Genomic DNA, 57671 nt, shown 5'->3' on the forward strand with positions numbered 1-57671 from the left:
GAGCTGCTTCGGTTGCCAACTTCCATCCTTCGACCTGCGCATCACTATAAATACCCGGAATGCGCGCATAGCCAAGTCCATTGGCCGAAGGAGCCGTACCTTCTGTGATCAGGAGTCCTGCTCCTGCCCTTTGACCATAATACTGTGCCATGAGCGCATTGGGGATATTGTTGATAGCGCGGGAACGAGTCATGGGAGCCATGACTACCCTGTTTTTCAACTCAAGCTTTCCGAGCGTGTATTGACTGAATAATTTCATTGAAATAGCTTAATTATTAATTGTTGTTGAAAGATTGTCTTAGGTTTTGTTTGTACATACAAATAAGTATGCAAAAAAATTTATGCGTTCAGTTTCAATTGCGCCTGATGAATAGCAGCCGTTAACTTTCTTGCCTCTTCTTTGCCCAAAATCTCCTCGTATTTCTCATAAAGATCATCCCAGGCTTTCTGAATCAGGGGAACCAATTTTTGACTTTGTTTGGTAGGAAATACTTCTGTATTTCTCCCACATTGCCTTCTTTCCAAAAAACCTCTGTACTCCATTTTCTCAATCAAGCGGGTGATCGTCGAAGGAGTCAACTTCATCCGACAGCTGATATCCTTGGGATTGATGCCCGGACTTTCATTTACCGTCATGAGTAAAAAGGCATAGGAAGAAGACAAAGCTGTAGGGGCAAAGGCCTCATCTGCCATTTTTGTCATGATGCGAGACAAAGCATTGGCCGAGTAATACAGACAGGTGGGATATGAAGTATATCGTTCTTCCATGAGGTCTCAAAAATAAGACTAATGTTTGTACATACAAATATAAATGAAAAAGGTTTCAAAAATGCGGGAAAATTTTCTGGGACCCTTGCGCTATAAGCCCGTTTTCCTCAAGCTTAAATGGGCAGATGATCATCTGCCCCTACAGTGCATCACTTATTGATAAATGGCCTGCGCGCACTCCTTTATTCCATGCGAATAAGGGAGTGTGGGCCTGAGGTGGTGGGTTCTCTAAATCCCCAAAACCTCTTTGGACATATGCATAGTCACCAACATATTGGGAACATCCACTACTTCAGCAATCTTAAGATCACCTGCTAATGAACATAGAGCATAGGCTTCATTTCGATTGAGACCATGCTCCGCCACCAGGTAATCGATCATATAGCGAACGGCTTTTTTACTGGCTTCATCTATAGTTGGAGCGAAAGCAGTTACGGCATAATAATCATCCGTTTCATATTGAGGCTCTTTTATCGATTTGCCCTTGAGGACTTCGATCTCATATACAATTCGTAATGGTGCTTCTATGGCAGTTCCGCAAACCTCACCCAGGCCTTGTGCAGCATGACCATCTCCGATAGAAAAAAGGCCTCCTTCCACAAATACAGGAAAGTAAACGGTGGTTCCTTCTACCATATTGGGATCGTCCATATTGCCTCCATTGGCGCGAGGGGGAATTGTACTGAGCATTTCTTCTGTAGCTGGGGCTACCCCCATTACACCAGGAAATGGGGCAAGCGGAATATTTATCTTGTCATTGAAAGCGACATGTGTACTGTTTTTCTCAAACTTGTAGGTTTTGATATAGGGCTCTGTAAACTCCTCTGCCAGAAAGCCAAAACCGGGGGTGATAGCATTCCATCCATAATCTCCTACTTCTATCTCGTGCAGGGTAACAGCTAGCACATCGCCGACTTCTGCTCCATTCACATATACAGGACCCGTAATGGGATGTATCGGCTCAAAACTCAGTTTTGCCAGGCTTTCTAAATCAGCCTCTGCCAATAATTGTTCATCACTCGCATCTTCTGTAAAAGCTTCTATAACCGCACCCGAGGAAACCCGTAAAACAGGTTCTATGGTACTACTGAATTTATTGTGGGTTTGATCTCTGCTGAGTCTATGCTGAATCTCAGGAATCTCTTTTTCAACTTTGACATCAGCTTCCATCGCCTCTTTTTGCTGGGCTGGCTGACATGCTACTAGAAGCATCGAAAGGGAAAAAACGGATAATAGGTAGTAGATAGATTTCATAAGTGAAATGAGCTTTATAAAAAGCAAGATAAGAAATAATGTATTGATGCATTTTGTTTAGTTTTACACACAGAAAATAAACTTATGGCCGGAGGATTTTTAAATATATTCAAGTTAGGATGCCCAAGATGCAGGCAAGGAAAGTTGTATAAAAACCCCAATCCTTATGCATTCAAAGAAATGGGTACCATGAACAAAAATTGCCCTGCTTGTGGGCAGGATTTTGTGATTGAACCGGGTTTTTATTTTGGAGCTACTTATGTGAGCTATGCCCTCAATTTCGCCTGGATAATTCCCCTTTTTGTTCTGATTTATGTAGTACTCGATTGGCCCTTTGAGACTTTCGTGATTACTATGTTTATCCTGCTTCCTTTGCTGATGCCCCTTATCTTGAGAGCTTCGCGTAGTGCTTTCCTGGCTATCTACGTCAAATATGATAAGGAGCTTTCACAAAAATTGCGGGCACAATCCTGATCGAAGATGCTGGACTTTCAGGCAGGCCAAACCCTCCTTTTTAATAAGCCAAAGGGATGGACCTCATTTGATGTGGTCAAAAAGGTGCGTAATACCATACGGATCAAAAAGGTCGGACATGCTGGTACCCTTGATCCCCTGGCTACGGGCCTTTTGATTCTGTGCACCGGTAAGCATACCAAGACCATCAATGAAATTCAGGGCCAGGAGAAAGAGTATATCGTTCGCATGAAATTTGGTGCGACGACTCCTTCCTATGATGCCGAGCTACCGGAAGGAGAGATACAAGACGCCTCTCATATTTCCAGAGAGGAGGTAGCAAAGGCAATAGAAGAATCCTTTATGGGAGAAATCGTTCAAATTCCTCCTATGTATTCTGCGGTAAAGATTGATGGACAAAGGGCTTACAAGGCTGCCCGTCAGGGAAAAAGGCTAGAATTAAGACCGCGAGACGTTCACATTTATGCCTTTGGCTTGTTAGATACCGATACAGAAGCGCCTGAATTTGATGCTCGGATTGTATGTAGCAAAGGCACCTATATCCGATCTCTGGTGCATGATTTGGGTCAAAAGCTAGGAGTAGGAGCCTATATGAGAGAATTGGAACGTACGAGAATAGGTCCACATCTCCTGAAAGATGCATGGGAAATAAAGGACTTTGTGGAGCAAGTCAAGGCTTCCGATTAATGCTCAAATAACCTACCTTTGTCCTCGATTAAGACGAGCAATGAAAGTATATCGTTCCCTGGAGGAATTTGAAAAAGGTGAACATACGGTAGCTACCATCGGAACCTTCGATGGACTGCACTTGGGACACAAAACCATCCTCAACAGAATTCAAACACTTGCCAAAGAAAAAGGCGGGGAGAGCTTATTGATTAGCTTTCATCCCCATCCTCGTTTGGTGATTTTTCCTGAAAATAATCCCCTTCGACTTCTTCATACCCTGGATGAGAAGATCAGGATGCTGGAGGAAATGGGATTGGATAAACTATTGCTCATTCCTTTCACCAAAGAATTTTCCCGCACCAGTTCCAAATCCTTTATCCGAGACATTCTCTCTGCGCAGGTAGGTATTTCTCATATCGTGATTGGTTATGACCACCATTTTGGAAAAAATCGAACCGGAGGAATCGAGGAATTGAGGCAGTATTCCCGAGCCCTCAATTATGAGGTGGAGGAAATACCAGCACAGGCAATAGACGATGCCAATATCTCCAGTACCAAGATCCGCAATGCATTGCTCGAAGGAGATGTCACAACTGCGCGTACCTATTTGGGCTATGACTATGGTTTCTCTGGAACAGTCATTCATGGAGAAAAAATGGGACGAAAGCTGGGATATCCAACTGCCAATATGGATCCCCTGGACAAATTGAAGCTAATCCCTTCTGATGGGATATATTTTGTGCGGACTTTTGTAGGGAATGAAAGCTTCTATGGGATGATGAGTATAGGAGTAAAGCCTACGGTAGGAGAATTTGATCGCTCGTATGAAGTCAATATCCTGGATTTCGATCGGGATATTTATGGAGAAGTAATTCGAGTAGAATTTTTAGAATACATCCGGGGCGAGAAGAAATTTGATTCCCTGCAAGATTTGATCAAAGGCATGCAAGAAGATGAAGCTTTTTGCCGGGCGAGGATGTAGCTTTTGTCAAAAGACTTCTTTTAAGTCAGACTGATCGCTGATAAAAATCATAATAAGCCTACTCTTACCCTCTTACCTTAGGCTATTCGTAATTGAATAGCTATGAAAGTTTTGCTATCTATCCTTCTTTTCGGTTTGATTTATGTCCCAAACCTTTCTGCTGCCCAGCAGGAGCCTAAATATATGTATGAAAACTTCCAGGAAGTTGATTACAAGCAGAATGAAAAATTACGGAAGGTTAAGAAAAAAAGCAGGATAAAAAAAAATAAGCGAGCAAGAACCTATGATCCGCAATCAGAATTTCGGCGAGCTTCCTTATTTAGCTGGCTAAGTGTGGTCGCTGCTTCTATTACAATTTTTATGGCGAGTTCAGGTGGCTTTGCTATACTTGCTTTGCTCGCTATTGGCTTTTATGTGGCGTCCTTAGGAATCTCCATAAAAGTCTTGAGGTATGTCAAAAAGCACGAGCCAAAACTTCTGCGAAAAGCTCGTTTGCGATTCATTTGGGTATTGATCGCTCCCTGGATAATCTGGTCTTTGGTGGGAACTATTTATTTGTTGAGCTGGTTTTAGGAAATAAAAAAGGACTGTGGGAAGATGAGGGTTTTTGCGTGGCAAGGATCTAAATTCTGACAGAACTTTCTTTTAATAGCCGGATCTTCTCATATGTTCCCTTTTTCCTAAGAAAAGTCTGTAGATTTTATAAGAATTTGTGGATTGAGAAATTTTTTACGATCCTTAAATAAAACCTCAATCACATACTTATGAAAACACAATTCATTCTTCCATTAATTCTATTTTCATTTTTGTTGTTTTCCTGTAAAGGAAGCAAAAATCTCCAAAGTTCAAGTTCCAAGGTCAAGTCAGGGAAGCTTGTTAAACCAACTCTTCAAAATTCCAATGCTTTTAAGCTTTTCGGCATTTCTGAAGATGGGACCTATGGCTATTCCGAAAAGAATCCAATAAAGGTAGGCGGAGCAACAAATAGCGAAGGGCCTAAAAACGAGCAGAGATATCTCAATGCCCTGGCTGGTCCAAATGGAGAAGAGATTTCTTATAAACGCTTAGGTAGCTGTTGCGCCTTTAAAACTGAAAACGGTTTCATGGGCGGCGGCCTCCTGGATCGCTATGAGGTGAAATGGAAAGGAGGCAAAAAACCTGTGATTATCTTTATCAATATGTATGACATGGATGATAAAGAATTGAAGGCCCCGAAAGGATTGACACTTAATGAACTCTAGATGAAAAAGCCCTGATAGTAATTTACTATCAGGGCTTTTTAACAAGTAATCTCTTATTGTCTGATCAATTTGATGCTATGCGTCAATTGACCCACTTGAACTTGCATGAAATAAATTCCTTTGGGATACTTTCGGAGATCAACTTTCCGCTGCAATTCGCCTTTCCAGGGAGCCATTTCGAACTCTACCAATCTTTGTCCCTGTAGATTCATCACCGTGAAGTCCATTTGTTCGATCCTTTCTGCTCCTTCCAACTTCAATCCAAATAAGCCATCACCCGGATTTTGCTGAATCTGTATATCCAAACCTGGGTATAGGTCAGCAAGACCTACATTTGAGATGTCCAATTGCTGTACACTCGTATCATTTCCACAGCTATTTGTTGCAATCATCTGAATGCTGTAGTTGCCGTTGACGGTATAGGTATGGGTAACGGGGCTACCTGTGGCAGTAGTTCCATCTCCAAAGTCCCAGCTGACCTGATCCGCATTCTGAGCCTGGCTGGTGAAGGTGAAGGCCTGATAGCTGGTGTCAGGTTCCAGGGCAAACTGGAAGGCAGAAACAACCTCTGGCAAGACCTCTACTTCCAGGGTGTCAATGCTCGTTCCGCTGCTGTTGCTAATACTCAGGATTATCTGTTTGATGCCGGGAGTATTGAACTGAACCTGATGAGGTCCGGGGAGAATCGCAGCATTGGGTGTCGCATCGGCCCCGAAATTCCAGGAATAATCCAGGTTGTTTCCTGCAGAAGTATCCGAGAAGGTAAAGGATTCACCAGGACAAATCATAGGCACATCAGAGGTGAGAGCTGCAACGGGATTGACTTCTTGCAAATCCTGGATCAGAATGTTGTCGAGGAACATACTGTTTCCATTCCCATTAATATTTACAAACTGAATGGCAATGACATCTCCTATGAAAGCGCTCAGATCAAGATTCACCTGATCCCATTGAGTCGAGGAGGGCGTCCAGAAGCTTAGTTGGTTGCCACCAGTTAGAAGGGCGGATTCAGATCGGTTGAATATTACCTGGCTAAAGCTTTCCCCACAATTATTAGAAATCAAAATCTCCAATTCTTCTGACTGTGTTGTGGTCTGGCGAGCATAGGCATACTCAAAGATGAGATATGGTTCTATGGCAGTAGAGAGATCAACTACCCAACTATTCAATCCGTCGCGGCTACCGGATGCATTGTAGTTGAAGTTGTCTACGAATGCGGCTCTGCTAGGCTGTCCATTACTTCCTGTTACTACCCGACTTTCCCAGGTATCGCGTAGGTCTGGATTAAAGAGTGACCATTGGTCCGGAGGGAAATTGATACTTTCAAAATCTTCTGAGAGGGGCAATTGCTCTCCATCTCTTACACGGATAAATTGTTGCTTCACAATGCTATCTGAACCATAAGGATTGCTGATGCTCAGACTGACAGTATAGAATCCATAATCCTGGAAGATTACTGCAGGATTCTGCGATCCACTATTCGTGGCATTTGTGAAGCTAAAGCTTGCAGGGCTGATGGACCAGTTCCAGCTATTGGGATCAAGATCACTTGCATCAGTGAAGTTGACCAAGCCTCCCGGGCAAACTGTGCTAAAATCAGAAACAAACTCAGCAGTCGGTGTGGCTGCTGCTTCAAAGATACTAAAGTCATCTATCGCCATATCGCCCTTGAAATCAATATCCGTAATCCCTCTTATCTGTATACTGACCGTACTATCTGCATAGGTATCCAGAGGAATTTGTATCTCTCTCCATGCATTGCCCTGATTTCCGGAAACGAAGGCTATACTTTCCGTCCAGTCAGATCCATTGAATACATCAACATGGAGTTCTCCCATATCCTCTCCATACATGTGGTACCAGAGACTCATAGTAGGTTTTGTCATACCGCTGATGTCGATACAGGGACTGAGCAATTTTGCTTCACGGAAGTTACAGCCACCTGAGGATTCCAGATATAGATAGCTGCCTCCGGGATTTCCAGGGGCATGGTCTTCTGAGGGTCCTGTAAAGACACTGGGGGTTGACCCTGAATTAACCCTCCAGTCAATGCTATCAGCAAGTCCGTTTTCTGCATTGGTCCAGCCGTTACCAAGTGGGCAAACGGTACCCCCACAATCTATAGTTGTTGCACAGAGTGTATAGGATTCAAAGTCCTCAGTATAAGGACCGGCAAAGGAGCTATTACCGTTGATAGTTAGGGTATGATCGACAAAGTTGTTAGCGGTATTCTGGTCCCCAAATACACTCAGACTGGAGCGGAATACATAGGTGCCTGCTGCCTGTGGAGGTGAAAAGGGAGTAGTAAATCGGTAGGTTTTTATTTCTCCCGGATCCAGGGTATCGGTAAAGGTTTCATTTGTATTGTTGGTGCCAATGATGCGGTAGCGAACCGTGAAATTTGTTTGGGTGAAAATACCCGCATTGAAAAGGGTGATTTCTACCGGAACATCATTAGAACAAGCCGGATATCCTGCCTGTAAGGGAGTATTTATGGATAGAACCTGAAGATCATTTCCATTGGGGCAATTGAAAACACCTCCTATCTGCTCAATAGCTACGGTTCTCCTTCCGATGATATCATTAGACCTTGCACGTACAGCAATCCAATAGTCAGCAAATGCATTGCTAATCGGAATATCAAATACCGTGGAGCTGGTTGTTCCTATGGAATCCATAGTCACCGCTCCCAATAAGAAGACATCATAATCGGTAGCACCTGCAACGCTATCCCACTGGATTTTGATATTGGTATTACAAGTCTGAATGATATTCAAATCCTGCGGTATGCTCAAAACATGGAAAGGGAATTCACTTTGACCTGCTTGACTTCCGCGACTCACCCGAATCAACCCTTTAGCGGTAATATTAGCGGGTACTTGCCAATCATATACGCGTAAATAGCCTGCCACTTGATTGTCAACCAGATTCCAGCTTGCCCCTTCATCCTCAGAATATTCGATAATGAAATTGCCCTGATCGCCAGCGGCTCCCCAATGAATACGAACATCCTCTCCCGGTACGAGATTTTCACCCCCAATCGGATGGGTAACAGTAATATCATCCAGCACATACATATACACCACATAGTATTCCTGAGGTCCTTGAGCGAGGCTGTGTCCATGAACTTCCAGGACATAATTTCCAGCGGCGGGATTTTCAATCGTTACCTGCTCGACATTATTGAGCGAATCTACTCCCCGTATAGCCGGATTATTCAGATTAGATGGATTAGGATTTGAGTCCAAAATCCAGGGATCAAGACTACTTCCGGATGGCAGATTCAATTTTGTATTCAAATCATTTACCAGGGCTGTACTAGCAAGGGTACTTGCTGCAGGATCCATCCAATAGGTCATGACCCGCATTTCTTTTACCCCCGCAGGCACTTTCAATAAATGTGTATTGCTACTATCCTGCTCAATGCTGGAAGAGAGCCAGGTCCTGTTTTCCAGGATTCGTACAGCTCTGAAAGCATTGATTCTTCCCCAACCAAATCTAAAGTCAGGTCCTTTATTTCCAAGATCATCTGCTGAGTTGAGCATGACGGCCTTTATCAAACCAGATTTGGGTAAGGTGTCAGCATTCAATTCTCTGTAGGCATGGTAAAGCTGGGTAGCTACTCCTGCTACACCCGGAGCTGCTCCTGAAGTTCCCCCAAAGGGAGAATAAGCATTTCCGGGAGAAGTTGAGAGGTGATTGTTGCCATTTGCAGCCAGGTCAGGTTTGATGCGGCCATCTGAAGCTGGGCCACGGCTACTGCTAGCCATGAGCGAACCATCTGTATCCAGGTTGGCCGTAGCAATCACATTCTTGGCGATCTTATGACCCCCGGTTATATTTCCCCATCTGGCCCCTGCTCCATATCCACAATCAGAGTTGCCGGAATTACCTGCTGAAAAGACATGTAAAAGAGATTGCCCGGTACTGCTGAGGGTTTGAAATTCTACTGTTTCGGTTGTGGAGGTATATCCATCATTACAGCCATCGCTATAAGAAGAGTTTGTGATAACTACTCCCTGATTGAAATGGAGATTATTCATTTCAATGAAGCTCGGAGAATATCGAGAAACGTAGAGATCGGAACCAGACGCCATACCTTGTGCCTGAGGATCGAGGTTTCCTGAGCCAGCCATAATTCCTGCTACCCCATCTCCATGTGTTCCATCAGCTCCACCAGTAAGAAATTGACTGTTTAATCTGCCCTGAAAATCGATATGAGGACCTAGTGCACCATCATCTCTGACCAGAATGCTGATCCCTTCGCCATCATATTTTCTGCCCATAGGCGCGAGACTATTAATAGCATTGGCTTTATGAAGGGCTCTTCCTCGAAAATCTTCTGCCACAGGAGGAGAAGGAATGGGTTCTATAAAGGTGATATAAGGAAGCGCTTCCAATTGAGGATAAGCTTGAATATCAACTTCAACCTCAATGTATTTGCGCCCCCTTTCCTGACTGGATACAGCAATGCCTGCTTGCCTTAACTCATTCTTGGCCCAACTTAGAGAAAGGTCTGAAGGAATATGCAGGATTAAAGCAATCTTATTCCCATTCAAGGCATAAGAAGGAAGGTCTCCGGCCCTTAGCCTTGAAGATATTTTTTCTCCAAATCCGGGTTTCAAAACACTCCTGATACCAAGTCCATTCAACAAAAAGGAAGGATTTGCATTGGAAGGGAGAGATGCGAGGTAAACTTTGTTCGGGATATAATCCAGGAGTTTTATGCCCCGACTTTGCATTTGGTTTCTCTGTTGACTGTTCGGGATTTTATAGAATTGCAGATAGCGATATGTCCTGCTACCAACCTGATCCTGGTCCAAATCTCCTGTCTGAAGATAGGTCTGGATGTTTTCAGGGAAATTTACCTGGGTAGACTGAAAGTTAACTGTGAAATTGTCTTGGGGAAAAGCTAGTAAAAAGTGGCACATTGCCAGCACTAGCAAGGGTAGAAGTTTGCGCATAGCCTAAAGTAATAGTTGTAGATCGAATGACGACTTGAGCGACGACGTTAAAAAATAAGCTACAAGCTAAGGAATAATCTTTGTATTAGCATAAACCTATATCCTCCTTATTTAGAAATAATATTCAAAAAATCGAATATCCTCAGCTTTGTCAGGGAAAGAAGAAGCTTTGACTAAGAAATCATCAATTTTAATCGCATTTTTACAGCATTATGAATCATCTGGCCAAGGTCATAATCATAGGAGCCGGTAAAGGCGGAACTGCTTTGTTGGAACTCTTTCATGAAGATCCCAGCATTGAAGTCCTGGGGATGGTAGATAGAGATACCAAAGCTCTGGGAATGCTGAGGGCACAGGAAATGGGCTATCCGGCTGCCCGGGATCTATCTGTTTTTCTTTACGATCCCCAATTTGATCCCAATATGATCGTAAATGCCAGTGGGAGTCAGGAGATTTGGGAAGAACTGGAAAAGATCGATGATCCAAGCATTCGTGTGATTGGAGGTGTGGCGGCAAAGTTTATCTGGGCTCTGCTGGAGGCAAGACAGGAAAAGAAATTTCTCGAGAAGAAATACCAACAACTCAAATCCAGCATAAACCTCTCCGGAGGCAATCAACTGATTTTTGGCTCCAATCCGATCATGAAACAGGTGGACCAAATGATCAAACAAGTAGCACCTACTGATTCTACGGTTCTGATTGTAGGTGAGACAGGAACGGGGAAAGAGGTGATTGCCCAGGCTCTTCAATCTTTGAGTGCCTATCGGGATCAGGCTTTTTTAAAAATCAATTGTACTGCCTTTTCTCCGCAATTACTGGAAAGTGAACTCTTCGGCTATAAAAAAGGCGCATTTACGGGAGCCGTACAGGATAAAATTGGCCTGCTGGAAGCTGCAGATGGGGGTACTATTTTTCTAGATGAAATTGGAGACATAAGCCTGGAAATGCAGGTGAAACTTTTACGGTATCTTCAATTTGGAGAAGTCAGGCCAGTGGGTTCGACGGAAACCAAGATCGTGAAAACACGAATCATTGCTGCCACCAACCGGAATCTGGAAGAGCAGATTCAGGAGAAGACCTTCCGCGAGGATTTATTCTACAGACTCAATACGTTTACCATAGAACTTCCTCCTCTCAGACAAAGGAAGGAAGATATACCTCTACTCACCCATCACTTTCTCAAAAAAGCTGTAATCAAACTCAACAAAAAGGTGAGCGGAATCGAATCCTATGCTGTCGAACTCCTGAGTGCGTATCATTTTCCCGGAAACCTGCGTGAGCTTCAAAGTGTGATCGAAAGGGCGGTGATCATGTGTGAGTCGGATATGATTATGGCCATCCATTTGCCTGCTTTCGTCCAAAATGTAAAGACTCCTTTCCAATTGCGAGATGGCTTGATTCAGAGTAGGGAAAAGATGGTGGCGAACTTCGAAAGAAAAGCTTTACTCCAATACCTGGCTGAAGCAAATGGGAATGTGAGCCAGGCTGCTATGAAAGCCAAAATTTCACGAAAAACTTTTTATCGGCTCATGGAAAAATACTCCATTTCCAAAGAAAGCCTTCCCTCTCAACTCCTGGATAAGCAGGAAAAATAAGCACTGTGTCATGTATGACACACTCTCCGCTGTATTTCTCCTATTTTGCTGCCTTTAAATTCAATATGTGTCATGTGTGATACACTTATCTTGTTGGTTTACAGGGATTAATATTCTTTTTGATCATAATTTCTTTGTTTTTATTGCAATTGTGTGTCATGGATGACACATTTTCGGACTTTCTTCAAATTACCTAAAGGAATATTTCGGGCATAAGTACTTGTTTTATAGGGGTTTATGTGGAGGTATAGGATTGCCTCCAAATAATTGGCACAAAACTAGGATAGCAAATTCAGGCACTAATAAAGATTACATCTATCCAATTTAGGACCGTGCTAAAAACACTTTCTAAATATTAAACAATGATCAAGCGTATTTCTTATCCAGAATTCACAAACCTGTACAATAGCGATAAAGCTATTTTGGTACATTTTTATGAAGAGGGGAATCATGATTCTCTCAGATTAAAGAGGCATTTGGACAGGTATATGAAATCAGGAAAAGCTGGAATTTCTGTGCTTCATCTACAAGTAGGCGAGCACCGTTCTATTGCTGATTTTCTGGGAAAAGAAAGAGAAGCTGGACTCTATCTAATCAAGGAACAAAAATGTGTTCGTGAGTTCAAATTAGCTCCTATCTCTTATCATTTGTTCGAATACCTGATCGAAGAATATGCAAAAGCCAGTCAGGAAATTCCTTATGCTGTATAAATAATTCAATCGGATCAGCCCTGCTCTAGGCAAATCCAAACATTTCTACAAAACAAAAGGCTCATCTACTCGCGTGTTACCCTTCTATATAGATGGGCCAAATTTTATTTACATAGGTTCTTCATGGGTTGAAGCCTCTATCTTTCTATCAAAAATTGTTAAGTATCCATTAGCAAGATGCATCTTTAAAGCAGATTCACTTTATTGAACTCTCTTTGAAGACGATTGATTTATGCTAATGGATACTCCCTTCTCTTTACCTTCCCATCCAAATGTCAGGCGGATTGGCCTGGGGCTCGCAGCTCTGGGAAGACCTGGATATATTAACCTGGGTCATGCTGAAGACCTCCAGAACAATTATGATCAGGCATTTATGGAACATCATGCCCATGAGGTGTTGGATCTCGCCTGGAAAGAAGGCATTCGACATTTTGATACTGCCCGTTCCTATGGCTTGGGAGAATTGTTTTTGGGGAATTGGTTGAAGAATAAAGGCTTACCAAAGGATCAGGTATTGATCAGCTCTAAATGGGGATATACCTATACGGCAGATTGGCAGATTCAGGCGGAGCATCATGAAGTCAAAGAGCATAGTCTGGGGGTTCTGGATAGGCAGTGGAAAGAGAGTCAGGAGATTCTGGGGGAATACCTGGATTTATACCAGATACATTCAGCTACCCTCGAAAGTGGAGTATTGGAAAATACGGAGGTGTTGAATCGACTGGCAGAATTGAAAGCTCAGGGAACTTCTATTGGGCTTTCGACAAGTGGGGCAAATCAATCAGAAGTACTGCGGAAGGCGATGGAAATTGAAGTAGATGGAAAACCGCTTTTCGATAGCTTTCAATCCACCTTTAATCTTCTGGAAAGATCGGCAGGCCCATTATTGCAAGAAGCCTCCGAAGCTGGCAAGGCCATTATCATCAAAGAAGCCCTGGCCAATGGAAGATTAACTGCCCGAAATCAGCAGCCGGAATTCAAAGAAAAATTTCAACTATTAGCGAAGATATCTCAAAACATCAATACAAGCATTGATGCCCTTTCTCTGGCTTTTATTCTCAAGCATAGCTGGGTGGATCAGGTGCTAAGCGGAGCGGCAAATACAGAACACCTCCTGTCAAATATGGAAGCTGCCAAACTGGAACTTTCCGAAGAAATTTTGAATGAGCTAGAAGGTCTGAAAGAAGATCCACAGAAATACTGGGCAAAACGTAAGAGCCTGGCCTGGAATTAGGATGCGCGCTTTCTCTACCTCCTTTAGCATTGCCTATCAGAGAGAAATGCCTAAATTCAGTTAAATTTTAAATGACATGCTAGCTTTCAAAAACTACTACCCTATAACTTTCCTATTGATTGTTTCCCTTCTCTCTGCTTGTGGGGAAAAAACCACTCAACAAGAAGAAAAAGAAGATCCTGCAATAGCCGCTTTAAAGTCTTCCCTGACCCTCGCCGCTAATTTTGATCAGGGGTATGATGCAAACTTTGCCGCTGGAGATCCTAAAATCTATACAGGCATTAAGTACGATAGCCTGGATGCGCCTACTGCCGGAATGACAAGTGCAGAAGTTGGACTACTTGAAGGCAAAGGAAAGTCCGGCAATGCCTTGCAATTCAAAAGCAAAACCGAGCCGGTGATTTTCTATAAATCAGAAAAAAATATCGACTATAGTTCGGAGAACTGGAGTGGAACCGTATCTCTATGGCTCAGTCTCAATCCGGAAGAGGATTTGGCACCTGGATACACTGATCCCATTCAAATAACAGATCAGGGCTATGATGATGCTGCTATTTGGGTAGATTTCTCGAATAAGAATCCCCGTTCTTTCAGGATGGGTGTGTATGGAGACGTAGATGTATGGAACCCGGATAATATAGGACCGGATGAAAATCCTGCTTTCAACAGCCGACTCCTTCCTGCAACTGACAGGCCTTTTACACGAGAAAGCTGGACCCATGTAGCGGTAAGTTTTTCGGGCCTGAATACCCAAAATGGCAAAGCCGAATTTTTCATCAATGGAAAATCTCAGGGAAGTCGGGATATCAGCGAGCCTTATACCTGGGAATTGGAGAAATCCAGAATCTTTTTGGGACTCAATTTCGTCGGTCTGATGGATGAGGTAAGTATCTACAAGAAAGCCTTGACCGCAGATGAAATAAAAGTCCTTTACGAATTACCAGCTGGACTGATTGATCTCCTGTAAAGACATGAAAAATTTTGGAATCATAGGAGGTGGGTCCATTGCCAATCTTCATGCTGATGCTATCCGGGACATGAGGGGTGGGCAGTTAATTGCTGCTTTTGTCCGAAATCCTGAACGAGCCCGGATATTTGCTGAAAAGCATAAGTGCGAAGTTTATACAAAAGAAGAGGAACTCCTGAAGGATGACCGCATTGATATTGTGGTGATTGCTACGGCTTCGGGCGTACATCTGGAGTCCACCATTTTGGCAGCTAAAGCAGGAAAGCATATCATTTGTGAGAAACCCCTGGAAGTGACTCCTGCTCGCGTCCAGCAAATGATAGAGGTCTGTGATGAGCAGGGAGTAATGTTAGCGGGAATTTTTAATCGGCGTTTTACTCCTGCAGTAGATTATCTGAAAAGTGCCATTGAAAGTGGGCGCTTTGGACGATTGACGCTCTGTGATGCCTATGTGAAATGGTATCGAGATCAGGCCTATTATGATTCCGGAGCCTGGAGAGGGACCTGGGAATTGGATGGGGGAGGAGCCCTCATGAATCAATCCATCCACAGCATAGATCTACTCAATTACCTGGCAGGGGACATCAAAAGGTTAAGTGCATCTACGACCACTTTAACCCATAAAAACATAGAAGTAGAAGATACAGCTGTAGCCATTCTCGAATTTGAGCATGGAGGTCGAGGCGTAATTGAAGGTTCAACTTCTTGTTGGTCCTCGGAAGGCTTACCAGCAGAGATTCATATTTCCGGGGAAAAAGGGTCAGTCTTTCTGAGAGATGAGGTCTTTCGGGTCTGGGATTTTGCAGAGGAAAGGGAAGAGGATGCCTATATCAAGGAAAATCTTATGTACAGCGGGCAAGCAGCTCAGGGCGCCAATGATCCCAAAGCGATCAACTATATGGGGCATTTGCGAAATTTTGAAGATGTGGTGGAGGCATTGGAAAGTGGTCGCCCGCCCAAAGTAACGGGAGCCGAAGGAATCAAAGCCATCAAAATCATAGATGCCATTTACCAAAGTTCCCGAAAAAAGGGAGAATGGATAGAACTTAGCTAAGCAAAAAATATATTATGAAGAAATTCCTGATCTCATGTTTGGGATATTTAATTCTCTTATCCCCCAACTCCTTTGCCCAGGAAGGAATGCCCTCCAAACTCATCGAGAAAGGGGCGACAGTAAAACAGCTGTCCTCCGAGTATAGCTTCACCGAAGGGCCTGCGGTCGATAAGGAAGGAAATGTCTTTTTTACCGATCAACCCAATAATCGTATCCTCAAATGGTCTACTAATGGTAAACTTAGTGTTTTCATGGAAGATGCCGGAAGATCCAATGGCCTGTACTTCGATCATCAAGGGAATCTGCTTTCCTGTGCAGATGAGAAAAACCAATTGTGGAAGATCGGTCCGGACAAACAGGTAGAGGTCTTGATCAATGATTTCGAAGGAAAGAAATTCAACGGTCCCAATGACCTTTGGGTGGACCCACAAGGAGGTATATACTTTACCGACCCCTTTTACAAAAGGCCCTGGTGGGATCATGAAGAAGCGGAACTGGAGCATCAGAATGTCTATTACCTTTCTCCCGATAAAAAAGACCTGCGAATGGTCGCAGATGGATTTACCAGACCCAACGGGATCATCGGTTCCAAAGATGGAAAAAAACTTTTCGTAGCCGATATCGGAGCCAATAAAACCTATGTCTATGATGTGGCCGCAGATGCCAGTTTATCTAATAAAAGTCTTTTCGCAGAACTGGGCTCTGACGGAATGACCCTTGACCATAAAGGGAATCTATATTTGACCGGAAAAGGAGTAACGATTTTCAATAAAAAAGGACAACAGATTGGACATATAGCTATACCCGAGGATTGGACTGCCAATGTTACCTTCGGCGGGGAAGATCAGGATATTCTCTTTATTACTGCAAAAAAATCTCTCTTTAGCCTGAAGATGAAGGTGCATGGGATTCGCTGATATTTTTGTCTATCTATAGGGATAATTGGCAGCAAGGGCCCGTATTTCATCTGGACTGGCTGAACCCGTTTCTCTCAATTTCTGAACCGATACCGCTGCTGCAAGATTGGCAATATCCATAGCTTCCGGGATGGCGATTTTTATTCCCATACAAGCGGAAAAAGCTGCCAGACAGGCATCTCCTGCACCCGTAATATCGAGAGGACCTTTTAGCGGAATGCCCGCTACTTTGTGGCTTTGATGTTGATCGATATAGACCAGCCCTTTTTCTCCGGCTGTCATCAGGATAGGGGATTGGCTATGTAAATGGGCTTTCTTTGCAATTTCCATTAGGCTATGTGCCTTAAGATCATCAAAGGCTTTTCCAATACGGTTGATTTCTGAAATATTTCCCTTTAATACACCATAATGAAAGGCCCCGCTACTATCCCGTAAGTCAGAAATAACAAAACATAGTGGGAAGGCCTCAAGGATGTTTTTCAGACTAGTCAGGTTTTCGACTGAAGTAAGCCCATTTTCGAATTGCTGGTTCAGGATCAATACATCTAGCCTAGGTAAAGTTTCTGATAAGAAGCCCTGAATTTGTTGAAAGTCATGGGGACTGTGAGGATTCTTGCTCCCAAAATCTATGCGATTACTCTCAATTCCATTTACATGGGGTTTGCTATACACATATGTTTCCCATCCTTTCCCGGCCTGGAGAATACCCTGGGTGTTTGCTCCTTTTTGTTCCAACAAATAGCACAATTCCCGCCCGAACAGATCATTCCCAACCATGCCAAAGCAGCGTACATCACCTACTCCCAATGCGATAAGGTTATTAACTATGGTTCCTGCTCCTCCCGGTACAGGGCGAGGCTCAGAAGCATGAAATACGCTTTTATTAGTTTCCAGAGATTCTTCTCCCGTTTCCGTATTTAGCTGGTAATAAAAATCCAATGCGAAGTCTCCGAGGACTCCAATGCTTAAATTTTTCAGATCGGAAAAAATCTCATGAAGTCTTTCTCTGTTCATATTCTCCAAAGGCAGAAATTTAGGGATGCTTTTACAGGATCATTTCAAAAATGAAGGTAAAATAAAGTTTTCATCCATTCATTTTGTAATTTCTCATTTGTCTAGCTTAAGATGCTGATCTAACCTTAATTTATGAGAAAGCTACTTTTATTTATCCCTTTTATCTTCCTGATCACTATGAGTTCAGCTCAAGACCGATTGACAGGCAAAGCCTTCACAAGCCGCTCAGAGGTGTTGGCAAGAAATGGTATGGCTGCCACAAGCCAACCTTTGGCCACTCAGACAGCGATTGACATTTTGAGAAATGGCGGAACAGCCATGGATGCCGCGATAGGCGCCAATGCAGTTTTGGGCTTGGTGGAACCAGCCAGTTGCGGAATTGGAGGCGATATCTTTGCCATTGTTTGGGATGCCAAGGAACAAAAGCTCTACGGCTTCAATGGAAGTGGAAGAGCCCCAAAATCTCTAACTAGAGAATATTTTATTGAAAATGATAAGGAATATGTTCCTTATCTGGGAGCCTTACCGGTTTCTGTGCCGGGTTGTGTGGATGGGTGGTTTGAATTGCATAAGAAATTTGGCGAAATGCCGATGGCAGATATTCTACAACCAGCGATCAATTACGCTCGCGAAGGCTTTCCGGTATCAGAAGTGATTGCTTTCGAAATGTCCGGGAGCTTTGAGGCCCGACAAGAGCTTCCGGGTTTCCGTGAGACCTATATGCCCAATGGAAAAAGGACACCTGCCAAGGGGGAAGTATTCAAAAATCCGGGATTGAGCAATACCTATGAAGCCCTTGCCAAAGGTGGCAGAGATGCTTTTTACAAAGGGGAAATTGCCCGAACGATAGATCGATATATGAAAGCGAATGGAGGCTTTCTGTCCTATGAAGACTTGGCCAGCCATAGCTCTGAATGGGTAGAACCCATCAGTACCAACTATAGAGGCTATGATGTCTGGGAGCTTCCCCCCAATGGGCAGGGAACCGCAGCTCTACAAATCCTCAATATCCTGGAGGGATATGATATTCGATCTATGGGCTTTGGCTCAACAGCATATCTCCATGCTCTGACAGAAGCCAAGAAGCTGGCATTCGAAGATCGAGCTAAATTTTATGCTGATCCTGCCTTCAATAAATTGCCCATCGATGAACTGATTTCTAAAGAATATGCCGCTAGAAGGAGAGCGTTGATTGATCCAACTGAAGCTGCCAGAAGCTATCCAGCAGGAGATGCCGAGATCGAAATGGGAAATACCACTTATTTGACCGTAGCTGATAAGGATGGGAATATGGTGTCCCTGATTCAGAGCATCTATACAGAATTTGCTTCGGGTATGGTTCCGGATGGATTGGGTTTCGTCCTCCAAAATCGCGCCCAACTTTTCAATGTCAAAGATCCGGATCACTTCAATGTATGGGAAGCCGGCAAACGACCTTTCCACACCATCATTCCTGCCTTTATCACCAAAGATGGCAAACCCTGGGTGAGCTTTGGCTTGATGGGAGGCTCTATTCAACCTCAGGGGCATGCCCAGATCGTGGTAAACCTCATTGATTTTGATATGAACCTTCAGGAAGCCGGGGACGCCCCTCGTATGCGTCATGCCGGTTCCTCTCAACCGACGGGCTCTGTCATGACCAATGGAGGCACCCTCAATCTCGAATCCGGCTTTGATCCCGAACAAGTCCGCGAACTCCGAAAACTCGGACATAGAATCGCTACTTCGATCGGGATATATGGCGGATATCAGGCCATCATGTTCGATGCAGAGAATCGAGTTTATTATGGAGCTTCCGAATCCCGCAAAGACGGACAGGCGGCGGGATATTAAATGTTTTGAGAGCTGTTGTTGTATGTAGTGCGGCAGTGTCCAATATTTAAAACCAACAACACTAAAACAAAAAAACACATCAAAACTATTCCTATGAAAAAACTACTGATCCTACTAACAAGCATTTCCTTTTTCCTTCCTCTTTCGGCCCAGATGTCTCAAAAGAAGATCGACAAACTGAAAGCAGAAGTTGCAGAAAAAGTGGAATCCAAAAAGAAACTTGCCCAGGTAATGGTGGATAAGGTATTTAGCTTTGCCGAACTGGGATTTCAGGAAGTTGAAACCTCCAAATACATTACAGGCATTCTGGAGAAAAATGGTTTCAAAATAGAATATGGAATTTCCGGAGTACCAACGGCCTGGATGGCAAGCTGGGGTTCGGGTAAACCAGTCATTGCCATTGGCTCAGACCTGGACTGCATACCCAAGGCTTCTCAAAAACCGGGCGTTGCTTATCACGATCCCTTAGTTGAGGGGGCACCTGGACATGGCGAAGGGCATAATTCCGGGGTTCCGCTGAACGTGGTTTCAGTTTTAGCAGTGAAAGAAATAATGGAAAGAGAAGGCATACAAGGGACCTTGGTCATGTGGCCGGGAGTAGCTGAAGAACAATTAGGAACCAAAGCCTATTATACCCGAGATGGCTATTTTGATGAAATAGATATGTGCATTTTTACCCATGTTTCCAGCAATATGGGCGTTTCCTATGGAGCGGCAAGGGGGACAGGCATGATTTCAGTCGAATACACCTTTGAAGGAGAGTCTGCACATTCTGCAGGAGCTCCCTGGAGAGCGAGAAGCGCTGCAGATGCAGTAGAACTGATGAATATTGGTTGGCAATATGCCCGCGAACACATACATCCCCTGGGGCGCTCTCACTCGGTTATCAATAATGGCGGCGATCAGCCCAATGTTGTCCCAAGCAAAGCTTCTATTTGGTACTACTTCAGAGAAATCACCTATCCCGGGATCATGGAAGTTTATGAGCGTGCCAATGAAATCGCAGAAGGAGCCGCAAAGATGACCCGTACCAAAATGACAAAGAGAATTCTCGGAACCGCCTGGCCCCGTCATTTCAATAAAGTGATAGCCGAAACTATGTATGAGAATATCAAAGTTGTGGGTTTGCCCGAATGGAGCGAAGAAGATCAAATGCTGGCAAAGGCCGTTCAGATGGAAGTGAATTCGCCGAGAGGAGCCAGAGGCTTAGCTACAGAACTCAATAAATTGGGACTGCCAGTAGTGAATCCAGTGAGTGGAGGATCGGATGATATTGGTGATATTTCCTGGAAAGTTCCCACAGTTACCCTGCGCTTCCCATCAAATGTACCCGGCCTTCAAGGACACCACTGGTCAAATGCTATTGCCATGGCTACACCTATTGCACATAAAGGAGTTGTAGCCGGGGCTAAAGTGGAAGCAATGACTTTACTGGACTTCCTATTGAAACCCCAATTGGTAGATGAGGCATGGGAGTATTACAGAAAAGAGCAAGTCGCCAACCAACAGTACATTCCTATGGTGGGAGAAAATGACGAACCCGCGACTTACCTCAACAAAGGGATCATGGAGCGATACCGTCCCCAATTAGAAAAGTTCTATTATGATGAGACCAAATACGATTCTTATCTCGAACAATTGGGTATCAGCTATCCGACCTTAAGGATAGATCAGAAGAAAAAAATCGAAACATCATCGGATGGAGAGAATTAATTCTCCAAACGACATAAACCCTATATTTGTAGCTGGTGATTCTTATTGCCAGCTATTTTTTTATCCCACAAAAAATGAATGTAGATCTCCCCATATCTTTCAGAGAACTCCGGTATGAAGATCTTCCTTTCCTTAGGGAAATGTTTTATGTATCTCTTTTTTCGGTCAAAGGAGAAAACGCTTTTCCGAGGGATATTATCGATAAACCACATTTAGCCAGATATCATCAGGATTGGGGAAAGGCAGGGGACTATGGAATAGTCGTTCATAATGAAAGAGAAAATATCGGCGCTATTTGGGTCCGCTTTTTTAGCAAAGAAAATCCGGGCTATGGATTCGTGGAGGCAGCTGCACCTGAAATGGGAATTGCTTTGAAAAAGGAGTTTAGGGGAAAAGGATTGGGGCGAAAGTTGATCGGGCAACTATGCGTTGATTTGAAGGCAAAAGGAACAAGCGCACTTTCTCTGAGTACCGATAGTCGAAATCCGGCAATGCATTTATATAAATCTTGTGGTTTTGAAGAAGTAGAACGGGAAGAGTATTCGGTGAAGATGTACAAAAAACTTGAATAGCTGCCTGAAAATTCCCTACCTTTAAGTTATTCCAATTGTCCTCACATAAACGCGGGATCGACCGATCCTTTTGAAGTCTTTCTCAGAAAGACCAACCATTTTTATATCCAATTTTAAAACAAGCATTATGAAATGCTACATCCTTATTGGGGGATTACTTATAGCTATACTTTCCCCTGCCTATTCTCAAAATCAATCAGAGATGCAAGAACAACATAAATCCCTGGTACAGACTTTTTACAAGGAAGTGCTGGGAAATAGAAATACAGATATCATCGACGAACTTATCAGCGAGAACTATATCCAGCATAGTCCGATGGTGAAAGATGGGCGTGAAGGTTTACGTGAAGCCATCAATTTCCTCAAACAAATGCCCGAACCTGAAGAGAAAAAATCTCCTATCCTCTTTATGATGTCGGAAGGAGAATTTGTCTGGGTTTTTCTGGAAGTAGACTTGATGGGGAAAAAGCTTGGCATCATGGAAATTTTCCGCATAGAAGGAGGAAAACTGACTGAACATTGGGATGCTACAGAAGAAATTCAGCAAGGCTTTAGCAAAGAGGAATTTCGCTCCGATCCAGGTATCGAAATAGCAAAGCTTGATGCAGAAAGTCTTTTCCCTGATAGAAAAATCCATCGCTTGCTCAAGGAAGGAAATTTTATCGGAATCCAATCATCCGGAGAGATTGAGGGACAAAAGGCTGTCTTTTATGATTTGATCATGAAAGCTGCTGAGGGCATAGAAAATCGATGGACCATCAAGCAAATCATCCCCGAACAGATGATGCACAATAATGGGATGTTGTAATTAAATAAGGCGTGTTGCGCATGGAAAGGAGGTGGCTAGGTTTTTTCGTTTCGATTCTTTAGTCCTGAGATAGGCAAAGGATCTGCGACTTTCCTAAAATGTCGCGAATAAAAACTAAGCCAATATTTCCTCTATAATTCCTATAAAAGTCTCCAGCCCTGTTTCAATGATTTCATCCGGAAAATCATAGTCATCATTGTGCAGGGCAGGGGTCTTTTCTCCTGATCCCAGGCCAAACATCGCTCCTGGAACTACTTGGGTAAACCAGCCAAAGTCTTCCCCAAATTTACAGCCCTGATCCACTTTTTTGAGTTTGCCGCCAATGCGATTTGTAGCTTTTTCAAGCACCTCATTGCAATAAGGATCATTGATTACGGCTGGAAAAAAATCAAACCATTCCAGTTCCTGCTTGAGCCGGTACTTATTGCTGATTTTGCGTACGCGAACTTTGAGCTTTTCTGTCAGGGCTTTCATATGGACCGGATACCAGCAACGTATGGTAAAATGTACTTCCCCAAATCCGGCAGAAATACCATATTCCTTTTGGCCCAAATTCATATAGACAGGTGTCAATAAACCAAATTGCTTATGGCGAGGATCATTGAGTTCCAGTTCCGCAGCAGCTTGCAGAATTTCCGCCAAAGCCAGTGCAGGGTTCCGCCCATTTTCCGGCTCAGCAGCATGGGATTGTTTGCCACTAAGTTTTATGGCCACACTTTGTACAGTAGTACAAAATTGCCCATTGATTAGCCGTATTTCATGCATCGGACGACCCGGGAGATTGTGTAAAGCAAAAACATAGTCTGGTGCCAATTCTTTGAAAACCTCACTTTCCACAACCTGTTTCGCCCCCTTTCCCGTTTCCTCTGCGGATTGAAAAAGTAATACAACACTACCACGCTTGATTGACTTTTCTGATAGCCATTGAGCAAGGCCTGCCACTATGCACATATGTCCATCATGTCCACATTTATGTGAAATGCCTTTACGGGTCGATCGATGAGCAAAGGTGTTCTTTTCTTCTATGGGCAAAGCATCTAACTCACATCGAATAAGGACTCTCGGTCCCTTTTCTTCAAAATTATAAACGGCAGCCAATGAAGTACCCTTGATATTTTCTATCAGTTGATCTGGCTTGTAGGGGCGTATAAATTGGGCAATCCGTTTGGAGGTTTCAAATTCCTGTCCGGACACTTCCGGGAATTGATGAAGTTGATAACGGAGTTGGATGAGGTCAAGCATAAATGCAAAAGCTTCTGGCTCTTAAAGATAAAAGCTTTTCTTTTAGAAATGCCTATCTGCGGACTGAGGGCAAGACAAATCCCATAGAAATTCCATATTGAACCCCATCTTCCAGCATGATGCTGGGGCCAAATCTAAAATCACCCGAATGGCAGTCAAGCCTGACTCCCAAACCCAGAAAACCATAACCACTTCTGGTAAAAGAATACCTCATGATCAATCCCGGATTCAGGGAAAAGGATTCTTTCTTTTTAATTCGCTTGTGAAGAGAAATTCCCGGCCTGAGCCAGGCATCATAATAGTTTTGACTACCTCCTAGTTGAAAGCCACTAAAGACATTGAGGGTAAGGGGAGCATTGCCTAATCCTTCTTTGAGTACCGAAAAACTAAATTCTGAATTGAAAAACCACTGAATGGGAAGAATGATATCTCCTCCATTGGGTTTCTCAGTAAAAAGACCGACCGAAACATCAAAACGGCCTGCATGGGTATAGCCAAACTGAACGAGATTATTCCATCCATCCGAACCTCCGAATCCGCTTCCATAATCAATTACATGGAAACTCCAGTCAAATTCATAGCCACTTTGGTCTTTTTCAAGCAAGTAGTTTTGGCTATACATGGAGGTAGAAAGAAAAAATGTCAGAGTGAGTAGAAGTAGTGTTCTCATTGTTTTTGGCTTATGAGGGAAATATTTGGCTTAGCTTTTTTCAGAAAGAACTACATTCAAATAGCTATTGCCCTTGATTTTGTACTTTCACAGATTAGACGAAATTTTTGCATATATCTAATCAACGATAATTATCTCCAAATGGAATCCTGTATCTTCTGTAAGATCATAGCTGGTGAGGCTCCTTCCTGGAAAGTAATGGAAAATGAGCATGCTTATGCCTTTTTAGATATCAATCCGGTGAGCCCTTACCATACCCTCGTTATTCCTAAAAATCATCACAGAGACATTTTTGATATCCCGAGAGAGAGTTTGCAGGAAGTGATTGGTTTATTGAAGGATGTCGTCAGCCTATATGAGGAAAAATTGGGCATGCAGCATCTTCAGGTCGTCAATAGCAATGGTCGCGAGGCTCAACAGGATGTCTTTCACATCCATTACCACATAGTGCCTCGGAAATTGGGGGATGGACAAAATGTGCGATGGAGAACCTATCCGGAAATGCGTCCTGAATTTGATCAGATGTTGGAAAAGTTGCGCTAGTAAAAATATTTTTTGTTTTAGGGTTACATTTTGAAAGCCATAGGGAACTATAGGTAAAGAAACATCCATAGCTATTCCTTATGTGCACACGAATCTTTACTGTGATCAGCCTTTTGTTGATTTTCTATACCTCTTCGCTCTCCGCCCAAAATACTACGCGAGACATAACTGACAAATTCTTTCAATTATATACAGAAGATCCTGGCAAAGCTATCGATTATGGTTTTTCTACCAATAAATGGGTGATGGAGAAAAATATGGCGGCAGTGGAAAATGTTCGTTTGAAACTCCTCAACCTCATTAATCTCATAGGCGACTATCGAGGCTACGAAATGGTCAATGAAAAGACCATCGGAGAAAGCCTCAAGCTCCAAAGTTACATGATGAAATACGATAGGCAGCCGATCCGATTTACCTTCATTTTCTATCGGCCCTCGGATAGCTGGGTCGTACAAAACTTCCAGTATGATGCAAATCTTACAGATGAGCTCGAGGAACTGGGCAGAATTGCACCTCTGCCTAAAGAGTAGCTTTAAATTGTAATGCACTGTTTCCCCGCGAATTTCATTATTCCGGGGAATTTTTGTTTTATACAAAAAAGCTATCAATATGCATCAAAAACGCTACTCCCTCATCCTGATTTTTTCCTTTTGGGCTTTGCTCGCCTGTGATTCACAGTTGCAGGAGATTGATATCCTGATCAAAGGAGCATTTGTCCATATAGGAAATGGCGAGGCTCCCAGTCAGATGGATGTAGGGGTTCTTGGAGAGCGCATTGTTTTTGTCGGTAAGAATGGTGTTGAAAAGCTGAAAGCCAAAAAAGTAATTGAAGCGGAAGGCTATCTGCTGAGTCCAGGCTTTATCGATGTACATACCCATAGCATTGATGATTTACTGAGTGAAAAGGCCAAATCGAATCTCAATTTCCTAAAGCAAGGAGTAACAACCCTTGTAACCGGTAATGATGGAGGGGGAAAGATCAATGTTGGACAAATGTTGGCGAAAATGGACACTGAAGGAATAGGTACCAATGCGGCCTTGATGGTAGGACATGGACAGATTCGGAAACAGGTCATGGATATGTCAGATGCCGAGCCCACAGTGGCAGAAATGGATCAAATGAAAAATATCCTGAGTCAAGCTATGGAGGAAGGAGCATTTGGTATGTCAACCGGCCTTTATTATACCCCCGGAAATTTTGCGAAAACAGATGAAGTGATAGAATTGGCGAAATTGGCAAAAGAGAAGGGAGGAATTTATGATTCTCATATTCGGGATGAAAGTTCCTACAGTATCGGTCTGCTTGAAGCGATTAAAGAGGCTATAGAGATAGGGCGACAAAGTGGCATTCATATCAACATCTCGCATATCAAAGCCCTGGGAGTAGATGTATGGGGCAAAAGCGAGGAAATCATAGGCTTGATTGAATCAGCACAGCAAGAAGGAATCTCAATTTCTGCCGATCAATATCCATATCGCGCTTCGGGAACGAGTATTACCAATGCTTTGGTCTCCAGATGGGTATTTGCCGATGACTTTGAAGCTAATATGAAAAATTCGGAACTGTTGCCACGCATAAAAGAAGAAATGGCAGATAACCTTAGAAGAAGAGGTGGTCCTGATGCGCTTTTATTTACTGATGTAAAGAAAAAAGACTTATATGGTAAAACCCTGGAAGAAGTAGCAGAGGAAAGGGGCCAGGCAATCATTCCGGCAGCTTATCTGATCATCATGTCAGGAGGATCCAGAGTTGCCTCTTTCAATATGAAGCCCGAGGATATGCACAATTTTATGCAGCAGGATTGGGTCATGACAAGTTCGGATGGCTCTACCGGGCATCCACGAAAATTTGGATCCTTTCCCAAGAAAATCCGGGAGTTTGTTAAGGAAAAAAAGGTGCTAAGTCTGGAGGAAATGATTCGTAAAAGTACTTCTCTACCGGCTCAAATTTTCCAGATACAAGAGAGAGGAGAAATTAAAGAAGGCTATTTCGCTGATATGATCTTATTTAAGTTAGAGGAAATACAGGATAAAGCGACCTATGCAAAACCAGATATACTGGCGGAAGGGATATGGACATTGCTGATAAATGGAGAAATCGCGATAGAGAAAGGGAAGTATACGAATACCCTCGGAGGAAAGCCTTTGCGTATGAATAAGCAATAAGGAAATAAAACCTCAAGGCCCATAGAGCGTAGAAGGAGGGTTTAGCACCCACTTTCTTATGAACTACAGACACTACAGCCTAATTCTCATTTTCCCCTTTTTGGTTTTAGCTCTCCCAGCTCAGAATTTTGATCGTTTTTTGAATGAGCAGGCGATTGAAACAGGGGAGGAAAGCATCAATGAGAATATCCGATATTTCCTGAACCCCCGTCAGAAAAAGCAAGTCAATCAATGGTATGAAGGTGAAGTTGTAACAAAGGATGGTAGGATTTTTAAAGATATTCAGCTAAAATTCAATACCTATAGCAATACCGTTTTTATTCAGACGAAAGGGCAGATTTACAGCCTCTCAACCACTTCATTATCTGAATTCAGCTTAGTAGATGAGGGAAAAAGCCGACGATTTGTCAATGGTTTTGGTAAACTCAGTTCATACCAGCTCAATGCCCATATGAAGCTTAGTCCCAATGGCTTTATGAGTTATGTGAGTGCTTATCCCTATTTATATGAGTTAAGCAGCAAGAAGATAGAATTAATGGAAACGGGAGAGGAAAGAAGTAGTTTGAAAATGGATTTTCTGGTTCCTCATAAAGATAAGGCGATTGCCCTGGTTCGCTTTTTGGAAGAACACCCGGAGAGTATTTTTGCCCAACTTCAATCCAGCGTTTCTCAATTCAATGAAAAGACTTTTTATGAAGTCATATATGAGGGAGAGGAATTCTTTTACCTCAAGCACAACCAGGCTCGAGTAAGTAGCCATGATAGCAATGCCCTGGCTCGCCACAATAATGCGATATCTTTCGATGATAGTAGTTTTTATCTCTCTAATCGCCACCTCGAACTAAAAGAAATAAAGTCTACCCGGAAATCTATAAAAGAAGGACTGATGTTTACCGGAGCTTTTGACGATAAAAATGCGCCCTTACTAAAGACGACTCGCCAACTGGAACAATGGTTGGCTAATAAGTAGGAGCTGTTCTGGTGTTCTCGTATTCATGTTCTCTTGTGATATTACCCAGAACACCAGAACACCAGAACACATCTTAAAACATTTTGTCCCTCAGAGAATTTTTGCAAACTTCGTTTAAACTAATCTAGCTTATATGAACGTGCAGAAATTACTACTCATGATACTGTTATCACTACTGATAACAACTGTGTCCGCACAGGGAAAAAAAAGTGTTGTCAAACACATAGAGAAAAACCAGGAAACCTATAAAGAAGTAGCCCATAAGATATGGGAATACGCAGAGGTTGGCTACCAGGAGGAAAAGTCTTCGGCTCTCCTGAAATCTCAACTGGAAGCTGCAGGTTTTAGCATAGAATCCGGAGTAGCAGGTATTCCTACTTCTTTTGTAGCAACTTATGGATCAGGTAGCCCTACTATCGGCATACTGGCAGAATATGATGCCCTACCCGGTATTTCACAGGACAATGTAGCCGAAAGAAAAGTTCGGGTAGAAGGAGCAGCCGGACATGCCTGTGGTCATCACCTCTTTGGTACAGCATCCGTTGCAGCTGCTATTGCCGTTAAAGACTGGCTTTCCAAAAGCAAAAAATCCGGTACCATCAAGCTCTTTGGTACTCCAGCCGAAGAAGGAGGAGCCGGTAAAGTCTATATGGTTCGTGAAGGACTATTTGAAGATATAGATGCCGTACTACATTGGCATCCCGGGCAAGGAAATGGAGCTTCGGCTGCTTCCTCTCTCGCCAATAAATCTGCGAAATTTCGTTTCCATGGTATCGCTTCTCATGCTGCAGGAGCTCCCCATTTTGGCCGCTCAGCTCTGGATGGAGTGGAAGCCATGAATTATATGGTCAACCTGATGCGGGAGCATGTTACGTCTGATACCCGTATTCACTATGTCATTACCAAAGGAGGAGAAGCACCTAATGTAGTACCCGAATTTGCCGAAGTGTTTTACTATGTCCGCCATCCGGAAACGGAGGGATCAAGAGAAACCTTTGAGCGGGTAGTGAAGGCTGCAGAAGCGGCAGCTATGGGAACAGGTACCACTATGGATTATGAAGTCATCCACGGACTTTTCAACCTCATGCCCAATGAAACCCTGGGGAGAGTAGTTCATGGAAATATGAGTGAAATCGGAGGCTTTGACTATGATGCAGATGAAATGACTTTTGCTGAGGATATTCGCGAAAGTTTGCCTGAAAAAGCCAGGAAAGCCCTGACTACTACCAATGTAATTGAACCTTTTGAGGTAATAGAAAGAGGGCGTGGAGGATCCACCGATGTCGGAGATGTCAGTTGGGTAGTGCCTACGGCCGGATTGAGGACTGCAACCTGGGTGCCGGGAACTTCAGCACACACCTGGCAGGCGGTAGCAGCCGGGGGAATGAGCATAGGACATAAAGGAATGATCCTGGCAGCAAAAACTATTGCTACCTCTGCAGTGGATCTTTACAATGATCCATCCATCATCCAAAGAGCCAATGAGGAATTGATGCGGAGAAGAGGAGCGGATTTTAAATATGAGCCTTTATTGGGAGATCGTAAACCTCCGCTGGATTATAGAAAATAATCGATGAAAATCATCCAGAATGAATCTATGCCCAAAAGTAATGGGCATTATTCTCAGTGTATTGAACACAATGGGATTCTTTACCTCTCTGGCCAATTGCCCTTCAATCCGGAAGATCGCAGTTTGCCAGAGGGGATAGAGGCTCAAACCCTGCAGGTCCTGAAGAATGTTAAAAGTATCCTGGATGCTGCAGGAAGTAATATCAATCAGATATTGCGTATGCGATTGTATATCCCGGATGTAAACCTCTGGGATCAGGTAAATCAGGTTTATAGCGAATTCTTTGAAGAGCATAAACCTGCCAGAGTAGTTATCCCAAGTCGAGAACTCCATTTTGGATGTTTAATTGAAGTAGAAACGACTGCCTATATTGACTAATATGAAAGAAGACCTCCTTTCCTGCCACGAAAAAATCAAGCCATATATCCATCGGACTCCCGTGATGAGTTCCCGTCTGTTGAATGAAATTTCAGGGGCAAATATCTATTTCAAATGCGAGAACTTTCAACGCATGGGAGCCTTCAAAATGAGAGGTGCAGCCCACGCGATTGCGAATCTTAGCGAGGAGGAAAAGGCGAGGGGAGTGGTTACCCATTCTTCTGGTAACTTTGCACAGGGAGTATCTTTGGCAGCGCAGTCTCAAGGGGTTAAAGCCTATATCGTGATGCCTTCCAATGCACCAGAAGTGAAGAAAGCTGCAGTGAGGGCTTATGAAGGTGAAATTATTATCTGCCCGCCTACTATAGAAGATCGAGAAGCAAATGCTCAGAAGATTGTAGAGGAAAAAGGCGCAACTTTCCTTCACCCGTCCAATAATACCGATGTAATTCTGGGACAAGGGACAGCTGCTCTGGAGCTTTTAGAAGATCATCCGGATTTGGAATACATTCTTACCCCCGTAGGGGGTGGGGGCCTGCTTGCAGGGAGTGCTTTAGCTGCTCATTTTTTCGGGAACAATTGCAAATGTATAGGAGGAGAGCCCCGGGAAGCTGATGATGCCTGGCGTTCTCTTCAAAGTGGCAAAATCGAGAAAAATGAGACTGCCAATACCATTGCTGACGGTCTGAGAACTCATCTGGGACACCTCAATTTCCCCATCATCCAGCAATACGTAGAAGAAATCATCAGGGTAGAGGAGAGGGAGATTATAGAAGCTATGAAATTGATCTGGGAACGCATGAAGATCATCATTGAGCCTTCTTGTGCTGTTCCTTTCGCTGCTTTACTGAGAGAAAAAGAGAAGTTTGCCGGCAAAAAAGTGGGAATTGTGCTATCCGGAGGAAATGTGGACCTGGCAAAACTTCCATTTTGATTTTACTTATCATTCACACCCTATCGCTATGAAACATCTAAGCCTAAGCCTTATTGTTATTTTATTTTGTTTTTCCGGATTCAGTCAGGAAAATAAACAGGATATGAGCGAGGCCATCCAATTGATCGAAGTTTGGTTAGAAGCCCAGAAGGATTATGAAAAATTGCCGGGACTAACAGCCATTGCAGTTCATGATCAGGAAGTGATTTGGAAAGGGGCTTTTGGAACAGCTTCCCGTCAGCATAATATGGATGCAGCTGTTGATACCCGATTTAGCATTTGCTCCATCTCCAAACTCTTTACCTCAGTCGCGATCATGAAGCTTTATGATGAAGGCAAATTGAGGTTGGATGATGAACTTAAAGACATCCTTCCCTGGTTCAAAGGCCTGGGGCAGAAGTATGAAGTAAGTGGGCCTATCACGATTAGAAGCCTGATGACACACTCATCCGGTTTACCCCGTGAAGCCGCCTATCCTTATTGGACTGGTCCCGAGTTCTATTTCCCGACAAAAGACGAAATCATTTCGAAGCTGGGAGAACAAGAAACTCTTTATCCTGCTTCTACCTATTTTCAGTATAGCAATCTCGGACTGACACTATTGGGACAGGTAGTAGAACAGATTTCCGGAGAGGACTATGATAGCTATGTTCACAAACATATTTTAATGCCTTTGGAGATGAAGGCGACTACTACAGAGATTCCCAAAGAACTTCTGGGAAAAGAACTCGCAGACGGATACGGAGCCTTAAACAGAGAAGGAGAAAGGGATCATGTACCCATTTTTCAGGCAAATGGTATCAGTCCGGCTGCAGGTTTTGCTTCTACGGTGGAGGATCTGGGGAAATTTGCTTCCTGGCAGTTTGAATTGCTGGATACGAATGAGACAATTATTTTAAAGCCCGCTACCCTCAAATTTATGCAAAGAGTTCACTGGACTGATCCGGATTGGAACTTGAGCTGGGGATTGGGATTTAGTGTAAGAAAGTCTGGCTCTGAAACCTATGTAGGACATGGAGGTAGCTGCCCGGGCTATCGCTCTACTTTAACCCTCAACCCGAAAAAGAAAAATGCCTTCGCCGTCATGATCAATGCCGGGGCAACAAATCCCGGGAAGTATGCATCAGCCATCGATCAAATTTTTGGAAAATATAAAGGAGCCAAAGAAGCGGAAGAGAAAAAGGACTTCTCTGACTTTACAGGATTTTATAATGGCCAACCCTGGGGCAGCGAATATTACATGGGAAGTTGGAAAGGAAAATTGGTGGGAATGCAATTACCTACAGACAGACCTGCTCAGGCCATGACTTTCTTCAAGCATATCGAGGGAGATGTATTTCGAAGGATCAGAGATAATGGAGAACTTGGGGAGGAGCTGGTATTTGTGCGAGATGAAAATGGGAAAGTTATCAAAGGCGGCTCCCATGGAAATTTCCGGATGAAAATGGGTGAATAATTCGGATTTTTGAACAATTTCACTAATTTATGGAAGCTAGTAATAGCCTTCCCGCTTAAGCTTTTTCCTGATCTATCTTCAGCCTGACTATTTGGGCTGAATCATCCTATTAACCGAAGCCCGATTATGCCAAGAACAAAAAAGCCCAAACTCTATGCTCTTATTGTAGGTGTCAATGATTATGAAAGTCCCAAGATCCGTGACTTAAGAGGATGTGTTGACGATGCGAGTCGAATCAAAGCTTATTTAGAGGAAGATTTTGTTGGGAGAAATTTTGCTGCCAATCCTTCCATTAGCCTGCTTACGGACGAAAAAGCTACCAAAAAAGCCATTATAGAAGGCTTCGAGAAAAAGCTTTCTAAGGCAAAAAAAGGAGATTCCGTCATCTTTTATTTTGCCGGCCATGGATTGAGAGAAAAAACCGATATTGAGGTATTTACAGAAGATGAATTTGATGATCATATCGCTGCCATTCTCTGCCACGATAGCAATCCCTTTGAACATAAAAATGATCCCAGTGTAGCTTCTATTTCAGATAAAGAATTACGATTTCTGATTCATCAACTGGAAAAGAAAACAGGGGCGCATATTCTGACGGTTTTTGATTGCTGTCATTCGGGAGAAAATACCCGTAATATGCAGGCGACCGGAGGAGCTCCTGAGGCTTCCCGCCAATTGGAAAGAAATCCTTTGCCTGCCAGAAGTCAGAAAGGTTTCTATTTCGGGGGAAAGGAAAAGCAAATTTTGGGAGCCACGAAAAAGAACCTGAATCTGGCCTCCGTACTTCCTGAGGGGCCTCATGTCCAACTGGCTGCTTGTAAGGAAGTGGAATTGGCAATGGAAACTCCCCCCAATGCCAGCGTCCGTAAAGGAGTTTTTACGACCACTTTGCTTGATGTTCTGCATCAATTTAAAGGAGACATCAATTATGATGATCTACATTTACGGGTCCTCAATCGCATGTCTACCTACAAGCAGACCAATGATGCCCAGACACCTCAACTGTATATCAGCACGGACGATCCCAATCAGCGATACAAAACCTTCCTGACCAATGCGGCTTCTGACAAAACCCTGACTTGCGGAGTAGTGGTTGGAGGTCAGGAAGATGTTGAGAAAGAATGGAGGATTACGGCTGGAGCCTTGCAAGCTATTCCCATCGATCAGAAAAAGGTACCCACAGAGGTCTTGGTGAAATCAACGAAAAACCGGCGGACCAAATGGAAGGCTGGAATAAAGAAGGTGTACCCCGGCTATTCAGTTATTGACTTTACAGACAAGGAACCTCCTGCAAATGATGCGACCCTTTTTGCTGAGATCGAAGGTGTAGGAATTGATCCATTAGGTATATACCTGGGGGGGAGCGATGAGGAGATGAAAAAGTTGGTAGCAAAAGAGTTGAAGAAACACATCAAGACCGCAGATATCAAATATTATGAGCTACTTAAGAAAGAAGATGCGGCAAACTATACGGTTCATATTGAAGGAGGCTTGATTTCTATAAGTCTTCCCTTTCAGCCCAAAAAACCGGTAGTAGAGGGGATCATGGCCCTTAACAAACAGAAAAAATTCACCCCCAAGAGTGTAGAAGTGCTGGATGCCTACCTGGATCAAATGTCCCAATGGCACTTTTTGAGGAAGCTGGAATACAAAGAAAAACATGACCTCAGTACTCTCACTGATAAGGACAAAACCATGTATCCGGTGGAATTGAGGATGTATCAATATGATCGAAATAAAGCAAGTGAAAAAAGGCTATTCCCCAATAAAAATGGAACGTTCACTTTCGACCTCACCCACAAAAAGGAAAGCCGAAATTTCCGTATGGAGGTGATCAACCACTCCGAGAATGATTATTATTGCAGTGTTTTGTATCTCCCCAACAATTACGAGGTCTTTACTAAAGCAATGAATAGTCCCCAATTGATGTTGGCACCTGAACAGGTCTTGGCTTCTCGTGGTTCTAAAAAAGAAAATGGAAAGCGATACATAACACTTTCATTGGCAGGAAAGGAGGATCAGTTTGTCCATGATTTCAATCTGTCAGGGGTATCTTACTTCCTCAAACTGATTATAAGTAAGACTCCTTTCAATGTAGATTCGCTGGCTATGAAAGGTTTACCAAAACCCAAGGCTAGTCGATCACTAAATTTTGGAGATGATGAGGATTCATTTGACTACGATCCAGAAATTCCAGATATCCAGTGGGAGGTCCATACCTTTGAACTCTATATCGTCAATCCGGCATAATCTTGCCAGATTTGCGTCTTTTGGACTTTTAAATCGTCTTTGTAATATATAACTATATACTACAAAGACGATTTTCTATGTTAAAACGAATACTCCTACGCAGCCTTTTGTTGATCAGCGGTCTTGTGGCACTGATTGCTTTGAGCATTTTTATCCTTCTGCAACTTCCCTTGCCTGAAGCGCTCCAACCCAATCCTATAGAAGAATCTCTGCTTGTCAAAGGGGTTCATATCGTTGATCTGGAAGGTGACTCCCTTATTCAGGATCAAGCTATCTATATTCAAAATGGGCAGATTGTGGCTGTTGGGAAGCTGGATTCTATTGGAGAAGTAAATGAAGCAAAGGTGCTGAATGGAGAAGGGAAATATGTAATTCCTGCTCTTTGGGATATGCATACACACTGGATTTCCAGTCAGGCACCTCAATTGAATATGCCCCTCTTTATGGCAGCCGGTGTTACCCAGATCCGTGATCTCGGAGGTGGTACAGATCAGGAGATCAAAGACCAATGGCAGGAAGACATAAAAGCCGGGAAATTATTGGGACCCAGAGTAGGTTCACAAGCGGCATTTATTCTGAATTATCTGAAGGATGAAGAAGAGGCCAGGGGAGTGAATGAACGAGTAGAAAATAAGGCACATTTTATCAAGACCTATAATGCTTTGCTCCCTCATCTCTATGATATCATGGCAGAGGAAGCGAAAAAGGAAGGGATAGAATTCATGGGACATAAACCCCGGGCGATCAGTACGGAGCATTGCGTGAAGATGGGACATAAAACCCTTGAGCATGCCCGGGTCTTTCTCTATGATTGCTTTCCCGGTTCTGCTGATTTGCAGGAGGAATACCGGGCACGAATTTCCGGGGAGAAGGAAGGGGGAGGTCCTATCATAGATACGAAGATGCGTCAGCGAATGGTGGATGAGCATGATCCGCAAATGTTTGCAGATTTGGTGGAAGTGATCAAAGCATACGGTTCCTGGTATGTCCCGACCCATTTGACCCGAAAAATGGATGCGATGGCCGATGATGAGGAATACCTCAATGATCCCCGCCTTAAATACATAAGTATGGCCCAGCAATTTGCCTGGAGAGAAGATACAGAAGGCATGGTGAAGAGTGATCCCTCGCCCGAAGGGAGAAAAGCATTTATGGACTTTTATGAGAAAGGCCTGGAAATATCAGGAGTTGGCTATGATTTGGGTTTGCCGATCCTGGCCGGGACAGATGCCAATGATACCTATTGTATCCCAGGCCTGGGATTGCATGAAGAGTTGAGGGAATTGGTGAAAGGAGGACTAGCTCCTAATGAAGCTTTGATTACAGCTACCCTAAATCCAGCCAGATTTTACGGATGGGAATCTGAAATGGGAACGCTTGAAGCTGGTAAAATTGCAGACTTCATTTTGCTCAATGAAAATCCATTGGAGGATATCAGGCATACTGAAGGAATTTTTAGCCTGATAAATCGTGGAGCTATTTACAGTCGTGAAGAACTGGATCAGATGCTGAAATATGTCGAAGAAAATGCAGGAAGTTTAAGTCTCAATGCAAAGCTGATCAAGGAGAAAATATAAGTTCACTGCAAACACAAAAGGGAAGAGGCTGGGAGTCTATACTCCAGCCTTTTCCTTTATATTACTTTTTCTTCCAAGCATATCAGCTGCCTGTAAAATCTTATTCTTAAGCTTATAGGGATAACTTTCAGGTAAGTTTTCAATAAAATCCTCAACTATTTCCTGAGCCTCTGGACTGCTGTGTCCACTTAGCAAACTTAGGGTCCAGCTTTTCGGAAAGAATATTCCATTGGTTTTTTGCAATTCTTCAACCAGTTCTAATCCCGGTCGGAGATAGGCCTCTGATTCTTTCGCCACAAGGGGATGATTGAGGTAAGCCAAAGCCTGGTTTACCCAGGGCTCTTTCTGTCGATTTTTTGGGTCTTTCAGGCTTTCAAAAAAGGAAGCTCGGGTGTTCGGATTTAATGAGAGGGAAGGAGAGATGAAGTCCATGGCTTCTTTGCGGTCTGGATTCTCAATTCTCGCCTTTTGTTGTTTGAGAATCTCCTCACTATTTCCCAGTCCTCTTAATGCGAGTTCGTAAGCAAGGTTTGTAAAATCATTCTCGGATAACTCAAGGCCTTCGATAGATTCTTTTTTCTCCCAAATCTTGAGGAGTAGTCCCACATCATTTACATGCATGGATACAGATACAAAGGCATCATAAAAACTTTTTTTCTTATCGCGATCCTTGCTGCTATCCATAAGTTGTCGGAGCTCTCCTGCTAGTTCTCTGGAAAGACTTTTACGCTGATTAGCATCCAAAAAGCCCCAATAGATACTTCGCAAATATCCCAGTCTGCTGGATAAGCCCAATTGCTCTTCTTCTTCAGCCAAACCTCTACGAATCGTTGTGAGTAGTTCCATGGGAGCTATATTCCCCCGCAACATCCCTTCCCACAAGGCTTGCCAGGCGACCAGTTTACTAAAGGAGTCGGGCAGCTTCTCAATATGTTTTAACAGATAGCTTTTGCTTCTGTCATCCAGTTCAAAATAGCCATAGGCATTTTCACTATGGTTAGGTAAGACAAAATCAGGCGCAAATTTGCCTTCCAGGGCATCTAATGCATAGGTGTTTCCTCTTAGATTTATTGCAAACTTCTCCAAACTTTCTCCCCAGCCCACGAACGCTTCGCTACTTTCTTCCCATAAGGAGCCTCCTGAGCTTTTATTTTGCAGCTTTAGGCTATAGGAACTTACTTTCCCTTCTACCAGTTCCATATCTGCTTTAAAATGAGGCATCCCTGATTCTTTTACCCAGGCTTTGCTCCATGCATAAAGATCTCTGTCAATTTTTTTATTCAGAATTCCAATGAGGTCATCCCAGGTGGCATTTCCCCAGGAAAATGTTTGCAAATACTCCTGCAAACCTTCTTGAAAAACCTCTTCCCCCATCATTGCTTCCAATTGCTTCATGACCACAGGAGCTTTCTGGTAAATGATTCTGCCATATAATAAACTTGCCTGATTGAGGTTGTCCAATTCCTGTTGGATAGGATGGGTTCCTTTAGACCGATCTTCTCCATAAGCCGAGGGTTGATGCCTTTGCAGAAAACGCAGGCTATGATCTATTTCGGGGAAATTGGGATTGACCATTTTGGCTGCCATGAAATTGGCAAAGACTTCTTTAAGCCAAACGTCATTGAACCAATCCATTGTTACCAAATCGCCAAACCACATATGGGCTGTTTCATGGGCGATGAGGGAATTGCGGGACATTTTCTGATTGATGCTTGCGTTTTTATCCAGGAAAAGGGATCGGTCTTTATAAAAAATTGCACCCGGATGCTCCATGCCACCAAATTGGAAAGCCGGAATCAACACAAAATCAAATTTCTCAAAGGGGTAAGGGATGCCGGTATATTCCTCCAACCAATCCAAAGACTTGGCATGTAGGTCGAAAACTTCCGGAGCATTTCGCTTGATCTTCTCCTCATCCGTTTCCCGATGATAAAGGTTCATTTCTCTCCCATTGACCTCCTTGCTAATCTTTTGGAATTTTCCTGCTGCGAAAGCAAAGATATAGGTGCTGATAGGATCCGTTTTTTTGTATTGATAAACGCTTTTTGCTCCTTCCCTCGCTTCTGTTTTTTCCAAAGAATAATTTGCAACACTGGTCCATGAATCAGGAATCTCCAAACTCAGTTTGTAGGAAGCTTTTATATTGGGTTGGTCAAAGCATGGGAAAGCAGTAGAAGCCTTGTCAGGAACAAAGAGGGTATAGAGATAGTCCTCATTTCGATTGAGGGCTTGTTCACCTGCTACAAATGCGACCTTGATCTGTTCTGCACCCTCGGTTAATTGCGAACCCTCAATAACAATATGTTGAGATTCTACCCGGTAGTTTAGTGCCTCTGCACCTTTCCATACACCTAGAACTTGTTCTGCTTCATTTTTGAAATCCAGAATCAGATCTTTTCCTTCTCCCTGCCATTGGAAGCTGATCTCATTTATTCCTTTTATCGGTTCGTCCTTTCGGTCAGGAATAGAAAAATGGAGACTGTAATGAACTTCACTAAGGTCGGACTTTCGTTGGTCTGCGAGAATTTTACTCACACCATTTTCAAGGACTTCCTGATGAGATTCTCGACAGGCTATAATAAATACAGGAAATAGAAATAGAAAGGGGATGATGATCTTTGTCATAAGGGAAAAGAATGAAGCTTTCGATCCCACAAAATAGAGAATTTTTGCAAAGGTGTTTTCTGCTATCGACAAGCTTTAGGATATTTCCAGCATGAAAGGGGCATTATTCTATAATTTTTTAGCTGAAATACGTGGCGTAAAAACTACTTTTTGTCAGCTAAAAACTCTTGCCAATCTCTTGAAAAAAGGCCAGATAAGGTGCTGATGTATACTTTGTCTCCCAATTTAGCCATGCTGGTGATATAGTCATTCTCCAACTCTCTGGGTTCGAGTTCAACTGTTTTAAACAAGCTTTCCGTAAACTCCTCAACCAGGACCAATTGACCATTCCAATGCCCCACCAATTCACCCTCTAATTCATAAAAGCTAGTAGCTGCCAAAGTGATTCCATCTGCTGTAAACCTTTGTATCCAACTCTGACCTCCGTCCGGCGATTCTATGATGAAGCTTTGTCCAAAAGAATCATACATCGCATATAGGCGTTCTTGATAGCTGAACACGCGAATAAAAATCTGATCCGAGATCTTCTGATAATTTCCATCCAGTCCCATTTTGTAGGTGCCATAGTTTGCGGGATCATTACTCCCGATAGAAAATATAAATCCGTCCTCCAGGCTCCATTGGAGAAAAGTATAGTTAAGGATGGATACTCCCGGGAATTCGATTTTTTGGATGTTGCCTGGAAAAACACGGGCGTAGATACCTGTATTTTCTGTAAAGTCCATTTCAATCAGGGCAAGTTTGAGTTGCATATCAGCGCCTGTTGAATAAGGATAGAGTACATGTTGACCAGAAATCAAGGCATAGTTTTCCAGAAATTTGAGCTCGTAAAGAGGATTGGGATTTATGCCTACCTCAATAGAGTCATTTAATAAATTGGTACGCAATTGATCGGAGCAAATGCTACCACTCTTACTGGACCAGAATTGTAAAGATCTTTCTGTACTGTTTAGGTAAAAATCTTCGGTAATGGCTTCCTTATTTGCATCATTCCAAAAGAAGATACAATTGTCATGATCTCCAGATAAATTTATTTTTGCGATGCGCTTTTCTCCCTGAACCAGGATGCTTTCTCCTACTCTCTGCATATTGAAGTAGCGCTGAAATACCCCTCTGGAGAACTCCAATTCTTCAAAATCCACCTCTCTGGGGACTTCTACTTCTTGTATAATGACTTCTGGCTCCCTACAGGAGAAAATGAGGGGAAGAAAGAGGAAAAGGAAGAGGAATTTTTTCATGGTTTGAACGATTGTGTGTGCTTTATTTCTAATATATGACGTAAAGTGTCTGGATGTGATCATCTTTTCGCCGATTTTTTTTAGGGAAAAATAAATCTCTCTTTTAAATTAAAGACTCAGACTCGTCTGCTTAAGTATCTCATTCCCTACATTTTACCCAACCAGATCCTCATTCTTTCGTCTAATAAGATATACACACCTAATCAAAACGCTTCACCCATGAAGTTCCGCAAAAAAAATGTAATCTTCCTGCTTGGATCCATCCTGATCCTTTGGACTTTGTTTCGCAAGGATAAATCACATACAGCCGGTCAAATGATCCAAGTGGTATCGGAAAGCCGATCCCTCAATTTTGCCGTAATGGGAGACTGGGGAGTAAGAGGGAAACTCCAACAGAAGGAAGTAGCCCAACAGCTCAATGCTTTTACACAAGCTAAGGGATTGGATTTTATTGTTACGACTGGAGACAATTTTTATCCGAGAGGAGTGGAGTCTGTGGATGATGCTCATTGGAAGGAATCTTATGAAGATATATATCGAGGGGCTTCTATGAATATTCCCTGGTATCCGGTATTGGGAAATCATGACCATGGAGGAAATCTGGAAGCGCAATTTGCCTATTCTGAAGAAAGTAAAAGCTGGACCTTTCCAGGTAGATACTATGCAGTAGAATACAAAATCGCCAATGGACAACATATCCTGATGGCTTTTCTGGATACCAGCCCTTTTCATGATGCCTATTTTGAAGAAAGAAATTATGAAGGCATAGAAGCCAGCGATTCAACGGCTCAGAAAAAATGGTTGGAGAAAGTGCTGAGTGAATCCAAAGCCGATTGGAAATTGGTTTTCGGGCATCATCCTCTTTATACAGGTGGAATGAGAGCCAAGGATAAACCTTACGTTCGTATGCATCTAGAAGAATTGCTGCAAACATATGCAGTGGACGCTTATATCTGCGGACACGAACATGATCTTCAGCACATTAGTCCTCCCGGAGGCGTTGAATACTTTGTTTCCGGTGCGGCTGCAATGGTACGGCCCACTGGCAAAATTAAATACACCAAATACAGTGTATCACAGCCCGGCTTCATGCTATTTAAGGTCGATCAGAATAGAATTGGGATGGAAGTGATTGACTATGAGGGAGCCGCTTTGTACCAAAGCTCTTTTAGCAAAGAAGAGCAAAAGCCTTCTCTTTTACACTATCTATACGAACTGATCGCAGCTTAGCCATTATCCTCTGCCAATGTAGGGCATTTTAGTTGCCATTACGGTTAGGAAGGGAACATTGGCTTCAGGAGGTAATTCTGCCATGTAGAGCAAGGTTTCGGTGACATTGTTCACATCCATAGTAGGTTCTATTTTTATTTCCCCATCTGCTTGCGGAACCCCTTTTTGCATTTTCTTTGCCATGGGTGTCAGGGCATTGCCTATGTCTATCTGTCCTACGGCAATGTTGTATTTTCGTCCATCCAATCCGCATGAACGAGTCAAACCTGTAACTGCATGTTTGGTGGCCGTATAGGGCGCAGAATTCGGGCGAGGAACATGGGCGGAGATGGAACCATTATTGATGATGCGACCACCCATGGGATTTTGAGTTTTCATAAGCTTGAAAGCTTCCTGAGAACAAAGAAACATACCCGTAAGATTGATATCTACTACGGACTTCCATTGCTCAAAGCTCAAATCTTCAAATAACACTCCGGGTGCACTTACTCCTGCATTATTGAAAAGTAAATCCAATCTGCCATAGGCTATCTGGGTTTCTGCAAAAAGATGCTTGACCGAATCCGGTTGACTTACATCTGTTGAAACACAAATGCCCTCAACTCTTTCCCCAGCTAGCTTCAAACTTTCTTGTAAGGGCTCCAGTCTTCTTCCGGCCAAAGCGACCTGATATCCTTTTTTCAGAAGGGCGATGGCGAAATCCCGGCCTATGCCTGAACCTGCACCTGTTATGATGGCAACTTTTGAATTCATAGTAGGTAAATTCTACTGTTAAGGTAAAAACAAATCTTACTACTCCATTTCTTGTTTCCTGTTCATCCTATATTCTGGGTATAAAACGTATTGGCTCATATCTCTAATTTTATTCCCCCTACATCATCCTCAAGAACACAAGAACACTTCTTATCTCCTCATATCATCCTCCATAAATATCTCTATCACTTCCTGAACAGAAGTGTCTTTTATAAATCCCAATTCATCAGCCCTTTCCGTTTTAAAATCTGTAGGAAAGGTCAGCACGACACTTTGGATAAATTCATCGGGCTCCCAGTCAATTCGATCGGCTACTTCTTTGCCAGCCATATCCTCCAGGGTATTGACCATATCGTTTACGGTGGTCGTTAGGCCCGGCATGGTGAGGATTCGATTTTTCCCCAGTTTATCTGCAGAAAGTCCCGCTGCATGGATAAAGTTTTGGATCATTCTTCTAGGGGAAAGTATCCACACACGGGTAGCGCGATCAACGGGACATTTGGCCCTTTCTCCTTGCAAAGGTTCCCGAATAATCCCACTGATAAATGAGGTCGTTGCTGCATTGGCTTTTCCTCCTCTGACTACGATAGAGGGCAATCTTAAAATTCGCCCATCAATAAAGCCCCGTCTGCTAAAGTCATTCACCAATAATTCCCCCACTACCTTTTGCATCCCATAGGAACTCATCGGAGTAGCTGCTGTTCCGTCTTCTATGACTCCTTTCGCCAGCTCTCCACCAAAAGCAGCACAACTACTTGAAAAGACAAATAGCGGCTTATAGGCAAATTCACGACAGAGCTCCAGCATTTGTAAGCTCGCATGGAAGTTTACATTCATCCCCAGATCAAAATTTTTCTCAGCCTCTCCACTTACCACCGCTGCCAAATGAAAAATCACATCTACGGGCTTTTCCAATAGAGCTCTTAGGCTGGATTCACTACAAATATCATCTGCGATCAACTTCAAACGAGGATCATCCGGAAATCCATCCGGTAAATATTTATCGAAAAGAATCAGTTCGCTGATTGCTTTGGATGCCGTGCCGTTTAGGGAAATGCTGCCTTCTTTCAGCAAGCGCAACGCAAGCTTTTTTCCCAGAAATCCGGCCGCTCCGAAGATGATGATGCGCATAGGGACGTGTTGGTGTTTTTGTGTGTTAGTGTGTTAGTGTGTTGGGGTTCCTTCGGTCATTGACAACTCACGTACCCCAGCACACCAATACGTTTTTACTTATTTAAAAGGCAATACATAAGAAAATAGCATCACCTGAACCAATCCAATCAGCGAAAAGGTCGCAAGCACAAGCGTCCAGGTCTGCAAGGCTTCTTTCTCCGTAAATCCACTCATTTTAGATACTACCCAGAAACCACTATCATTCATCCAGGAGATAAAACCGGATCCAAAACCAATGGCTAAGAAGACATAAACCATATGATATGGAAGCGCTGAGCCATCCCCTACCAGAGAAAGCATAATGCTGGCTGCTGTGATCATAGCTACCGTACTGGAGCCCTGAGCCGTTTTCATAACTGCTGCTATGAACCAGGCAAGTAAAAGATAGTGTATGCTGAAGTTTTCGGTGGCCGCTTCAATGGCAGTGCCTATACCACTCAATTTGATCATAGAACCAAAAGCTCCTCCGGCAGCAGTAATAAGGATAATCACGCCCGCAATTTCCAGAGGTTTTAAGCTAAACTCCCAGAGACTTTTGGAAGAGAGTTTTTTCTGTTTCGCCCATATCCAAAGTGCGATTCCTGTACCCAGTCCCATGGCTATATTTTTATCCCCGAGAAAAGCGAGAATAGAAGGTAAGCTCCCTGTACTCAATTTGACAATAGAAGCCATAGCGATAAGTACGATTGGGAGGAGGATAGGAAGCATGGAGAGCAAAAAGGAAGGCGGCGGAACATTGCTGTCTGAGGTGGGAACAGCTACCCGAATCGGTATATCCAGTTTTTGATTAAGTCTTTTGCCGAGGAAGGCGATGCCCAACGCTGGTAAGATTCCGAATCCCAGTCCTGCCATCATTGTTATGCCTAGTTCAATCCCTAATTGCTCAGATACAACAAGGGGTCCTGGAGTAGGAGGGACCATCGCATGAGTGATCACGGCACCTCCGGCTATAGCACAGACATAAAGCACATAGTTCTTTCCGGTTTTACTGGCTAAAGCGATCGCCAGAGGAATCAGGAGGAAGAATACCGTATCAAAAAATACTGGAATGGACAATACAAAGCCACTGATCAAAAGGGCTGCAGGAGCACGTTTCTCTCCCATGGTATCCAGTAAACCATTTACGATCCTTTCGGCAGCTCCACTTTCCATCATAGCTGTACCAATAATAGCCGCTAAAGCGATTACCCATGCGATGCCTCCTGCCAGATTGCCAAAGGATTTCATCGTATGCTCAATCGCGGCCAAAATGGGATTGGCTGCGGCATTTTTTGAGAGGCCTTCTAAGGGCAGATCAGGAGAAATCAAGCCCACAAATATTGCCGCCAAAATAAGGGCAATAAAGGGATGAAACTTGAAACGGGTGATCATAAGTACAATGGCCACAATGCCGAGTAATAAGACGGCAAACGGCCAGGAAGGAGAAGAAAGGAGCGAATCCATAGGTAGTAGTAAGTTAGTTCTAGAATTTTGATGTATCCGATTAGGGAAAGTATAGAAATTTGCTGCAAATTAGAAATTCCTGCTATCGAGATACAAAGTTTACGCCTGCTTAAAAAAAATTAAGGGAAATGCCTTTGTTAAGTAGTAAATAAGAACCCTACAATGAGAATAAAAAACCTAAGCATCATTCTGGCCTTGATCCTGCTCTTGATGCACAGCAGCCTCTTCGGCCAACAAGACCTAAAGACGGAATATGTATTCTGGATAACCTATGATGGCCTTCGCTGGCAGGAGGTTTTTGGAGGGGTGGATAAAAAGCTGATGGATAATGAAGACTTTACTTCCGCTAAAGAAGAGATTGAAGCCCGATTTTGGGACGAAGATCCTCTGGAAAGTCGAAAAAAACTGCTGCCTTTTTTCTGGGAGGTGATCCTTAAGGAAGGCCAACTCTATGGAAACCGAAATCTGGGAAGTAAAGTGAATTGCAGCAATGATCAGCTCTTTTCTTATCCTGGCTACAATGAGATTTTGACAGGCTTTCCAGACTCGGAGATCAATAGCAATGACAAAAAATACAATAAGAATATTACCCTGCTGGAATTCGCCAATATGCAGGAAGCTTTTAAAGGGAAAGTTGCTGCTTTTGGCTCATGGGATGTGTTTCCCTTTATCATCAATGAACCCCGATCCGGCATTACAGTAAATGCAGGCTTTGACATTGCGGAAGAAGCTAATTTAAGCGATAAGGAATTATTGCTAAATGAAATTCAGCCTCAAACGCCCAGTCCCTGGTCAACGGTTCGACTGGATGTTTTTACCCACCATTATGCCAAAGAATACTTGCGCAAATTTGAACCGCGACTTCTTTACATTGCCTATGGAGAAACGGATGATTTTGCGCATGGAGGAGATTATGATGCTTATTTGAAATCGGCCTGGCAAACAGATGCATTTATTCGGGAACTTTGGAACTATGCTCAATCCCATCCCAAATACCGAGGGAAGACCTCTTTGGTTATTTCTACAGATCACGGTCGTGGAACTGTACCAATCGATGCCTGGAAAAGTCATGGAAATAAAATAGAAGGGGCGGAAGAAATTTGGATAGCTGTCCTGGGTCCTGATACTCCGGCCCTTGGTGAAGTGAAAGAGGGACCCATTTTGTATCAAAAACAATTGGCTCAGACGGTAGCTCATCTGCTGGGAATTCAATATAAAAGCAATAAGCCTTCGGGAGAAAAGATAAAGAGAGCTTTTAAATAAAAGCTTCAATAAGCAAAAGCGAATAGAAGAAATTTATGTCTGAGAAAACATATGATCTTTTGATTGTAGGTGGAGGGATACTGGGAACATTTCATGCCTATCATGCCCTTTCAAAAGGGCTGAAAGTGGCCTTGTTGGAGAAAGATGCCAGACCTCGAGGAGCGACAGTAAGAAACTTCGGTCAGATTGTTCCTTCCGGAATGGATGCCAAATGGCAAGGCTATGGTAGGAGGAGCTTGGAAATCTACAAATCCATTCAGGCAAAGTTTGATATTACGCTTCGGCAAAATGGGAGCATTTATCTGGCTTCTGACGAAGAGGAAATGAACCTGCTTCATGAATTGAGCGAGATAAACGAAAAGCATAATTACGCATCAGAAGTTTGGGATGCTCAAAAGTGTCTGCATAACTATGAAGGCTTGCGAAAGGATTATTGTATGGGTGGATTGTTTTATCCGGAGGAAGTTACCCTGGAACCGGAGACGGCTATTCATCGCATCCTTGATTATCTGGTAGAGCAAAAAAACCTGGATTACTTTCCCTTACATGCAGTAAATGGAGTAGAAATAAAAGGGCAGATCTGTCAAATTTTAAGTATTCAAGGCAAAAGTTTTCAGGCAGATAAAGTTATCCTGTGTAGCGGCGCTGAGTTTCACTTACTTTTTCCAGAGATCTTCAGAGAAAGCGATATGGAATGGGTGAAGCTTCAGATGCTGAAAACCTTTCCGCAAAAGCAACAAGTTATACAGGGATCGATTCTTAGCGGCCTAAGTATCCGCCGTTATGAAAGTTTTCGAGAATGTCCTTCTTATGCTCAGATAAAGTCCAAAGAAGATCCGGAAAGTTTTGCGCGCAAGTGGGGAGTTCATATCCTGTTTAAGCAAGCAACAGATGGTTCTGTGATATTGGGAGATAGTCATGAATACGCATTGGCGACGGAGGCCGGGAAATTGGACTATATGCTAAAGGAAGAAATCAATAACTTCATCATCGAGGAGTCTAAAAAAATCTTTGATTTAGAAACCTATGAAATTGCCCATACCTGGTACGGAATTTACACCCAGTGCAAGCATAAAGATATTTTTCAATATACTATAGAAGATAAAATCCATATAGTCACCGGGATCGGTGGCAAAGGCATGACCGGAAGTGCTGGTTTTGCGGAGGAACATTTGGAAAAGGTGTTGGGGTTATAGTGTGTTGGTGTATTGGCGTTATCTCTGATTAACACCAGTACCCAAACACTCCAATACGTTCAAAACTCAAAACTATGATTAAACTTTTCGTATTTGATATGGCCGGAACCAGCGTTGATGAAGATAACCTGGTTTACAAAACCATCCGCAAAGCAATAGCAGAAGCAGGACATGAGGTTTCTTTGGAAACTGTGCTTGAATTTGCAGCGGGCAAAGAAAAACTTCAGGCTATAACAGATGTGCTGACTCATCTTCATGGCGAAGCAGATGGAGCTCATGCCTATCAAATCTTCCAGGATTTTCGGGCGAAATTAAAGGTGGCCTATGATGAAGAACCCGTGAAACCTATCAAAGATGTGGAGGAAGTATTTGAAGGATTACGGGCGAAAGGAATAAAGGTAGCCTTGAATACAGGATATGACCGAGCCACTGCGGAGAAGCTCATGGGAAAACTGGGCTGGACCCTGCCCGAAACGGTAGATTATTTGGTAACTGCCAGTGATGTGGAAGCTGGAAGGCCGATGCCGGATATGATCTGGAAAGCTATGTATCAAGCAGGTATCAACGAACCTGAAGAAGTAGCCAAGATTGGAGACTCTGCCATAGATATAGAAGAAGGCCACAATGCTGGCTGTGGACTGGTATTAGGTATTACTACCGGAGCCCAGACCACTCAACAACTGGCAAAAGCAAAGCCGCATCAAATCCTTGATGCGGCAATAGAAATTTTAACTCTTGTATGATTTTATGTGTTCTGGTGTTCTCGTATTCGGGAATATTCAGGAGAACACTTGAGCACGTCAATTTTCCCAAACAACTCCCACTCCACCATCATACCATTTCTCATAATGGATCTGATACTTATCGTCGATGGCTCCTCTTTTGATCTTGAGAGTAGGGGTGAGGATACTATTTTCTGGCGTCCATTCTTCTGAAACGATTACTGCTTTCTGCAGGCGTTCATGATGATCCAAATTCGGATTGAGGGCCTTGAGAGTCGCTTCTATGCTTTCTCCTACCTCATCTTTGGGTTTGGATTTGGCATCTTCGGACAATACAATCAAAGCAATGGGCTGAGGAATTCCTGTCCCCACTACACAGATCTGCTCTACCAACTCATTCTTGGAGAACTTCATTTCTATGGGACTTGGTGCAACGTATTTTGCTTTAGACGTTTTGAAAATATCTTTTACACGTCCGGTAATCCTGACAAAACCTTCCGCATCCATTTCACCTTTATCTCCAGTGTGAAGGAAGCCATCACGAATCGTAGCAGCTGTTTTTTCTGGTTCGCGGTAGTATTCAACCATATTGGCCAAACTTTTAACGCAAATTTCTCCTTCATCTGTGATCTTCATTTCAACCCCAGGCATCGTCTGACCTACCGTTCCGTATTTTTGTTTTCCGGGCAGGTTGGAATGAGAATAAGCAGCATTCTCGGTCATTCCATAAACTTCCAGGATGTTAACTCCCAGTTTGTCGTACCATTCAAGGGTAGAAACCGGAATGGGTGCAGCACCCGTAAGGCAAATTCTGGCCTCACTAAGTCCCAAAGCTTCCTTGATTTTCTTTTTGATAATATTGTTGATCAAAGGAATGCTCAATAGGAGATTCAGGCGACTTGGTGGAAATTTAGCCAATACTCCCATTTGAAATTTGGTCCATATCCGAGGGACTCCCAAAAAGACTGTAGGACTACAGGTTTTTAAGTTATCCGCAAAAGTATCCAGGGACTGGGCGAAATGAATGGAACCTCCAGATCGCAGCGAGCCCATGGTGATCAGCATCCGTTCTGCTATATGCGAAAGAGGCAGATAAGAGAAGAATCTGTCCTCCGAGGAGAGGCTAAAGATTTTATGGAAAGTCTCGAAAGCATAAACAGGCGCTACGAACTTTTGAACCACACCTTTGGGAGTTCCTGTTGTCCCCGAAGTATAGATAATGGTCATTACTTCATCCAGATCTCTGGATGGGCTGTCAGCTTTAGGTTCATGTTCTCCACAGAACTCATCCCAAGTGGGATAATCTGCGTCAAGTCCATACATCCCATATTTTACACAAGGAAGATCTGCAGATACTCCCTGGCGCATCTCTGTCCAGTCATGGGTTTCGAGCTTCCCGACAAACATCATCTTTACATCACTATGATCAAGGATATAAGAAACGGTGTCTTGTTTTACATTGGGATATATAGGCACAGAAATATGCCCGGACATCATGATCGCTAAATCCGACATGATCCATTGTGCACAGTTTCTGGACAAAATTGCGATCCTGCTACCCGGCTCAAATCCCTGAGCTTCTATAGCTGCCGCCATCTTTCGAACGGCTGTTGCCGCTTCTCCCCATGTCCAGGTATGCCATTGTCCGGCTACCGGTTGATGGAGAAAATTTTTATTGGCTTGTTGAGCTTCCCAGTGATACAGGCGCTGAAGAGGAGTTCTTAGGTGAGAGATTGATTCCGAAGACATGTTTTTTCGAGTAGTTTTAACTGTAACCTTCCTAACAAATGTTTTGTTGGAAATCGTTTAAAAATGCTGAAAAAAATCGGCTTTTACAATATGTCTTGTGTCAACTGCAAGAGCTCTGTTTTGGGGATTTTCCAGTTGACTTGAAACTTTTTTCATCCTTCTACGAATAATTTCGTAATTAAATTTGCAATTACGAACTCTTTCGTATATAATTGTAGTACGAATTGTTTCGTAGATAAAATTTCGAAATTTGATATCTGGTCAAACTTTTCTTTTACCCTCAACATCCTATAGACGATGATACCTCAACCAACCAATGGCGAACTGAAAATCCTCCGCATCCTTTGGAAGCAGGGGCCAAGTACAGTTCGTGAAATCAATGAGGTCCTTAATCTGGAACGTGAAGTAGGTTATACAACCACACTTAAACTCATGCAGATCATGCATGACAAAGGTCAGCTCTCGCGAACCAAATCCGGTAAGACTCATATTTATACAGCTCTCCTGACCGAGCAAGACACCCAAAAACAGCTCGTAGACAAGCTTAAGGACAGCCTATTCCAGGGATCTGCCCTTAAGCTTGTAATGCAAGCTCTTGGCGATAAAAGCACTTCAGCGGATGAGCTTAAGCAAATACGCGACTACCTGGACGAACTATCCGACGAAAGCAAGAACGATTAAGCAAATAAGAACGAATAAAAGTCATGCACCTATTTGAAATCATAACTTCATCCGCTTTAGCCCAGGCATTTGGCTGGACTTTGTTTCACTCTTTGTGGCAAGGATTTATCTGGGTTTTGGCCTTGAGCCTGATTCTGAGGTATGTGTCGCGACAAAAAGCACAACTCAGATATTTTGCCTCCCTGCTCTGTCTTTTCGGATTATTTGCCGGAAGTTTTGGCACTTTTCTATATGAATATCGCCTGATTTCCACTTCTACCTTTAGTTTAAGCTTAGGGGCTGATGCACACATCATCGTCAATCAGCCTGGCCAATTTACTGCTGCTGAAAATTCCGGATTCCTTCAGCAAATCAGTATTAATGTGGAAAGCTGGGGCAGGTATTTGCCCTATGTGAGTATGATTTGGATGTTGGGGGTGCTCTTTTTTAGCGTACGATGGATAGGCAGTTGGGTGTATCTCCAGGATATTCGGAGAAACTCACATGAAGCGAAGTATAAATGGCAAAGTTGGGTCGATGAAATTGCACATGAAATGGGTATCCGAAAGTATGTGACACTTAAGGAATCCTCGCAAATTCAAAGCCCCATGGTAATCGGACATCTAAAACCGATTATCCTCCTGCCCCTGGGAATGCTGACTAACCTCAGTACTACCCAATTGGAAGCCATATTTGCCCATGAGCTTGCTCATATTCGACGCTATGACTTTTTGATCAACATGATCCAGTCATTCATGGAGATCATCTTTTTCTATCACCCCGCTCAATGGTGGATATCTAACCAAATCAGAGATGAGAGAGAGCATTGTTGCGATGATGCTGCTGTTGAGATCTGTGGTGATCCCCTCGCTTATGCAAAAGCATTGGCTGATCTGGAAGAAATACGTATGGTCCAGCTTCAATTGGCTCCTGCGCTTTCCGGTCGAAAACCTCATTTACTAAACAGAATTAAACGCCTGATGGCACCTGATATGTACGAATCTCCAAAAGAAACCCGTGTATACCTCATGAGTCTATTGATTCTTGGACTCGGCTTTAGCTTTATCATCAATCCCGGCTATGCAAAAAACAAAGTTGAAAAACTGATGGATGGCCTGGTGATGGAATTGGCTGAAGAACCTGAAAACGAAATTCCTGTCCTGGCTCCTTTGGCCCTGAAGACAGAAAAACTGGAAGGTCAATTGGCCAGACTGGAAACCCGCATGAGAATTGCTCCTGAGCCTCCTATGGTAGCGCAAATCCCTCGCATCCAACCATTGCAGGCCAATTTCGAACTGGCGTTGGCAACGGTCAATGATACACCACCTCCGCCGCCCCCACCCATGCCTCCAGTACCACCCTCTCCGGTAGTACCTAGTATGAAAGGAATGCCAACACCTCCAAGTCCTCCTACGCCACCTGTGCCTATGATTGGATCTTTTGATATGGAAGACAGTGTAGCTATGCGTGAGTTTGAGCTACAAATGGAGAAGTTTAGCAAAGAAATGGAAGTATGGGGAGAAAAGTATGGCAAACTGATGGAGGATTATGGCCAGAAAATGGAAGTATGGTCAAAATCTATGGAAGCGGATTGGGGAAAATGGGAGAAAGAATTTGAAGTGGAATTTAAGGAATGGGAAAAGAAATACGGCAAGCAATGGCAAAAGTGGGGAGAGGATTATGGAAAGGAAATGGAGAAATGGATCAAGGAGAATGAGCATAAGTGGGAAGATCTCGATCGGGAAGAGCGTTCAGAGTTAAGAGAAGAAATGCAAAGACTTCATGAAGAAGCGCGGCGCTTACATTCTGAAGAAAGACGCGAAGCACATCAGGAGCAAAGAGAAGTAATGGAAGAAGCCCGTGTTCAACTCAGAGAACTTCGCCAGCTGGCCCGTGAAAAAAAGGTAGGGGAAAAAGCTGAAATACAAAGAGAGATGGAGCAATTGCAAAGGCATTTGCAAGAGGTGCAAAGAGAACAAGCTACCCAATTGCGTGAAGTAGAAAGAGAGGCCCGAAGAGCTCAACGGGAAGCCAGAGTACAAATTGAACGTGCTGAAAGAGATCGCGAAAGAGCCCACAGAACCTCAAAAACCCTGACTGAGGAGTTGGTTAAAGACGGGATAATAGAGGAAGGAGCGAAGAAGCTCAAAGTAAGAATCACTGCAAAAGAAATGCGTGTCAATGGAAAAAAATTGAGCGATGCGCAGTTCAAAAAATATGTAGAACTATTAGAGGGTACAGGAGCTCGGATGCCGAAAGGAAATAGCACCAACTCCTACATACTCGAAAAAAATTAGAATAGGGATAGACTGAAACCATGTGTGACCCCTTCTGCATTGCAGAAGGGGTTTTCTTTTGCCCGACTTTCGGTTTGTACAAGCGATAGAAAATTACTGGAAATAGTACTATATTGCATTTGCCAAACTTAAGGAATACCTTTTGTTTATTTTTCTTGCCCCTTCGGGGGCTTTTTTATTTTGCCTGCTTTTTCAACCCTCCTTATAAATTTCTATCTTTTACCTATGGTATTCCAGAACGCAAGTATCGATACGAGGGAATTGCCCCGTGTAGAAGATGCTGAATTTAAAGGCATAGATCGTAGAGATCTATACATCAGTTTGGGTTGGTCCGCCTTCTTTTACCTCGTACTTCTGATAGGAGCTTTATCCATTATGTTCAATTCTCCTCTGCAAGAACATATGTGGGGACAAATCCTCTTGATCCTGGCTTGGCTGCTACTTTGCGGTTTTTCTTTGCTTGCCACGATCAAAGGCTTCTCTAATAAAAGATATGCCTTGCGTGAGCATGATATCTTATACCAGAAAGGATGGCTGTGGCAAAAATTGACAGCTATTCCCTTCAACAGGATTCAGCATGTATCTCTGAGTCAGGGACCATTCGAAAGAAATTTCAAACTTTCCAGCCTTAATATCTATACAGCAGGAGGGAGTAGCAGCGACCTTTCCATACCGGGTTTACATATAGATGAAGCCCAGAGAATCAAAGATTTTATCCTAAGAAGAAGTGGAAATACATCCGACAGCGATCTCAGCTAATTTTCTGGCCGAGCCTCGCCGACAGTCGGGGATAGCGCTGGTCTTTTATGCACTTAAATTTTTGCGAACTTCCTTTCGCACCTTACTGCCCTTGATACTCATATATTTTGTGAGAAGGGGAGGGGAGAGTGAAGATTCCTTTTGGTTACCCATCATTTTGGGGATCGCTGGTTTTCAATTGCTTTCATCTGTGATCTCCTACTTTCGATTCTATTATTATGCGAAAGATGGAGAATTGATTATAGAAAAAGGAGTCTTCCAAAAAACTCGGCTGAATATTCCTTTTGAACGCATCCAGACCATCAATTTTAATCAAAATATCCTTCACCAGATCCTCAAGGTCTATGAAGTGAAAATTGATACAGCGGGATCAGCAAATACAGAGCTGAGCATCGAAGCTCTGGATAAGACGACTGCAGATGCCATCCGTGATTTTGTGATGAAGGAGCGGGCGCAAAAGATGGAGACGATGCAGGAAGAGGTCAATGAAGATGGGGAAGTCGTAAGTGTGCCGATTCAACAGGAAGAAGCAAAACTCCTCTTTCGCAGGAGTGAAAGGGAGTTATTGAAGATTGGGATAAGTGAAAACCACGTTCAGACTTTCTTTATTATCCTGGGATTCTTTTTTGGTTGGCTTCAATTCGGGGATGATTTTTTTGATGTGGATTATGGAGAGTTGGCAGTTGAAACCTATGAAATGGTGGGAAGCATGATGACTACCTTTTTACTGGGGGTAGGAATTGTGATGATGATTCTGACAATTATCGTTTCCCTTGTGCGTACTGTAATTCGCTATCACAGATTGAGCGTTTTTGAAAGTGCAAGTGGCTTTAAGATCGTTGCCGGTCTATTTAATCGAAAAGAACAAGCCGCACCCTATCAGAAAATCCAGTTTATGCAATGGTCAGTAAATCCCATCCAGAAATTGATGGATTTTCGAACCATCCGACTTTACCAGGCATCCTCCATGGCAGTTGCGAAGGCAAAAGCTTTACCCATCCCGGGTTCCAGTCTGGGCAATTTGGAGGCCATATTGAAAAACATTTTTCCAGAGCATGAGCGGCGTGGATACCATATTGAACATATAAGTTCCCTCATTGTCCAGCGGAGGGTATTGTTTCTGGGTATAGTTCCCGCCTTGATTATGCTGGCTCAAGCCATACTTTCCGGGGAAATCAGCATCTATATTGTCGCCATTCTCTGGACCCCTTTAGTTTGGCTATTGGCCAGACGATATTATCGTGGCTATGAGATTCATATCAATGATCAATTATTGGAATTACATCGAGGCGTATTTGGGCGAAAGTATACGATCCTCCGTTTGTTTAAAGTGCAAGCCGTTGAGCTGATTCAAAGTCCTTTCCAAAGGAGAAAAGGACTTGCCAATATGGAATTGCATACAGCTGCAGGGGTGGTGAAAATCCCCTATATGCCTTTGGAACAAGCCCGAAACATCCGGGATTATATCCTCTATGAAGTAGAAAGAGAAGAACGCGTCTGGATGTGAGCTTAAGCCTTCCCCACAATCCCCGTTTCCCTTATTTTGTAAATAAAGAAAACAACCCACAATGCCATTTTATCTGTTAGCATTGCGTACATTTCTCATATTCGCAGAAAAATAAAATGGGGATAAGCACGAAAGTCCTTCTTTTCTCTATTTTTTCCTGTTTTTTTTGTTACAAAGCATCTTCTCTTTTATACTAAGGGGAAAGGCTCTTCGAGCCATCTGTAAACACACATGCAATGAAACAGGAAGAATTACTCCGCGCCTATATCGAAAAAATCCTCAATATTCAGGACGAGCAGCTAAGTGAGGAGCATTTAAAATCAGTTGCTTTCGAGTTAGGACTGGATGAAAGTGCATATCAGGAACTGAAAGAGGTATATCAGCAACACCTCATACGTGGAAATACCTTTGCCGAACATAAGAATTGGGAAGAGGCTATAGCTGAATACAGACATGCGATAGACCTAAATCCTATGAACACGGAGGGCTTAATGGCCCAATCAACTGCTTATGAAGCATTTTGGAAGGAATCTGGGAAAAAACTCCATAAGAAGGAAGCTCTTTATTATGCGAAAAGAGCCTTGAAGTTTGATCCGGATATGCAAGAGGCAGTGGAAAGTATCGGTCGAATTCAGGAGCGTGCAGAAAAGCGTGTGGGTAGTATGCGTCTGATGGCTTTTATTCTCGTTGCTTTATTGGCAGGCCTTTCTCTCATCACCTATAATGCCCTGCGTTTCGATGATTTTCCTCCTCCAGAACCATATACTGAGCTTGAATCGGATAAAGCGAAAGAAGCAGAGGAGCAGGATTTCAGCAATTTGGAGGTTCCCATTCGTTTCAAGATGCCAGCTGATCCTCGATTTACATTTACTCCTACGGTTTCTAAATTGTCTGATCGCAAAGAAAATTTTTCTATGGATGTTCAGGGGCGTTTTATTGTAACTCAGGGAGAGATCAGTAAAATGAGTATTTACATGTCCATGATCATGGAGGATAGCAGTGTTTGGGCCACGCAAAAATTCAATGTATTGTATGCCTCTGTACCTATGCGAGTAGGTGACAGAATCCCCTATGGAGGTATCCTTTTTGAGGATAGACCCCTGGATAAAAAACTGGCTTATGTAGAAATAGAGCTTGCGGAAAGTACAGAGAGCAAGGGACCGGAATCCTATCCTCCCTCAAAGCCCATTCCGACCGTTTATCAGGGGCGCGTACAGGAGGGCATAGACCTCATGCTTAAGCTGAGGACATATGAGTACAAACATTATTCAAAGGATTCCTATGTCTATGTAGCTATCGAAGCTACCAATACCGGGGAAATTCCCTTAAGCGTGCTTGAATTCAGCATAGACCTCCTTGACAAGGCAGGCAAAAGTCTTTTTCAGGGCAAACAATATGCGATTGCTCCCTTTGAACCACCTCTGGAGCCTGGAGGGACCTATGTAAGTAGCCGTTCCTACGGTTTGGATGAGGTAGAATGGCGATCAATAGAAAAACTGGAGGTGCGAATTGTAGAGGCTCGACCCTTCAAAAAATAATTCGTGAAAACCTCTTTAGAAATTTGGCGTAATCAGGAAAGGCATTGTATATTTGCCCTCGCTTTCAGAAAAGCCCGGCGCGGTAGCTCAGATGGTTAGAGCGCAGGATTCATAACCCTGAGGTCGGGGGTTCGACTCCCCCCTGCGCCACTAGAAAGTCGTAAAATATTGTTTTTCAATGTTTTACGACTTATTTTTAAGGGCCCGGAGACAAATCTCGGAGACAAATCTCGGAGACAGGGCTTTTGACATATCCACTGAATCGTTGATCAGCTAATGCAGCATCTGCTGAAATTTAGTATGACAACGAATAAAAAAATTTATTCTCCAGACGAGCTTAAGGTGTATGATGCAGGTGGTGATATCAGCAAACGCTGGTTTATCCATTACCAGGAGCTCGGCAAGCGCAAAAAGGTCTATGGCGATATCAATCGCTTCAAGAATGCCGAAGACCGCTATGCAGCTATCCAAATCCTCAAATCCAAGCTCCTTCATCCCAATGCCAAACGAACAGCTGTAGCCTCCCTCCTCTACGAATACCTGGAACACAAAAAATCTACCTTGCGTCGCAAGACCTGGATGGATTATTCATCCAAGTTCAAAACCTTTGAGGAGTTCTATAAGGGAGGAGTATTTACTCCTTTGCATGCGGAAGAGTTCTCAGACTTTCTCTTAGAAGTTAAAAGTCTACACACCACTACCCACAATGATTACATCCGCTTGATGCGAGGAGCTTTTTCTTGGTTGGTCAAGCGTGGGAAGTTCAAGATCAATCCATTCAAGAATACGGATTACAAAAAATCAGTATCTACTCCTGCACTCTACTTCCAACCCTATCAGATTGAAGAATTACGAGAAGCTATTTTGGAAAAAGATCCTGGACTCTGGCTCTTCGTTCAGTTTGTTTACTATTGCTTCGTTCGACCTGGTGAGCTACGTTTTATGAAAGCTTCTGATATTCTTTGGGAAGATCGGCTTCTCCTTATGCGTCCT

Annotated in this window: 48 protein-coding genes and 1 tRNA gene (2 of these 49 cut by a window edge); 36 read left to right on the forward strand and 13 right to left on the reverse strand. The window is 43.3% G+C overall.

The window, feature by feature from the left end:
• The 3 genes from R8P61_00225 to R8P61_00235 all read right to left on the reverse strand — a co-directional run.
• On the reverse strand, window positions 1-259 hold the start of the coding sequence (locus R8P61_00225; GenBank protein ID MDW3645469.1) for an alkene reductase. It extends 830 nt beyond the left edge of the window; only the first 259 of its 1089 coding nucleotides appear in the window; the start codon lies at window positions 257-259; the stop codon falls past the left edge of the window.
• A gap of 80 nt (window positions 260-339) precedes the next feature.
• Window positions 340-768, reverse strand: a complete 429-nt coding sequence (locus tag R8P61_00230; GenBank protein ID MDW3645470.1) for a MarR family winged helix-turn-helix transcriptional regulator — start codon at window positions 766-768, stop codon at window positions 340-342.
• A 228-nt stretch (window positions 769-996) separates the two neighbouring features.
• Window positions 997-2022: an acetamidase/formamidase family protein gene (locus tag R8P61_00235; protein ID MDW3645471.1), complete on the reverse strand. Its 1026-nt coding sequence runs from the start codon at window positions 2020-2022 to the stop codon at window positions 997-999.
• 180 nt (window positions 2023-2202) lie between these two features.
• Between R8P61_00235 and R8P61_00240 the strand changes: the two genes are divergently transcribed.
• From R8P61_00240 to R8P61_00260, 5 genes are all read left to right on the forward strand, one after another.
• Entirely contained in the window at window positions 2203-2496 is a 294-nt protein-coding gene (locus tag R8P61_00240) for a DUF983 domain-containing protein (GenBank protein ID MDW3645472.1), read from the forward strand.
• A 6-nt stretch (window positions 2497-2502) separates the two neighbouring features.
• The gene (gene truB / locus R8P61_00245; GenBank protein MDW3645473.1) at window positions 2503-3183 is read left to right on the forward strand and encodes a tRNA pseudouridine(55) synthase TruB; all 681 of its coding nucleotides are present in this window, start codon (window positions 2503-2505) and stop codon (window positions 3181-3183) included.
• A gap of 40 nt (window positions 3184-3223) precedes the next feature.
• Entirely contained in the window at window positions 3224-4147 is a 924-nt protein-coding gene (locus tag R8P61_00250; protein MDW3645474.1) for a bifunctional riboflavin kinase/FAD synthetase, read from the forward strand.
• A gap of 102 nt (window positions 4148-4249) precedes the next feature.
• Window positions 4250-4720 carry a hypothetical protein gene (locus R8P61_00255; GenBank protein ID MDW3645475.1) on the forward strand — a complete coding sequence of 157 codons (471 nt, stop codon included), beginning with the start codon at window positions 4250-4252 and terminating at the stop codon, window positions 4718-4720.
• Window positions 4721-4911: 191 nt separating this feature from the next.
• On the forward strand, window positions 4912-5388 hold the full coding sequence (locus R8P61_00260; GenBank protein ID MDW3645476.1) for a 2-dehydro-3-deoxyphosphooctonate aldolase: 477 nt from the start codon (window positions 4912-4914) through the stop codon (window positions 5386-5388).
• 53 nt (window positions 5389-5441) lie between these two features.
• On the opposite strand, the gene R8P61_00265 is transcribed toward R8P61_00260, so the two are convergent.
• Entirely contained in the window at window positions 5442-10352 is a 4911-nt protein-coding gene (locus R8P61_00265) for a S8 family serine peptidase (GenBank protein ID MDW3645477.1), read from the reverse strand.
• Between the two features lie 212 nt (window positions 10353-10564).
• On the opposite strand from R8P61_00265, the gene R8P61_00270 reads away from it, so the two are divergent.
• The 6 genes from R8P61_00270 to R8P61_00295 all read left to right on the forward strand — a co-directional run bounded on the left by R8P61_00270 (window position 10565) and on the right by R8P61_00295 (window position 16829).
• Complete coding sequence (locus R8P61_00270) at window positions 10565-11947, forward strand: sigma 54-interacting transcriptional regulator (protein MDW3645478.1); 1383 nt, start codon at window positions 10565-10567, stop codon at window positions 11945-11947.
• Between the two features lie 362 nt (window positions 11948-12309).
• Complete coding sequence (locus R8P61_00275; protein MDW3645479.1) at window positions 12310-12657, forward strand: hypothetical protein; 348 nt, start codon at window positions 12310-12312, stop codon at window positions 12655-12657.
• A 238-nt stretch (window positions 12658-12895) separates the two neighbouring features.
• Window positions 12896-13891, forward strand: a complete 996-nt coding sequence (locus R8P61_00280; GenBank protein ID MDW3645480.1) for an aldo/keto reductase — start codon at window positions 12896-12898, stop codon at window positions 13889-13891.
• A gap of 76 nt (window positions 13892-13967) precedes the next feature.
• Window positions 13968-14858 carry a LamG domain-containing protein gene (locus R8P61_00285; GenBank protein ID MDW3645481.1) on the forward strand — a complete coding sequence of 297 codons (891 nt, stop codon included), beginning with the start codon at window positions 13968-13970 and terminating at the stop codon, window positions 14856-14858.
• A gap of 4 nt (window positions 14859-14862) precedes the next feature.
• Window positions 14863-15912 carry a Gfo/Idh/MocA family oxidoreductase gene (locus R8P61_00290; GenBank protein ID MDW3645482.1) on the forward strand — a complete coding sequence of 350 codons (1050 nt, stop codon included), beginning with the start codon at window positions 14863-14865 and terminating at the stop codon, window positions 15910-15912.
• Between the two features lie 14 nt (window positions 15913-15926).
• Window positions 15927-16829, forward strand: coding sequence for an SMP-30/gluconolactonase/LRE family protein (locus R8P61_00295; protein ID MDW3645483.1), 903 nt, complete (start codon window positions 15927-15929; stop codon window positions 16827-16829).
• Between the two features lie 9 nt (window positions 16830-16838).
• Here the strand turns inward: R8P61_00295 and R8P61_00300 are convergent, their stop codons facing one another.
• On the reverse strand, window positions 16839-17843 hold the full coding sequence (locus R8P61_00300) for a PfkB family carbohydrate kinase (GenBank protein MDW3645484.1): 1005 nt from the start codon (window positions 17841-17843) through the stop codon (window positions 16839-16841).
• 132 nt (window positions 17844-17975) lie between these two features.
• Here R8P61_00300 and ggt point away from each other — a divergent pair, with 132 nt between their 5' ends.
• The 4 genes from ggt to R8P61_00320 all read left to right on the forward strand — a co-directional run bounded on the left by ggt (window position 17976) and on the right by R8P61_00320 (window position 22769).
• Window positions 17976-19676, forward strand: a complete 1701-nt coding sequence (gene ggt, locus R8P61_00305; GenBank protein MDW3645485.1) for a gamma-glutamyltransferase — start codon at window positions 17976-17978, stop codon at window positions 19674-19676.
• A gap of 93 nt (window positions 19677-19769) precedes the next feature.
• Window positions 19770-21389 carry an amidohydrolase gene (locus tag R8P61_00310; GenBank protein ID MDW3645486.1) on the forward strand — a complete coding sequence of 540 codons (1620 nt, stop codon included), beginning with the start codon at window positions 19770-19772 and terminating at the stop codon, window positions 21387-21389.
• 74 nt (window positions 21390-21463) lie between these two features.
• Complete coding sequence (locus R8P61_00315; GenBank protein ID MDW3645487.1) at window positions 21464-21961, forward strand: GNAT family N-acetyltransferase; 498 nt, start codon at window positions 21464-21466, stop codon at window positions 21959-21961.
• Between the two features lie 127 nt (window positions 21962-22088).
• Complete coding sequence (locus R8P61_00320; GenBank protein ID MDW3645488.1) at window positions 22089-22769, forward strand: ester cyclase; 681 nt, start codon at window positions 22089-22091, stop codon at window positions 22767-22769.
• 114 nt (window positions 22770-22883) lie between these two features.
• Here R8P61_00320 and R8P61_00325 read toward each other — a convergent pair whose 3' ends face one another.
• Window positions 22884-24011 carry an amidohydrolase gene (locus R8P61_00325; GenBank protein MDW3645489.1) on the reverse strand — a complete coding sequence of 376 codons (1128 nt, stop codon included), beginning with the start codon at window positions 24009-24011 and terminating at the stop codon, window positions 22884-22886.
• 52 nt (window positions 24012-24063) lie between these two features.
• A complete protein-coding gene (locus tag R8P61_00330) occupies window positions 24064-24681 on the reverse strand; it encodes a hypothetical protein (protein ID MDW3645490.1) in 618 nt (205 codons plus the stop codon).
• A 141-nt stretch (window positions 24682-24822) separates the two neighbouring features.
• Here R8P61_00330 and R8P61_00335 point away from each other — a divergent pair, with 141 nt between their 5' ends.
• From R8P61_00335 to R8P61_00380, 10 genes are all read left to right on the forward strand, one after another.
• Window positions 24823-25224 (forward strand): HIT family protein, encoded by a 402-nt coding sequence (locus tag R8P61_00335; protein ID MDW3645491.1) that lies wholly within the window; start codon window positions 24823-24825, stop codon window positions 25222-25224.
• 80 nt (window positions 25225-25304) lie between these two features.
• Window positions 25305-25754: a hypothetical protein gene (locus tag R8P61_00340; protein ID MDW3645492.1), complete on the forward strand. Its 450-nt coding sequence runs from the start codon at window positions 25305-25307 to the stop codon at window positions 25752-25754.
• 79 nt (window positions 25755-25833) lie between these two features.
• Window positions 25834-27390, forward strand: a complete 1557-nt coding sequence (locus R8P61_00345) for an amidohydrolase family protein (GenBank protein ID MDW3645493.1) — start codon at window positions 25834-25836, stop codon at window positions 27388-27390.
• 58 nt (window positions 27391-27448) lie between these two features.
• The gene (locus R8P61_00350) at window positions 27449-28360 is read left to right on the forward strand and encodes a hypothetical protein (GenBank protein ID MDW3645494.1); all 912 of its coding nucleotides are present in this window, start codon (window positions 27449-27451) and stop codon (window positions 28358-28360) included.
• Between the two features lie 157 nt (window positions 28361-28517).
• Window positions 28518-29930 (forward strand): M20 family metallopeptidase, encoded by a 1413-nt coding sequence (locus R8P61_00355; protein MDW3645495.1) that lies wholly within the window; start codon window positions 28518-28520, stop codon window positions 29928-29930.
• A 3-nt stretch (window positions 29931-29933) separates the two neighbouring features.
• Window positions 29934-30308, forward strand: a complete 375-nt coding sequence (locus R8P61_00360) for a RidA family protein (protein MDW3645496.1) — start codon at window positions 29934-29936, stop codon at window positions 30306-30308.
• Window position 30309: 1 nt separating this feature from the next.
• A complete protein-coding gene (locus R8P61_00365; GenBank protein MDW3645497.1) occupies window positions 30310-31242 on the forward strand; it encodes a threonine/serine dehydratase in 933 nt (310 codons plus the stop codon).
• Window positions 31243-31270: 28 nt separating this feature from the next.
• Complete coding sequence (locus R8P61_00370) at window positions 31271-32698, forward strand: serine hydrolase domain-containing protein (protein MDW3645498.1); 1428 nt, start codon at window positions 31271-31273, stop codon at window positions 32696-32698.
• Window positions 32699-32824: 126 nt separating this feature from the next.
• Window positions 32825-34948: a caspase family protein gene (locus R8P61_00375; protein MDW3645499.1), complete on the forward strand. Its 2124-nt coding sequence runs from the start codon at window positions 32825-32827 to the stop codon at window positions 34946-34948.
• A 77-nt stretch (window positions 34949-35025) separates the two neighbouring features.
• On the forward strand, window positions 35026-36525 hold the full coding sequence (locus R8P61_00380; protein ID MDW3645500.1) for an amidohydrolase family protein: 1500 nt from the start codon (window positions 35026-35028) through the stop codon (window positions 36523-36525).
• Between the two features lie 36 nt (window positions 36526-36561).
• Here R8P61_00380 and R8P61_00385 read toward each other — a convergent pair whose 3' ends face one another.
• Both R8P61_00385 and R8P61_00390 read right to left on the reverse strand, forming a co-directional pair.
• Window positions 36562-39150, reverse strand: coding sequence for a M1 family aminopeptidase (locus R8P61_00385; GenBank protein ID MDW3645501.1), 2589 nt, complete (start codon window positions 39148-39150; stop codon window positions 36562-36564).
• Between the two features lie 143 nt (window positions 39151-39293).
• Window positions 39294-40388: a hypothetical protein gene (locus R8P61_00390; GenBank protein MDW3645502.1), complete on the reverse strand. Its 1095-nt coding sequence runs from the start codon at window positions 40386-40388 to the stop codon at window positions 39294-39296.
• Window positions 40389-40607: 219 nt separating this feature from the next.
• On the opposite strand from R8P61_00390, the gene R8P61_00395 reads away from it, so the two are divergent.
• The gene (locus R8P61_00395) at window positions 40608-41618 is read left to right on the forward strand and encodes a metallophosphoesterase (protein MDW3645503.1); all 1011 of its coding nucleotides are present in this window, start codon (window positions 40608-40610) and stop codon (window positions 41616-41618) included.
• 3 nt (window positions 41619-41621) lie between these two features.
• Here R8P61_00395 and R8P61_00400 read toward each other — a convergent pair whose 3' ends face one another.
• From R8P61_00400 to R8P61_00410, 3 genes are all read right to left on the reverse strand, one after another.
• Complete coding sequence (locus R8P61_00400) at window positions 41622-42371, reverse strand: SDR family oxidoreductase (protein ID MDW3645504.1); 750 nt, start codon at window positions 42369-42371, stop codon at window positions 41622-41624.
• Window positions 42372-42521: 150 nt separating this feature from the next.
• Window positions 42522-43502: a D-erythronate dehydrogenase gene (gene denD / locus R8P61_00405; GenBank protein MDW3645505.1), complete on the reverse strand. Its 981-nt coding sequence runs from the start codon at window positions 43500-43502 to the stop codon at window positions 42522-42524.
• Between the two features lie 99 nt (window positions 43503-43601).
• Window positions 43602-44987, reverse strand: coding sequence for a GntP family permease (locus R8P61_00410; GenBank protein ID MDW3645506.1), 1386 nt, complete (start codon window positions 44985-44987; stop codon window positions 43602-43604).
• 162 nt (window positions 44988-45149) lie between these two features.
• Here R8P61_00410 and R8P61_00415 point away from each other — a divergent pair, with 162 nt between their 5' ends.
• From R8P61_00415 to R8P61_00425, 3 genes are all read left to right on the forward strand, one after another.
• Window positions 45150-46250 carry a phosphoglyceromutase gene (locus R8P61_00415; protein MDW3645507.1) on the forward strand — a complete coding sequence of 367 codons (1101 nt, stop codon included), beginning with the start codon at window positions 45150-45152 and terminating at the stop codon, window positions 46248-46250.
• Window positions 46251-46285: 35 nt separating this feature from the next.
• Window positions 46286-47446: a TIGR03364 family FAD-dependent oxidoreductase gene (locus R8P61_00420; protein ID MDW3645508.1), complete on the forward strand. Its 1161-nt coding sequence runs from the start codon at window positions 46286-46288 to the stop codon at window positions 47444-47446.
• A 74-nt stretch (window positions 47447-47520) separates the two neighbouring features.
• The gene (locus R8P61_00425; protein MDW3645509.1) at window positions 47521-48189 is read left to right on the forward strand and encodes a phosphonatase-like hydrolase; all 669 of its coding nucleotides are present in this window, start codon (window positions 47521-47523) and stop codon (window positions 48187-48189) included.
• A gap of 57 nt (window positions 48190-48246) precedes the next feature.
• Here the strand turns inward: R8P61_00425 and R8P61_00430 are convergent, their stop codons facing one another.
• A complete protein-coding gene (locus tag R8P61_00430; protein MDW3645510.1) occupies window positions 48247-49917 on the reverse strand; it encodes an AMP-binding protein in 1671 nt (556 codons plus the stop codon).
• A 297-nt stretch (window positions 49918-50214) separates the two neighbouring features.
• Between R8P61_00430 and R8P61_00435 the strand changes: the two genes are divergently transcribed.
• From R8P61_00435 to R8P61_00465, 7 genes are all read left to right on the forward strand, one after another.
• The gene (locus R8P61_00435; GenBank protein ID MDW3645511.1) at window positions 50215-50598 is read left to right on the forward strand and encodes a BlaI/MecI/CopY family transcriptional regulator; all 384 of its coding nucleotides are present in this window, start codon (window positions 50215-50217) and stop codon (window positions 50596-50598) included.
• 23 nt (window positions 50599-50621) lie between these two features.
• A complete protein-coding gene (locus R8P61_00440; protein ID MDW3645512.1) occupies window positions 50622-52874 on the forward strand; it encodes a M56 family metallopeptidase in 2253 nt (750 codons plus the stop codon).
• A 225-nt stretch (window positions 52875-53099) separates the two neighbouring features.
• A complete protein-coding gene (locus R8P61_00445) occupies window positions 53100-53633 on the forward strand; it encodes a PH domain-containing protein (GenBank protein MDW3645513.1) in 534 nt (177 codons plus the stop codon).
• Window positions 53602-55140, forward strand: a complete 1539-nt coding sequence (locus R8P61_00450) for a PH domain-containing protein (GenBank protein ID MDW3645514.1) — start codon at window positions 53602-53604, stop codon at window positions 55138-55140. Before R8P61_00445 ends, R8P61_00450 begins: the two co-directional genes overlap by 32 nt.
• A gap of 236 nt (window positions 55141-55376) precedes the next feature.
• Window positions 55377-56678: a hypothetical protein gene (locus R8P61_00455; GenBank protein MDW3645515.1), complete on the forward strand. Its 1302-nt coding sequence runs from the start codon at window positions 55377-55379 to the stop codon at window positions 56676-56678.
• Window positions 56679-56754: 76 nt separating this feature from the next.
• Window positions 56755-56828 (forward strand) — tRNA-Met (locus R8P61_00460).
• A gap of 150 nt (window positions 56829-56978) precedes the next feature.
• Window positions 56979-57671, forward strand: the 5' portion of a protein-coding gene (locus R8P61_00465; GenBank protein MDW3645516.1) for a site-specific integrase. Its footprint extends 378 nt past the window's final position; the window shows 693 of its 1071 coding nt (coding positions 1-693); it begins with the start codon at window positions 56979-56981; its stop codon lies beyond the right edge, outside the window.

It is taken from the genome of Bacteroidia bacterium (genome assembly GCA_033391075.1).
Classification (GTDB): Bacteria; Bacteroidota; Bacteroidia; order J057; family J057; genus JAWPMV01.

What these genes read in the sequence shown, in the direction of transcription:
- R8P61_00260 (MDW3645476.1), top strand. Translation starts at nt 4,912, where the DNA reads ATGAAAACACAATTCATTCTTCCATTAATTCTATTTTCATTTTTGTTG.
- R8P61_00415 (MDW3645507.1), top strand. Translation starts at nt 45,150, where the DNA reads ATGAGAATAAAAAACCTAAGCATCATTCTGGCCTTGATCCTGCTCTTG.
- R8P61_00435 (MDW3645511.1), top strand. Translation starts at nt 50,215, where the DNA reads ATGATACCTCAACCAACCAATGGCGAACTGAAAATCCTCCGCATCCTT.
- R8P61_00455 (MDW3645515.1), top strand. Translation starts at nt 55,377, where the DNA reads ATGAAACAGGAAGAATTACTCCGCGCCTATATCGAAAAAATCCTCAAT.
- R8P61_00380 (MDW3645500.1), top strand. Translation starts at nt 35,026, where the DNA reads ATGTTAAAACGAATACTCCTACGCAGCCTTTTGTTGATCAGCGGTCTT.
- R8P61_00340 (MDW3645492.1), top strand. Translation starts at nt 25,305, where the DNA reads ATGTGCACACGAATCTTTACTGTGATCAGCCTTTTGTTGATTTTCTAT.
- denD (MDW3645505.1), bottom strand. Translation starts at nt 43,502, where the DNA reads ATGCGCATCATCATCTTCGGAGCGGCCGGATTTCTGGGAAAAAAGCTT.
- R8P61_00335 (MDW3645491.1), top strand. Translation starts at nt 24,823, where the DNA reads ATGGAATCCTGTATCTTCTGTAAGATCATAGCTGGTGAGGCTCCTTCC.
- R8P61_00385 (MDW3645501.1), bottom strand. Translation starts at nt 39,150, where the DNA reads ATGACAAAGATCATCATCCCCTTTCTATTTCTATTTCCTGTATTTATT.
- R8P61_00375 (MDW3645499.1), top strand. Translation starts at nt 32,825, where the DNA reads ATGCCAAGAACAAAAAAGCCCAAACTCTATGCTCTTATTGTAGGTGTC.
- R8P61_00250 (MDW3645474.1), top strand. Translation starts at nt 3,224, where the DNA reads ATGAAAGTATATCGTTCCCTGGAGGAATTTGAAAAAGGTGAACATACG.
- R8P61_00355 (MDW3645495.1), top strand. Translation starts at nt 28,518, where the DNA reads ATGATACTGTTATCACTACTGATAACAACTGTGTCCGCACAGGGAAAA.
- R8P61_00315 (MDW3645487.1), top strand. Translation starts at nt 21,464, where the DNA reads ATGAATGTAGATCTCCCCATATCTTTCAGAGAACTCCGGTATGAAGAT.
- R8P61_00445 (MDW3645513.1), top strand. Translation starts at nt 53,100, where the DNA reads ATGGTATTCCAGAACGCAAGTATCGATACGAGGGAATTGCCCCGTGTA.
- R8P61_00350 (MDW3645494.1), top strand. Translation starts at nt 27,449, where the DNA reads ATGAACTACAGACACTACAGCCTAATTCTCATTTTCCCCTTTTTGGTT.
- truB (MDW3645473.1), top strand. Translation starts at nt 2,503, where the DNA reads ATGCTGGACTTTCAGGCAGGCCAAACCCTCCTTTTTAATAAGCCAAAG.
- R8P61_00235 (MDW3645471.1), bottom strand. Translation starts at nt 2,022, where the DNA reads ATGAAATCTATCTACTACCTATTATCCGTTTTTTCCCTTTCGATGCTT.
- R8P61_00255 (MDW3645475.1), top strand. Translation starts at nt 4,250, where the DNA reads ATGAAAGTTTTGCTATCTATCCTTCTTTTCGGTTTGATTTATGTCCCA.
- R8P61_00270 (MDW3645478.1), top strand. Translation starts at nt 10,565, where the DNA reads ATGAATCATCTGGCCAAGGTCATAATCATAGGAGCCGGTAAAGGCGGA.
- R8P61_00310 (MDW3645486.1), top strand. Translation starts at nt 19,770, where the DNA reads ATGAAAAAACTACTGATCCTACTAACAAGCATTTCCTTTTTCCTTCCT.
- R8P61_00300 (MDW3645484.1), bottom strand. Translation starts at nt 17,843, where the DNA reads ATGAACAGAGAAAGACTTCATGAGATTTTTTCCGATCTGAAAAATTTA.
- R8P61_00410 (MDW3645506.1), bottom strand. Translation starts at nt 44,987, where the DNA reads ATGGATTCGCTCCTTTCTTCTCCTTCCTGGCCGTTTGCCGTCTTATTA.
- R8P61_00440 (MDW3645512.1), top strand. Translation starts at nt 50,622, where the DNA reads ATGCACCTATTTGAAATCATAACTTCATCCGCTTTAGCCCAGGCATTT.
- R8P61_00325 (MDW3645489.1), bottom strand. Translation starts at nt 24,011, where the DNA reads ATGCTTGACCTCATCCAACTCCGTTATCAACTTCATCAATTCCCGGAA.
- R8P61_00320 (MDW3645488.1), top strand. Translation starts at nt 22,089, where the DNA reads ATGAAATGCTACATCCTTATTGGGGGATTACTTATAGCTATACTTTCC.
- R8P61_00290 (MDW3645482.1), top strand. Translation starts at nt 14,863, where the DNA reads ATGAAAAATTTTGGAATCATAGGAGGTGGGTCCATTGCCAATCTTCAT.
- R8P61_00365 (MDW3645497.1), top strand. Translation starts at nt 30,310, where the DNA reads ATGAAAGAAGACCTCCTTTCCTGCCACGAAAAAATCAAGCCATATATC.
- R8P61_00280 (MDW3645480.1), top strand. Translation starts at nt 12,896, where the DNA reads ATGGATACTCCCTTCTCTTTACCTTCCCATCCAAATGTCAGGCGGATT.
- R8P61_00330 (MDW3645490.1), bottom strand. Translation starts at nt 24,681, where the DNA reads ATGAGAACACTACTTCTACTCACTCTGACATTTTTTCTTTCTACCTCC.
- ggt (MDW3645485.1), top strand. Translation starts at nt 17,976, where the DNA reads ATGAGAAAGCTACTTTTATTTATCCCTTTTATCTTCCTGATCACTATG.
- R8P61_00420 (MDW3645508.1), top strand. Translation starts at nt 46,286, where the DNA reads ATGTCTGAGAAAACATATGATCTTTTGATTGTAGGTGGAGGGATACTG.
- R8P61_00430 (MDW3645510.1), bottom strand. Translation starts at nt 49,917, where the DNA reads ATGTCTTCGGAATCAATCTCTCACCTAAGAACTCCTCTTCAGCGCCTG.
- R8P61_00240 (MDW3645472.1), top strand. Translation starts at nt 2,203, where the DNA reads ATGGGTACCATGAACAAAAATTGCCCTGCTTGTGGGCAGGATTTTGTG.
- R8P61_00295 (MDW3645483.1), top strand. Translation starts at nt 15,927, where the DNA reads ATGAAGAAATTCCTGATCTCATGTTTGGGATATTTAATTCTCTTATCC.
- R8P61_00425 (MDW3645509.1), top strand. Translation starts at nt 47,521, where the DNA reads ATGATTAAACTTTTCGTATTTGATATGGCCGGAACCAGCGTTGATGAA.
- R8P61_00370 (MDW3645498.1), top strand. Translation starts at nt 31,271, where the DNA reads ATGAAACATCTAAGCCTAAGCCTTATTGTTATTTTATTTTGTTTTTCC.
- R8P61_00360 (MDW3645496.1), top strand. Translation starts at nt 29,934, where the DNA reads ATGAAAATCATCCAGAATGAATCTATGCCCAAAAGTAATGGGCATTAT.
- R8P61_00390 (MDW3645502.1), bottom strand. Translation starts at nt 40,388, where the DNA reads ATGAAAAAATTCCTCTTCCTTTTCCTCTTTCTTCCCCTCATTTTCTCC.
- R8P61_00285 (MDW3645481.1), top strand. Translation starts at nt 13,968, where the DNA reads ATGCTAGCTTTCAAAAACTACTACCCTATAACTTTCCTATTGATTGTT.
- R8P61_00345 (MDW3645493.1), top strand. Translation starts at nt 25,834, where the DNA reads ATGCATCAAAAACGCTACTCCCTCATCCTGATTTTTTCCTTTTGGGCT.
- R8P61_00275 (MDW3645479.1), top strand. Translation starts at nt 12,310, where the DNA reads ATGATCAAGCGTATTTCTTATCCAGAATTCACAAACCTGTACAATAGC.
- R8P61_00265 (MDW3645477.1), bottom strand. Translation starts at nt 10,352, where the DNA reads ATGCGCAAACTTCTACCCTTGCTAGTGCTGGCAATGTGCCACTTTTTA.
- R8P61_00395 (MDW3645503.1), top strand. Translation starts at nt 40,608, where the DNA reads ATGAAGTTCCGCAAAAAAAATGTAATCTTCCTGCTTGGATCCATCCTG.
- R8P61_00400 (MDW3645504.1), bottom strand. Translation starts at nt 42,371, where the DNA reads ATGAATTCAAAAGTTGCCATCATAACAGGTGCAGGTTCAGGCATAGGC.
- R8P61_00230 (MDW3645470.1), bottom strand. Translation starts at nt 768, where the DNA reads ATGGAAGAACGATATACTTCATATCCCACCTGTCTGTATTACTCGGCC.